The organism is uncultured Porphyromonas sp., from assembly GCF_938046015.1.
GTDB lineage: Bacteria > Bacteroidota > Bacteroidia > Bacteroidales > Porphyromonadaceae > Porphyromonas.
In genome coordinates, this window is sequence record NZ_CALIXW010000012.1 from 1 (window position 1) to 47,382 (window position 47,382).

36 protein-coding genes are annotated in these 47,382 nt (G+C 61.5%); 23 read left to right on the top strand and 13 right to left on the bottom strand.

All coding sequences use genetic code 11. The annotated features are described in order from the left end of the window. Positions 1–764: 764 nt before the first annotated feature. From Q0248_RS01425 to purH, 7 genes are all read right to left on the bottom strand, one after another. Positions 765–1,508: a DNA alkylation repair protein gene (locus tag Q0248_RS01425; RefSeq protein WP_299318858.1), complete on the bottom strand. Its 744-nt coding sequence runs from the start codon at positions 1,506–1,508 to the stop codon at positions 765–767. Between the two features lie 145 nt (positions 1,509–1,653). After that, entirely contained in the window at positions 1,654–3,120 is a 1,467-nt protein-coding gene (rodA, locus tag Q0248_RS01430; RefSeq protein WP_299318861.1) for a rod shape-determining protein RodA, read from the bottom strand. Positions 3,121–3,126: 6 nt separating this feature from the next. Further along, on the bottom strand, positions 3,127–4,986 hold the full coding sequence (gene mrdA, locus Q0248_RS01435; RefSeq protein WP_299318864.1) for a penicillin-binding protein 2: 1,860 nt from the start codon (positions 4,984–4,986) through the stop codon (positions 3,127–3,129). 4 nt (positions 4,987–4,990) lie between these two features. Further along, positions 4,991–5,506, bottom strand: a complete 516-nt coding sequence (locus Q0248_RS01440; protein ID WP_299318898.1) for a rod shape-determining protein MreD — start codon at positions 5,504–5,506, stop codon at positions 4,991–4,993. Beyond that, complete coding sequence (mreC, locus tag Q0248_RS01445; protein WP_299318899.1) at positions 5,499–6,368, bottom strand: rod shape-determining protein MreC; 870 nt, start codon at positions 6,366–6,368, stop codon at positions 5,499–5,501. Before mreC ends, Q0248_RS01440 begins: the two co-directional genes overlap by 8 nt. A gap of 45 nt (positions 6,369–6,413) precedes the next feature. Continuing rightward, positions 6,414–7,433: a rod shape-determining protein gene (locus Q0248_RS01450; RefSeq protein ID WP_211788588.1), complete on the bottom strand. Its 1,020-nt coding sequence runs from the start codon at positions 7,431–7,433 to the stop codon at positions 6,414–6,416. A 31-nt stretch (positions 7,434–7,464) separates the two neighbouring features. Further along, positions 7,465–8,982: a bifunctional phosphoribosylaminoimidazolecarboxamide formyltransferase/IMP cyclohydrolase gene (gene purH / locus Q0248_RS01455; protein WP_299318901.1), complete on the bottom strand. Its 1,518-nt coding sequence runs from the start codon at positions 8,980–8,982 to the stop codon at positions 7,465–7,467. An 806-nt stretch (positions 8,983–9,788) separates the two neighbouring features. Between purH and Q0248_RS01460 the strand changes: the two genes are divergently transcribed. The 21 genes from Q0248_RS01460 to Q0248_RS01560 all read left to right on the top strand — a co-directional run bounded on the left by Q0248_RS01460 (position 9,789) and on the right by Q0248_RS01560 (position 38,374). Beyond that, positions 9,789–10,334 carry a hypothetical protein gene (locus Q0248_RS01460; protein ID WP_299318903.1) on the top strand — a complete coding sequence of 182 codons (546 nt, stop codon included), beginning with the start codon at positions 9,789–9,791 and terminating at the stop codon, positions 10,332–10,334. Positions 10,335–11,025: 691 nt separating this feature from the next. Further along, the gene (locus Q0248_RS01465) at positions 11,026–14,058 is read left to right on the top strand and encodes a TonB-dependent receptor (protein WP_299318906.1); all 3,033 of its coding nucleotides are present in this window, start codon (positions 11,026–11,028) and stop codon (positions 14,056–14,058) included. A gap of 21 nt (positions 14,059–14,079) precedes the next feature. Then, positions 14,080–15,726, top strand: coding sequence for a RagB/SusD family nutrient uptake outer membrane protein (locus Q0248_RS01470; protein ID WP_299318908.1), 1,647 nt, complete (start codon positions 14,080–14,082; stop codon positions 15,724–15,726). A gap of 719 nt (positions 15,727–16,445) precedes the next feature. Then, entirely contained in the window at positions 16,446–19,748 is a 3,303-nt protein-coding gene (locus Q0248_RS01475; protein ID WP_299318911.1) for a DUF2723 domain-containing protein, read from the top strand. A gap of 27 nt (positions 19,749–19,775) precedes the next feature. Next, positions 19,776–20,408: a polysaccharide deacetylase family protein gene (locus Q0248_RS01480; protein ID WP_299318913.1), complete on the top strand. Its 633-nt coding sequence runs from the start codon at positions 19,776–19,778 to the stop codon at positions 20,406–20,408. Positions 20,409–20,702: 294 nt separating this feature from the next. Then, positions 20,703–22,112 carry a tRNA (N6-isopentenyl adenosine(37)-C2)-methylthiotransferase MiaB gene (gene miaB, locus Q0248_RS01485; RefSeq protein ID WP_299318916.1) on the top strand — a complete coding sequence of 470 codons (1,410 nt, stop codon included), beginning with the start codon at positions 20,703–20,705 and terminating at the stop codon, positions 22,110–22,112. A 19-nt stretch (positions 22,113–22,131) separates the two neighbouring features. Then, entirely contained in the window at positions 22,132–23,112 is a 981-nt protein-coding gene (locus tag Q0248_RS01490; RefSeq protein WP_299318917.1) for a dihydroorotate dehydrogenase-like protein, read from the top strand. A 46-nt stretch (positions 23,113–23,158) separates the two neighbouring features. Next, positions 23,159–23,830, top strand: a complete 672-nt coding sequence (locus Q0248_RS01495; protein ID WP_299318919.1) for an OmpA family protein — start codon at positions 23,159–23,161, stop codon at positions 23,828–23,830. Between the two features lie 1,715 nt (positions 23,831–25,545). Beyond that, positions 25,546–26,880 carry an AAA family ATPase gene (locus tag Q0248_RS01500; RefSeq protein WP_299318921.1) on the top strand — a complete coding sequence of 445 codons (1,335 nt, stop codon included), beginning with the start codon at positions 25,546–25,548 and terminating at the stop codon, positions 26,878–26,880. Beyond that, positions 26,877–27,566, top strand: a complete 690-nt coding sequence (locus Q0248_RS01505; protein ID WP_299318922.1) for a retron system putative HNH endonuclease — start codon at positions 26,877–26,879, stop codon at positions 27,564–27,566. Before Q0248_RS01500 ends, Q0248_RS01505 begins: the two co-directional genes overlap by 4 nt. Positions 27,567–27,648: 82 nt before the next feature. Further along, positions 27,649–27,984, top strand: coding sequence for a zinc ribbon domain-containing protein YjdM (locus Q0248_RS01510; protein ID WP_299318924.1), 336 nt, complete (start codon positions 27,649–27,651; stop codon positions 27,982–27,984). Between the two features lie 326 nt (positions 27,985–28,310). After that, positions 28,311–29,852 carry a glycine--tRNA ligase gene (locus Q0248_RS01515; RefSeq protein WP_299318926.1) on the top strand — a complete coding sequence of 514 codons (1,542 nt, stop codon included), beginning with the start codon at positions 28,311–28,313 and terminating at the stop codon, positions 29,850–29,852. Positions 29,853–29,893: 41 nt separating this feature from the next. Further along, positions 29,894–30,424: an FKBP-type peptidyl-prolyl cis-trans isomerase gene (locus tag Q0248_RS01520; RefSeq protein ID WP_299318928.1), complete on the top strand. Its 531-nt coding sequence runs from the start codon at positions 29,894–29,896 to the stop codon at positions 30,422–30,424. Between the two features lie 30 nt (positions 30,425–30,454). Continuing rightward, a complete protein-coding gene (gene surE, locus Q0248_RS01525) occupies positions 30,455–31,216 on the top strand; it encodes a 5'/3'-nucleotidase SurE (protein WP_299318930.1) in 762 nt (253 codons plus the stop codon). Positions 31,217–31,242: 26 nt separating this feature from the next. Continuing rightward, on the top strand, positions 31,243–32,370 hold the full coding sequence (gene lpxB / locus Q0248_RS01530; RefSeq protein WP_299318933.1) for a lipid-A-disaccharide synthase: 1,128 nt from the start codon (positions 31,243–31,245) through the stop codon (positions 32,368–32,370). Between the two features lie 479 nt (positions 32,371–32,849). Next, a complete protein-coding gene (locus Q0248_RS01535) occupies positions 32,850–33,662 on the top strand; it encodes a Cof-type HAD-IIB family hydrolase (protein ID WP_299318935.1) in 813 nt (270 codons plus the stop codon). Between the two features lie 488 nt (positions 33,663–34,150). Further along, positions 34,151–34,528 (top strand): RidA family protein, encoded by a 378-nt coding sequence (locus Q0248_RS01540; protein ID WP_211788606.1) that lies wholly within the window; start codon positions 34,151–34,153, stop codon positions 34,526–34,528. A gap of 49 nt (positions 34,529–34,577) precedes the next feature. Further along, complete coding sequence (trpS, locus tag Q0248_RS01545) at positions 34,578–35,567, top strand: tryptophan--tRNA ligase (protein WP_299318939.1); 990 nt, start codon at positions 34,578–34,580, stop codon at positions 35,565–35,567. Between the two features lie 56 nt (positions 35,568–35,623). After that, positions 35,624–36,016: a DUF3127 domain-containing protein gene (locus Q0248_RS01550; protein ID WP_299318942.1), complete on the top strand. Its 393-nt coding sequence runs from the start codon at positions 35,624–35,626 to the stop codon at positions 36,014–36,016. 125 nt (positions 36,017–36,141) lie between these two features. Beyond that, positions 36,142–36,612, top strand: coding sequence for a 23S rRNA (pseudouridine(1915)-N(3))-methyltransferase RlmH (rlmH, locus tag Q0248_RS01555; protein WP_299318943.1), 471 nt, complete (start codon positions 36,142–36,144; stop codon positions 36,610–36,612). Continuing rightward, complete coding sequence (locus Q0248_RS01560) at positions 36,605–38,374, top strand: phosphoethanolamine transferase (RefSeq protein WP_299318945.1); 1,770 nt, start codon at positions 36,605–36,607, stop codon at positions 38,372–38,374. The genes rlmH and Q0248_RS01560 overlap by 8 nt, the downstream gene beginning before the upstream one ends. Positions 38,375–38,485: 111 nt before the next feature. Here the strand turns inward: Q0248_RS01560 and Q0248_RS01565 are convergent, their stop codons facing one another. From Q0248_RS01565 to Q0248_RS01590, 6 genes are all read right to left on the bottom strand, one after another. After that, on the bottom strand, positions 38,486–38,782 hold the full coding sequence (locus Q0248_RS01565) for a DUF4248 domain-containing protein (protein ID WP_299318947.1): 297 nt from the start codon (positions 38,780–38,782) through the stop codon (positions 38,486–38,488). Between the two features lie 366 nt (positions 38,783–39,148). Then, positions 39,149–39,295, bottom strand: coding sequence for a 50S ribosomal protein L34 (gene rpmH, locus Q0248_RS01570; RefSeq protein ID WP_009432805.1), 147 nt, complete (start codon positions 39,293–39,295; stop codon positions 39,149–39,151). A gap of 129 nt (positions 39,296–39,424) precedes the next feature. Further along, positions 39,425–39,925, bottom strand: a complete 501-nt coding sequence (locus Q0248_RS01575) for a YbaK/EbsC family protein (protein ID WP_299318950.1) — start codon at positions 39,923–39,925, stop codon at positions 39,425–39,427. A 21-nt stretch (positions 39,926–39,946) separates the two neighbouring features. Then, on the bottom strand, positions 39,947–41,056 hold the full coding sequence (gene mutY, locus Q0248_RS01580) for an A/G-specific adenine glycosylase (protein ID WP_299318953.1): 1,110 nt from the start codon (positions 41,054–41,056) through the stop codon (positions 39,947–39,949). After that, positions 41,028–42,008, bottom strand: coding sequence for a 6-phosphofructokinase (gene pfkA, locus Q0248_RS01585; RefSeq protein ID WP_299318956.1), 981 nt, complete (start codon positions 42,006–42,008; stop codon positions 41,028–41,030). Before pfkA ends, mutY begins: the two co-directional genes overlap by 29 nt. Positions 42,009–42,435: 427 nt before the next feature. Continuing rightward, positions 42,436–43,152 carry a pyridoxine 5'-phosphate synthase gene (locus Q0248_RS01590; RefSeq protein WP_211788615.1) on the bottom strand — a complete coding sequence of 239 codons (717 nt, stop codon included), beginning with the start codon at positions 43,150–43,152 and terminating at the stop codon, positions 42,436–42,438. Between the two features lie 116 nt (positions 43,153–43,268). On the opposite strand from Q0248_RS01590, the gene Q0248_RS01595 reads away from it, so the two are divergent. Further along, positions 43,269–44,141, top strand: coding sequence for an NAD(+)/NADH kinase (locus tag Q0248_RS01595; RefSeq protein WP_299318959.1), 873 nt, complete (start codon positions 43,269–43,271; stop codon positions 44,139–44,141). A gap of 75 nt (positions 44,142–44,216) precedes the next feature. After that, positions 44,217–47,300, top strand: a complete 3,084-nt coding sequence (locus Q0248_RS01600; protein ID WP_299318960.1) for a glycoside hydrolase family 2 TIM barrel-domain containing protein — start codon at positions 44,217–44,219, stop codon at positions 47,298–47,300. Positions 47,301–47,382 lie beyond the last annotated feature (82 nt).

Consider the following 47,382-nt stretch of genomic DNA (forward strand, 5'->3'; position numbering starts at 1 on the left):
AGCCGCACATCACGGAGGCCAGTAGCGGAGGGGAAAGCCCCAGCGGGGCGACCCTACCAAAGCCCAGGGTGAGGGAGTAGTAGCTCTAGCCGCACATCACGGAGGCCAGGAGCGGAGGTGAAAGCCCCAGCGGGGCGACCCTTACAAAGCCCAGGGTGAGGGAACGCTGCAGGCGTGACGGAACCCTGGGTCCAGCCCCACTTATACTAAAAAAGCCCTACAGGGGCGACCCTTCAAACAAGCTAGGCATTCAGCTGTCCTGAGGGTCGCCCCTGTAGGGCTCTGTACTTACTTACGCTACCACACCTAGGGTTTGGTCGCCCCTGCGGGGCTACGCACCCTAGGCTTTGAAAGGGGTCGCCCCTATAGGGGCTTTCCCTTGTCAGAGGAGAGCTGGCCGGCGAGGCCTAAGCGGAGCGGCTGAATAGGGGGAGGGGCTGTAAGGGACGTACGTGGTGCGTGTGAGAGGATCAGTAAGGCAGGCTAAGGGATATCAGTCAGCGTGCTTAGGGACGCCCGTGGGGTGCGTGAGGGGTATCAGTAAGACAGGTTGGGGGATATCCGTCAGAGCGCTGAGAGCTGCCCGTGGTGCGTGTGAGAGGATCAGTAAGGCGGGCTGAGGGACGTGCGTGGGGTGCGTGAGGGGTATCGGTAAGGCGGGCTGAGGGATATCCGTCAGAGCGCTGAGCCTAGGGAGGCCGCTCACGGCGGCGCATCCCTTAGCCCGCTCTGTCTGTAGGCTCAGTGCGCTAGGGGATACGGGGCTAGTCCTTCGACAGGGGGACACGCAACGCGGCCAGCCGTCGCTTCTCCTCGGGCGAGCAGCGCAGCGACTCACGGATCTTCTGCAGCGCCTTGTTGTGTATCCAGGGGGCGAAGCGGCGCTCCGCGAGGTAGGGCTCCGTGACCACTGGGTAGCGCACATAGCACTCGGCGATCGCCCACGCCAGCCCCATACGCACGTAGTAGCCCTCGTGGCGTATCATGAGGTAACGCTCCAGCAGCTCGGACACATGCTCCTCATCGACGAAGTACTGCATCAGGAGGACGATGCCGAAGCGCAGCGGATACTCCTCCTCTCGCCCTAGGTAGGAGATGAAGAAGTCCCACAGCCGCTCGCCGTGCTCCGCCACCAGCCGCTTCCCGCGGGGGAGGGAGAAGGTATCACAGACCGACCAGGAGTTGATCCGCTCCTCCCAGCACGCTACGTGCTGGAGGTAGGGCTCCAGCGCGCCCACGGGGATCTGCCCGAGGACGAGCCCGTGCAGGATGCGTGCCTCCATGAAGTCCTCTTCCTCCGAGCGAGCACCCACCTCGGCCTCCGCGAGGTAGCGCTCCCAGTCGGGCTGCTTAGCGATACGCCTGGCCAGCGCTCTGAGGTCAGGGATACGCAGCCCGAGCACCCCTGGGACGCCTGGGTGCAGGCGCTCGGCAAAGGGCTTATTGGCGCACTCGGTGAGACGGAGGAGCTGCTCGGTGATGGTCAGCCCGTCGATCGTATAGGACATAGGGATAGGAAGGATTGGGGAAAGGTGCTAAGGGCGAAGGCGCTTCGCCCGCTTGGGCTAGCGCTCCGAGGCCTAGCTGGGCACTTGCGCCGAAGCAATCAAGAGGCGCGGGGCAGGCTCTTCGGATAGCCGCTCTCGAGGGCAACTAGGCTCGGCGCATCGTACGCCGAGCGTCGATGCCGAGGAAGATGAAGAGTAGGAAGGTGAAGCCCCAGAGCGAGCTCCCCCCGTAGCTGAAGAAGGGCAGCGGGATACCGATCACGGGCACCAGCCCCAGCACCATACCGACGTTGATGAAGAGGTGGAAGAGGAAGATCGAGGCCACACAATAGCCGTAGACACGGCCGAAGCGCGTCACCTGACGCTCTGCCAGCGCCAGGATACGCAGGATGAAGGCGCCGTAGAAGACCAGCAGCAGCGAGGAGCCGACGAAGCCCGATTCCTCGCCCACGGTGCAGAAGATGAAGTCCGTCTCCTGCTCGGGCACGTAGTTCAGCTTGGTCTGCGTCCCCTTGAGGAAGCCCTTGCCCGTCAGCCCTCCCGAGCCAATAGCGATCTTGGACTGGTCGACATTGTAGCCCTTACCCTTGAGGTCGCTCTCGATGCCCAGGGCGATCTTGATACGCACCTGCTGGTGGGGCTGCAGGATCTCATCGAAGACGTAGCCCACCGAGTAGAAGAAGCCCATCGAGCCTAAGGCAAAGAGCGCCATCATCACATAGCGCAGCAGGTAGTCCCTCAGCGCTAGATAGAGCAGCCCGAGCACACCCAGCACCAGCATCCCCAGCGCTACGTAGGCCCAGTCGAAGCTCAGGAATAAGCTGATGAGCATGCAGACGAAGTACACGCCCAGCATCCCCAGCGCCCCGTAACGCAGCCAGCGCCAGCGCTCGCGCCCCTTGCCATAGACGGCATAGAGCACGCCCGTGAAGATCAGGATCGCATTGCAGACGAAGAAGAGATCGGCCTGCGTCTCCCCGCCCCACAGCGTGTCCTCGAAGATCAGCGCCCCGATGAAGTAGACCGCCGCCGAGAAGCTCAGCCCCATGAAGAGCCCGGAGAAGCCCTCACGGAAGAGGGCGAGGAAGAGGGCGAAGAAGACCAGCGCCGAGCCCGTCTCCTGCTGCAGCAAGATGAGCAGCACGGGGAAGAGCACCAGCCCAAAGATCCTGAGGTAGCTGCGTATAGACTTGATCTCGAACTCGTACTGATTGCACAGCCAGGCCAGCATCAGCGCCGTGGCGACCTTGGCGAACTCTGCGGGCTGTAGGCGCACAGGCCCCAGCACGAGCCACGAGCGCGATCCCTTGATGTCGGGGGCTATGACGATGGTCACCATCAGCAGGAGCATCATCGCCCCATAGAAGAGCGGTGCCCCCACCTCGTAGATATCCGTATCGAGCGAGAGGACGGCGAAGCCCAGCACCAGCCCTAGCCCCATCCAGAGGAGCTGCATCAGGGGGCGGCTCCCGGGGGAGAGGAGCTGCTCGGTCTCGAAGTTGTACGAGGCCCCGCAGATGGAGAGCCATCCGAAGAAGATCAGCATGAGGTACATGGCGATGCTCACCCAGTCGATGGACTGCAGCAAGCCGCCCGAGGGACGTCTACTCATAGCGCGCTATAGATCGTTGAGGTAGGAGATGCCACGGTGCTCCATTTGCGAGGCTATGGCCTCACCAGCACCCGAGAGCTTGCCCCCACGTAGGTAGTACTCCATCATCACGCGGCCGATAGGTACGCCGTAGTGCGCCCCGAAGCCCCCATTCTCCACATAGACCGAGACGGCGATGCGGGGACGCGTGCGGGGGGCAAAGCCGATGAAGGCCGAGTGGTCCTTCCCGTGCGGGTTCTCGGCCGTACCGGTCTTACCACAGACCTCGATTTGGCCGGGGGCGAAGTTGGCCGCGCGGCAGGTACCGCCCGTGACGGCCTGCGCCATGCCCTGTACGATATACTCCCAGTGCTCGGGCGAGATACCCGACTGCTGGCGCTGCGTGTACATCGTGTCCAGGCGCTGGCCCGAGATGTGGCGCACCAGATGGGGACGGACGTAGCTGCCGCGATTGGCGATGATGGCCGCAAGGTTGGCGATCTGCAGCGGCGTGGCGAGCACTTCGCCCTGCCCGATGGAGATGGAGATGATGGTAGAGGAATTCCAGCGTCCCTTATAGGCCTTGTCGTAGACGCTGCTATTGGGGATGTAGCCGCGCTTCTCCCCTGGGAGGTCTACGCCGAGGCGGTAGCCGTAGCCGAGGCGCACGATGCGCTCCTTCCAGTGCTCGAGGGCGACCTCCACGCTCGGATAGCGCTTGCGGTCGTCCAGGAGGAAGTGCATCCCCCAGCAGAAGTAGGCGTTGCAGGAGGTAGCCAGTGCTGGGATGAGGGAGATGGGCGAGCCGTGAGGGTGGCACTTAGGCTTCCCACCGAGGCGTGGATAGCCGCCGTAGCAGCTCAGGGGCGTGGAGGGGGTGAGTACCCCTTCGGCTAGGAAGATGGCTCCTTGGGCGGGCTTGAAGGTCGAGCCCGGGGGATAGTTACCCTGTATGGCGCGGTTCAGGAGCGGCTTCCCGTAGCTCTCCTCGAGCATACGATGGTTGTTGCCCTTATCCTTGCCCGCCAGCAGGGCGGGGTCATAGTTCGGTGCCGTGACCATAGCCAGCACCTCGCCCGTCTCGGGCTCGATGGCGACGATGGCGCCGCGCTTGCCACGCATCATACGCTCGCCGAGGGCTTGGAGCCCCGCGTCTATAGATAGGGTAAGGTCACGGCCTGGGACGGGCGCCTTGTCATGCGTCCCACCATCGAGGCGCCCCTGGATGCGGCCGCGAGCATCGCGGTAGAAGATCTCTTGTCCCTTCTCCCCGCGCAGCACCTCATCATAGGTACGCTCCACGCCACTGCGCCCGACAAAGTCGCCCGACATGATGGCACTGTCGCGCTCGAGGTCGGCCGTGGAGGCCTCGGACATATAGCCCAGCAGGTGGGCGGCGTTGTGGTAATCGTACTGACGTATCGTGCGGGAGCGGACGGAGAAGCCGGGGAACTTATACAGCTGCTCCTCGAAGCGGCCCACATCCTCGGGCTCGAGCTGCGAGAGCAGCACCTGCGGCGTGTAGGGATTGTAGCCGCGATTGATGCTCCGGTCTCGGACGGCAGCCAGGCGCGCCACGAGCTCCTCGCGGGGTAGACCGAGCGTCGAGGCCAGCAGTGTCGTATCGAGCTTGTCCTTGGCCTGATGCATCACGACCATGAGATCGTAGATGGGGCGGTTCGCCACCAGCAGCTGCCCGTAGCGATCGTAGATCACCCCGCGGGCTGGTATGGTGGAGAGGATGTAGTAGGCATTGTTCTCGGCACGACGTTTGTAGTCATTGCTAGCGATCTGCAGGAAGAAGAGCCGCATGACGAAGACCCCGACGATGACGACCGTCAGTAGGGGGAGCAGCAGGCGACGCTTGTAGAGTTCGTCACTGACCATAGGCCTAGCTACGGTGCGGCGGCTCGGTGCCGAAGAAGAAGAGGAGGATCAGCCCGATCAGCCAGCTCAGGCCGTAGCCTGCGGCGAAGCTGAGCAGGACATAGGGATCGCGGTGTAGCGTCGCCCCCACCAGGAGGTAGAGCGCCAGGTGATGGATGAGCAGTAGTAGGCTCATCAGGATGATCGCCCCGCTGCGCAGCGTGCCGTAGAGAGGCAGCGCCGAGGGCGGCATCTCCTTGTCCGTGAGCACCTGCAGTAGGGGGTAGCGTACGAAGGCTGCCAGCGTCATCGCCGCCGCATGGATCCCAGGCGTCAGCCCCAGCACATCGATAGCCCCGCCAATGGCAAAGCCGAGGATGGGCAGGAGGCTACGATTCGCCCCAATGGGCAGCAGCATCAAGACGAAGGGATAGACGAAGGGCGTCGCTACGCGGAAGAGCTCCACGGGACTGAGTACCCAGACCTGCACCGCAATCAGGAGCAGGCTCATCAGGACGAAGCGTAGGTAGCTGCTATTCATTCGTCGCAATAGAGTCCTCTAGGGCCTTGACCTCTCGCGAGGGCTTGGCGAGGATGACGTAGACGTAGCGCAGCGACTGGAAGTCCGTCGCCAGGCGCACCGTGTAGTTGGCGAAGATACCCGCGGCGCCCTTAGTGCGTACGGGCTTGGCATCGGCTACCGTCCCCACCATCATCCCCTCGGGGAAGAGGTAGGAGTAGCCGCTGGTCATGATCGTGTCGCCCTTCTGAGGCCGCGCATGAGGCGGTACACCCGAGAGGACGGCAGCATTGTCGTTGGGATTGGCCGGTGCCGTGAGCGTCCCGCTGACGGACTGCCCACGTAGGGTGCAGGAGAGGCGGATCTTAGGGTTGAGCACGGGGATGACCAGGGCGTAGTGGCGGCTCGTGGCCATCACGGCCCCGACGACGCCGGTGCTACTCATCACGCCCATATCGGTCTCGATGCCGTCCGCGGAGCCCTTGTTGATCGTGTAGTAGACCTCGCCCGTACGCGTCACCCTATTGACGACGCGCGCCACGACGACCGCCCCCGAGCTCATCGGGAGGCTGTCGGTGACGTGCAGATGCGGCAGTGTGCCGTGAGCCTCAGCGTCCTGCATCTGGCGCGAGAGCAGGGTGTAGCTATGGCGCAGCTGGGCGTTCTCCAGGAGCAGCCGCTCGTTGGAGGCCCGTAGATCCATGTAGCTCCAGGCCTCGGTCATCCACTCGTTGAGCTGCCCCACCACGCGGCTCGTGGCGTACCACGCTATGCTCCGTGCATAGACCGAGCCGCTCAGCACAAAGGTCAGAGCGATCACCTCCAGTAGGATGAAGACGAACCAATGCCGGTAGCGCTTGAGGAACTCGAGGATCTGCTGCACGGGGCGTGGTAGCTGGGCTAGGCTCAGAGGCTCGTGGCGAGCCGCCTAGCGGAAGAGGAAGTTGAAGTTATGGATGTTCTTCAGCGCGATCCCGGTACCGATAGCGACGGAGTGGAGCGGGTTCTCAGCGATCTGGAAGTTGAGCCCGAAGCGCTTGCTCAGGCGCTTGTCCAGCCCGCGCAGCAGTGCCCCACCGCCGGTGAGGACGACCCCATTGGCGACGATATCGGCATAGAGCTCGGGCGGCGTAGCCTCCAGCGAACGTAGGATAGCGCTCTCGATCTTGGCGATCGAGGCATCCAGGCACTGGCAGATCTCGTGGTAGTTGACGTCTACCTTGCGGGGCAGCGTGTCCATCATGTTCGCTCCCCATACGGTGAAGGGCTCGGGCTCCTCGTCGAGCTCCTCATAGACGGCACCGACGCGTATCTTGATCTGCTCTGCCGTACGCTCCCCGACCTTGATCTGATGGGTGTCGCGCATGTGGTCGATGATGTCCTGCGTGAGCTCATCGCCTGCGGTATCGATGGACTGATCCTCTACGATACCCCCTAGCGAGATGACGGCGATCTCCGTCGTCCCGCCACCAATATCCACAATCATATGCCCCTCGGGCGCCAGCACATCGATGCCGACGCCGATAGCAGCCGCCATAGGCTCGTAGATCATATAGATGTCACGGGCCTCGGCGCGCTCGCTGGAGTCACGCACGGCACGTATCTCGACCTCCGTGCTGCCTGAGGGGATGCAGACGACCATACGCAGTGTGGGCTTGTGCCAAGGGCGGCGGGGCACGATCATACGGATCATGCCACGGATCATATGCTCGGCAGCGTCGAAGTCCGCGATCACGCCCTCACGCAGGGGACGGATGGTGCGGATGTTGGAGTTACCCTTTTCGTACATCTCGCGCGCCTTGGTCCCGACGGCGATCATCTCACCGGTGCGGTTGTCGAAGGCCACGACAGAGGGCTCGTCGAGGACGATCTTGTCATCCTTGACGATAATCGTATTGGCTGTGCCAAGGTCCATGGCCAGCTCTTGGCGGAAGGAGAATAATCCCATTGTAATGTATCTGGTCGTTCTGTGAATGTCCTTAATGCTTGAAGTGGCGTACCCCCGTCATCACCATGGCGATGCCGTGGGCGTCGGCGGCAGCGATGCTGTCGGCGTCACGCACCGAACCCCCGGGCTGAGCGATGGCCGTGATCCCAGCCTCGGCCGCGAGCGTCACGCAGTCGTCGAAGGGGAAGAAGGCATCGCTGGCGAGTACGGCGCCCTGGAGCTCGAAGCCGAAGTGGCGCGCCTTCTCGATGGCCTGCTTGAGCGCATCGACACGCGAGGTCTGCCCGACGCCCGAGGCGATGAGCTGCCCGCCCTTGGCGAGCACGATCGCGTTGCTCTTGCTGTGCTTGACGAGCTTGGTCGCGAAGACTAGGTCCTCCAGCTCGCCCTCGGTGGGCTGCACCTTAGTAACGGGCTTCATCTCTTCCTTAGTCTCTACGGCGCGGTCGGTCTCCTGCGCCAGCACCCCGCCCAGCATCGAGCGGTAGCTCCAGCTGCTCTCGATGGGCTGGTGCTGCTCTAGGAGAATGCGGTTCTTCTTGGACTGCAGTACCTCCAGCGCACCCTCCTCATAGGCGGGTGCTACGAGTACCTCCATGAAGAGCTTGTCGATCTCGCGCGCCGTCGCCAGGTCGATGGGACGATTGGCCACCAGCACGCCTCCGAAGGCGGAGACGGGGTCGCCAGCCAGCGCAGCCGTCCAGGCCTCCAGCAGTGTGGGGCGGCTGGCGCAGCCACAGGCATTATTATGCTTGAGGATGGCGAAGGTCGGTTCGCTGAAGTCCTGTATGAGAGCCACCGCGGCCTCGATATCCTGAAGGTTGTTGTAGGAGAGTTCCTTGCCGTGGATCTGGGTAAAGTAGCGGCCAAGGTCGCCGTAGAAGACGCCCTTCTGATGGGGGTTCTCGCCGTAGCGCAGTACCTTGCCGTGGTCGGCCGTCAGGCGCAGCGCACTGCTGTCCTCAGCGTCGAAGTAGCGGAAGATCGCCGCGTCGTAGCCCGAGCTGACCGCGAAGGCACGGCGAGCGAAGTGACGGCGCTGCTCGAGGCTCGTCTTAGCTCCCTGCGCCTTGAGGATGTCGTAGAGCGTAGCGCAGTCGGCCTGGGAGGGAATGATGACCACGTCCTCGAAGTTCTTCGCCGCCCCGCGGATAAGGCTGATGCCGCCGATGTCGATCTTCTCGATGATATCCTCCTCGCTAGCGCCCGAGGCTACCGTCGCCTCGAAGGGATAGAGGTCTACGATCACCAGGTCGATCAGCGAGAGGCCGTACTCGGCGACCTCCTGCTGGTCGGTAGCATGGCTGCGACGAGCGAGGATACCGCCCTGGATGGCGGGGTGTAGCGTCTTGACACGCCCCCCGAGCATGGAGGGGTACTTCGTCAGATCCTCGACGGCCACGCAGGGATAGCCGAGGGACTCGATGAAGCTACTGGTACCTCCCGTGGATACGAACTCTACGCCCGCCTGATGCAGCAGGGCTAAAATGTCGGTCAGACCGTCCTTGTGGAACACCGAGATCAGCGCTCGGCGTATTTCCTTCTCCATAAGCTGTTGAGCTATGCTACTTATTGTGATATATTTACGCCCTGACGCCCCTAGAGCTGACAGGCTAGCCAACTCTATACTAAGGCTCTAAGCTACACAAAAATACGCTTTTTCCCGCACACTGCCCCGTGGAGTCGCTCGGCGCGTACTGCCTCTGCTAGCAGTCTAGGCCTCCTACTACAGCAGCGCAGCCCAAAGCTAGGGGGAGCACAGCCTCGGCACAGCGCTCGGGAAGCTACTCCCTAGGCCAAGACCGAGGTATCATCAACCAAAAACAAGGCTTTCTGACCTGTGATGGATGGATCATAAGTCAGAAAGCCTTGTTTTTGACTTATGAGCCGACCTAAATAAAGGCATAGGGGCGAGGAAGATAGCAGCCTCGTCGGGGAGGAAATCTGAGGGGCAATGCGGGAGATACGGAATAAGTGCGTATATTTGCAGCGTTATATACAAGCTAATTTTCAGAAACTAAGACGAGGGGCTACGCTGGGAAGCGTGACCCCTTTTCGCTATTCTAGCCCCAGCGCTCCCCCACTTGGCACGGCACACTTCTCCCCTGCTTTTCGCCCTTCCTCCCTACCTAATCGGGTGCACTCATTCCTCGAGCCAAGCGCACTCCCCCCAGCCTTCCTCCTTCTCTCTGAGCTTGACGCGGCGTGCTTATTCCTTTTGCCAAGCGCGCTCCCGCCTAGCCCGCACGTCAGGCGAAGGGCAGGCTAAGCACTGCCGCTTAGGGGGCTTAGGGCGCGGATAAGCGAATTTGCTACCTTTGCCGCTACAAGTATCACATCAGCCCTCATACACTCATGACACGCCCCCTCAGACTTCGCCTAGGCCTCCTCTCCTTCGCCTGCCTAGGCCTCAGCACCCTCTATAGCTGCTCCGGCACGAGCCAGGCAGGCAGCAGCGACTCCACCCAGCGCGACAGCAGCGCCCTCAGCATCACCAGTGCCCCAGACTCGCTGCACGCCGACAGCGCCCTGCTGCATCAGCTCTACAACTCTCCCCTGCTGGATCGCCACGTAGGGCGCGACAAGAAGGCCGAGCTCCAGGCCTACTGCAGCGATCGCCTCCTCGACGAGCTGGCCAAGACCTATCAGGAGATCGGCGTGATGGACAGTGACCCCGAGGAAGGCTATTATACGGAGGTCTTCACCAGCGGAGACATCAACGGCTACGACGGCCCCGAGGCGAACCGCCACGTGCAGCTGCTCGACATCAAGCCCCTCGGCGGGCGCCGCTACAGCGTCCGTTACCTCCACGCTGGGGGCGAGCATCAGACGGAGCTGGAGCTCATCAGCGACAGCCAGGGCGCCCCACGCGTCGACCGCATCCTACGCCGCGCCTGGTAGCCTAGCCTAGGCCCAAGCACCCCACCCCAAGACCACGAGCCCCAGCAGGCCGAAGTCGTGCCCCGCGCACCGCTTCGTCCGCTGGGGCTCGCTCTATACCGAGACTTCCACCCACAGCAAGCTAGGCGGCGCACTACCTAAGCTCCATACGCCTGCAAGGGACGAGCCTCAGCATCCTCCTCCCTTAGTCTAAGCCCTCCCGAGGGATATCCCTCAGCCAGCTGACCGATATCCATGAGCGCGCTGACTGCCGCCCCTCGGCCCCCTGACTGATATCCCTCACGGAGCTCCCCCTAGGAGGAGACGCGCTCGCAGGACTCCTCGCACCACGCTATTACCCCAGCTCGGGCCGCCCTCGCCTGCAAACCGAGGTACTCCCCGAGGGCGTAGGCAGCACGATCCAGAGGAGGGACAAAAGGTCCTTCCCCCACCCTTCCTAAAAATCTTAGATAAATACACTGCCTTTCAGACCCTTACCGCCCCTTGCATCCTACAGGGAATCGTCCTATATTTGCCCTACGAAGAGATAGTCACTAAGGAAAACACAGAGCAGTGCTCAGCGTGTGATCGCCGCTCGCCCCGAGGGATGCCCCACTGCGCTCAAGAGGCCTCGCAGTGCCCTCGACCCCCAAGCGCCCCTAGGATGAGGCACTCGGATCACAGTACTACATTATCACCATCAATTATCAAGATGAAGACATCACTACGCAGGCTCAGCATCCTTGGGCTCCTGCTCCTGCTCGTCTCCACCATCAGCCCACAGCTAGCGGCTCAGGGGCTGACGGTACGCGGGCGTGTCGTCGACAGCAAGCAGGAGGCCGTCATCGGCGCCTCTATCTTTGTCAAGAACAGTAAGGGCAAAGGGAGCGTGACCAACGCTCAGGGCGAATTCACCCTCAGCGGCGTCGCTCGCAACGCCATCCTTCGCGTCAGCTTCATCGGTATGAAGACCGAGGAAGTAGCCCTCAACGGGCGCAGCGAGCTCACCATCACCCTGCAGGATGAGGCGACCAAGCTGGAGGACGTCGTCGTAGTCGGCTACGGCACGCAGAAGAAGGTCAACCTCTCGGGCTCCGTGGCAGCCATCGACACCAAGCAGATCCAGGCACGCCCCATTCAGAACCTCACCAACGGCCTTCAGGGGCTCATCCCTGGGCTCAGCATCACCGGTACCAACGGTGCCCCTGGGCTGGACAACGGTGAGCTGCGTGTACGTGGGACGGGTACGCTGAACTCCGCAGCGCCCTACATCCTCATCGATGGACTGGAGTCGGGCTCGCTGAACATGCTTGACCCCAGCGATATCGAGAGCATCTCCGTGCTCAAGGATGCAGCCTCCGCAGCGATCTATGGGTCGAAGGCGGCCAACGGGGTCATCCTCATCACCACCAAGCGCGGCCGCAGCGGCAAGGCACGCATCAACTACTCGGGTACCGTGGGTATGCAGTCCGCCACGCGCCTGATGGAGCGTATGGGCTCCTACGAGTACGCCACGCTGACCAATGAGCTGCGCAAGGCTGCTGGGCAGACGCCACAGTTCAGCGACGAGGCACTACAGAAGTTCCGCGACGGTAGCGACCCCGAGAACTACCCCAATACCGACTGGTACGCCCTAGCCTTCCGCACCGCCCTACAGCAGCGCCACAACCTCAGCGTCAGCGGGGGGACGGATCAGATCAAGTACATGGGCTCTATCGGCTACCTAGGTCAGACGGGGATCCTGCCCAATGCACAGCGCAATCAGTACAACGTGCGCACCAACCTCGACCTCAACCTCAGCCGTATCATCTCCGCCCGCATAGGCCTCTCCTACATCAAGAATAAATACGCCGACCCCAATAACTCCTACGTCTCGGGAGGCTCGGACCAGATCATCCGACAGCTCAATATCGTCTCCCCCTGGATCCTCGGCCGCGGTAAGGACGGTACCTACGGCACGACGGGCGACGGGAACCCGCTGGCCTGGCTCGACTCGGGGGAGACCATCGACCGCGACAACCACAACATCTCCGCCACGGGGGGTATCGATATCCGCCCCATCGAGGGACTAACGCTGACGGCGAACGTGGCCTACGTAGCACACCTGCTGCACTACAAGGCCTTCGTACAGTACATACGCTACAATCCCAATAAGGAGACTTCGCCCAACAATCTGGACGAGTACTACAACCTCTGGACGCGTGCCAGCTTCGACGCCTTCGCCAACTACACCAAGAGCCTCGGCCAGCACAACCTCAAGCTCATGGTCGGTACCCACGCCGAGGACTACAACTACGGCTACCTACGCGGCGGACGTAAGAGCTTCCCCAATAACAAGCTCACCGACATCGATGCAGGCGACCGCTCCACGCAGACCAACGAAGGCTCCACGCAGGCCCTGTCGATGGTCTCGGGCTTCGGGCGTATCAACTACGACTATGCGGGCAAGTACCTACTGGAGGCTAACTTCCGTGCCGACGCCTCCTCTCGCTTCGCCGAGGGCTACCGCTGGGGCTACTTCCCCTCCTTCTCCGCAGCCTGGCGCCTCTCCAAGGAGGCCTTCCTCCAGCCGCTGTACCCTGTGCTGAGTGACCTGAAGCTACGCGCCTCCTGGGGGCTCCTCGGGAACCAAGAGGCCCTGAGGGACTACTATCCCGCCATCAACACCTACAGTATCACCCCCAGCTATCCCATGGGCGGCACGCTCCTCGGAGGCTACGCCCAGACGCAGCTCAAGCTCAAGGACATCAGCTGGGAGAAGAGCGAGAACATGGGCTTCGGGCTGGACTTCGGCTTCTTCGGCGGCCGCCTCACCGGGAGCCTCGACCTCTACAAGCGCAAGACGACGGGCATCCTGATGAACGTCCTCGTGCCCTACGAGTTCCCCCTCGCCCCCTACACGGCCAATGTGGGCTCCCTCGAGAACAAGGGGATAGAGCTCTCACTGAACTACCAGACGCGCTTCGGGGACTGGACCATCGGCGCAGGGGGTAACTTTGCCTACAACAAGAACGTCATCCTAGACCTCGGCGGGCAGAGCTACATCGGCGATCAGATACGCAACGCCGTAGGCCAGCCCTTCAAGACCTACTACCTCTACAAGGCCGATGGGCTCTTCCAGAGCAAGGAGGAGGCCGACGCCTGGGTAGCTAAGTACGGCACGCCCTTCGGCTCGCGCCCTCAGGCGGGCGACATCCGCTACGTGGACGTCAATGGTGACGGCAAGATCAACGGTGCGGACCGCATCTACACCAAGCCCATCGAGCCGAGCTACACCTTCGCGATGAACTTCAACGTAGGCTGGCGTGGCTTCGACCTCTCGGCGATGTTCAACGGCGCTGCAGGTGCAGCTCGCTACTACAGCAGCGAGGTCTTCGGGGAGTTCGCTGGGGATACGGGTCACCCCTCGACCGTATGGCGTGACGCCTGGAGCAGCACCAATACCTCGGGTACGATGCCCCGCATCTTCCGTAAGGGCACGGCGCGCCACAACGACGCCAACTCCACCTTCTGGCTACAGAAGACGGACTACCTCCGCCTGAAGAACCTTCAGCTTGGCTACACCATTCCCCAGCGCCTCACCCAGCAGCTCGGGGTCTCCTCGGTACGCGTCTTCTACTCGGCTGAGAACCTCTTCACCCTCGACCACATGCGGGGCAACATCGACCCTGAGGCCACCAGTGCACGCCTCTCGTCCTATCCGCTGCTGCGCACGCACTCCTTCGGGCTCAACGTATCCTTCTAATCCGCACGCTCCCCTACGACAATGAATACATTATATAAGGGTGCCCTCGTAGCGCTCCTCGCGCTCGGTACCAGCTCCTGCTCGGGCTTCCTGGAGAAGGAGCCCCACAACGCCCTATCGCCCTCCACGACCTGGAAGACCCCTCAGGATGTCCACAAGTTCCTCATCGGCTGCTACGACGGCTGGACCTCAGGCTCCACGATCCTCTACCTGGACTGCATGTCGGACTTCGGCTTCAACTTCCATGTCCACGAGGGCTACCGCAGCATCGGCAACGGCTCGATGACGCCCTCCAACCCTGGCGTCTCCTTCTATGACTACTCCACCATCGGGCGCTGCAACCTGCTGCTGGAGCGCATCAAGGATATCCCCTTCACCGACGAGGCCGAGCGCAAGGACATCATCGCCCAGGCCAAGGTCATCCGTGCCTACCAGTACTACACGATGAACATCGCCTACGGCGGTGTACCCATCATAGAGCTCCCCCAGACGGCCGAGGCCGCTCAGCTCCCACGCAAGACGGAGGCTGAGGTACGCGCCTACATCGCCAAGGATCTGGACGAAGCGCTGCCCGACCTACAGAAGAGCCCCGCTGCCCGCGGACGCTTCGGCAAGGGCATGGCCCTGGCGCTGCGCATGCGTGAGGCACTCTACTACGGCGACTGGGCCATAGCGCGGGAGAAGGCCAAGGCCATCATGGACCTCGGCATCTACGAGCTGGAGGCCGACTACGCTAAGCTCTTCAAGATCGAGGGCCAAGACTCCAAGGAGATCATCGCCGCCGTCCAGTACCTCGACAACACCAAGCCGCTGTACACCGTCATTGGCTCGATGTACAACAACGCTACGGGCGGCTGGTCCTCCCTCGTCCCCACGCCCAACCTCCTCAACACCTATGAGATGGCCAACGGGATGACGATCACCGAGTCGGGCTCAGGCTATGACCCTGCCCACCCCTTCAAGGGCCGTGACCCACGCATGGCAAAGACGATCTGCTACCCAGGCGCTGACTACATCCGCACCGACGGGCTCAAGGCCATCTACAACTCCTTGGACAAGACCCTCGACGGGAAGAACAATCCCGACTACCCCGAGGCGGCCAACAACAGCTCCAAGACTGGCCTGACGTGGAACAAGTACACCTACCCCGCCACGCAGTACACCGACGTATGGAGCTGCAATGCCTGCCCCATCGTCTTCCGCTACGCCGAGGTGCTGCTGACACTGGCGGAAGCGAGCAACGAGCTGAGCGGTCCCTCCGCCGAGGTCTACAGCGCCCTCGACCAAGTGCGACGCCGTGCTGGCTTGCCCGCCGTCGATCGCAGCAAGTACGCCTCTAAGGACAAGCTGCGCGAGCTCATCCACCGCGAGCGCTCCGTAGAGCTCGCAGGCGAAGGCTTCCGCCGCATGGACATCGTCCGCTGGAAGGCCAGCGATGGCAAGATGCTGGCCGAGCACGTCCTCAACGCTCCGCTGGAGCGCGTGGTCGGCACCGTCGATAGCCGCATCTCGGACCCCACGATGCGCGCTACGATCAAGGTCAGCGCCACGGCGGCAGAGAAGAAGGTTGAGGACCGCAGCTTCAAGCCCCACTACCGCTACCTACCCATCCCGCAGGCTGTCCTTGACCGTAACCCCAACTTCGGCAAGAACAACCCCGACTACTAGGGCGGCTCTTCATAGAGCTTCCCCCCAAGCTACCGCAGGGCAGGGCTCCGTCTCGGAGTCCTGCCCTGCCTTTTTGTGCACGTACGCCTACTTGGTGTCTTGGCGTACTTGATGGAGAGGATGACCTTGCGCCCTGCCTTTCTATGTGTGCACGCGTACTTAGTCTATAGAGTAGTGAAGCTAGAGGGACGGCGCAGCTCACGCGCCGACCTAGCGGCGTCCTTCCTGCGTTGCCGCTTCACGGGACAAGCCCGACACAGCTGCCCTCCCAAGGAAGCAGAGCGGACGAGGGCCGTCCCCCCTTGCTGCTTGGGTCAAGGGGAAGGGCAGCCGAGGGATATCAGTCAGCAGGCTGAGGAACGTCCATGAGGAGCGTGAGGGATATCAGTGAGGCGACCTCTAGGATATCCCTCACGGAGCTTCTCCTTAGCTCTGGTCGCGTGCAGCTACCTCCAGGACCCTCATGGGAGGCCTTGGGGGGTAGCGCTCGGCGCTCCGCTCTGAGCTGGTCCCCGAGGCAGAGGGCGGAGGCAGCAAGCGCGCTCGCGACGGGCCTCGTCCCAGGGAGAGGGGCGGGGGATCTAGTCCTGGCGCTTAGCTCCTGATCCTTATTCGACTACCCGCCACACGGCCTTCGGGCTGTACGCTATGGATTAGTTATCTTTGTGGACAATATGGCTAGCCGTAGGGCTGGCTTTAGGATAGAATTATACAGAGACATGAACTGGAAACAATTCGACCGAGCGAACAACCTCCTGGCTTGGGGCGTCTTCCTCATCGCCACCCTGACCTACCTGATGACGATAGGTCCATCGGCGAGCCTCTGGGACTGCGCTGAGTTCATCGCTTGCGACTACAAGCTCGAGATCGGGCACCCTCCCGGGGCTCCCTTCTACATGCTTGTATATAATGTAGTATCCCATCTGGGCGGAGGCCCCCAGCATGCCGCACTGCTGACCAATGTCACCAGTGCCGTGATCAGCGGCTTCACCATCCTCTTCCTCTTCTGGACGATCACGCACATGCTGCGCCGTGTGCTCACGCCCAGTGCGCGCCTTGGGCTCAACGAGGCGCAGCCCACGGGTGAGGTCATGACCCTCGGGCAGGGGATCGCTATCCTAGGGGCAGGGCTCGTGGGGAGCCTCGTGTACACCTTCTCGGACTCCTTCTGGTTCAGCGCCGTAGAGGCTGAGGTCTATGCCTTCAGCTCGCTCTTCACGGCCGTAGTCTTTTGGCTGATCTTCAAGTGGGACGAGCGCTGCGACAATGAGCGTAGCGACCGCTGGCTGGTACTCATCGCCTACCTCATGGGGCTGAGTATCGGGGTACACCTGCTGAACCTGCTTTGCCTGCCCGCCATGGCCCTGGTCTACTACTACCGCCGCACGAAGGAGTCCACGCTCAAGGGTGCTAGCATCGCGCTGGTAGCCTCCTTCGCCCTCGTCGAGCTGATGATGTACGGCGTCGTGCAGGGAGTGCCCAAGCTCGCGGGCAAGTGGGATATGTTCTTCGTCAACAGCATGGGCCTCGGCTACAACCAGGGACTCTATATCTATCTCGCGGTAGTCGCACTCGTCCTCATCTGGGGCGCCTACGAGACACAGCGCGCCTACAGAGAGCCCAAGCACCTCGGGAGCCACCGCCTACGCATCTCCCTGATCGCCTCCCTCATCCTCATCGGCCTTCCGCTGATCGGGAATGTACTGGTAGGCCTCCTGATTGCGGGGGGGATCGCGGCCTTCTTCTACCTCTACAAGGGGCTCACTGCGCGCATGGTACATACCCTGCAGATGTGTCTCGTGGCCATCATGGTCGGCTTCTCCAGCTACGGGGTGATCCTCGTGCGTGCCGAGGCTGATCCGCCGATGAACGAGAATTCTCCTGCCGACGCCTTCTCCCTGCGCTACTATCTGGCACGTGAGCAGTACGGCTCCGCACCCCTGCTCTACGGGCAGACCTTCGCCTCGCGCATCAAGTACGGCAGCGATGGTCGTCCCGTGATGAAGGAGGAGGAGCCCACCTACGGACGTATCAACAAGGAGCATCCCAGCGACCCCGACCGCTACGTCGTGCGTAGCCTCAAGGAGGAGCCCGTCTACGAGGAGAGCGAAATGATGCTCTTCCCCCGTGTCTACGACCGTGGGCACGCCCAGATGTACAATAGCTGGATGGGCCGCGCCGAGGATGATATGAGCGTCCCGAGCTTCGGCGAGAACCTCAGCTACTTCTTCAACTACCAGGTCAACTACATGTACTGGCGCTACTTCCTGTGGAACTTCGCAGGGCGTCAGAACGACCTGCAGGGCGACGGCGGCCTGCTGCGCGGCGGTGCCATGACGGGGATCCCCTTCATCGACGCCCTCTTCTACGGCGATAGCGACAGCCTGCCCGAGCTGATGACCAATAATAAGGGGCACAACGTCTACTACGCCCTCCCACTGCTGCTGGGGCTGATCGGTCTCTTCTTCCAGATCGGGGCAGGACGCCGCGGGACGGAGAGCTTCTGGATCACCTTCATGCTCTTCTTCATGACGGGGCTGGCCATCGTCCTTTACCTCAACCAGTTCCCAGGGCAGCCCCGCGAGCGTGACTACGCCTACGTGGGCTCCTTCTACGCCTTCGCCATCTGGATAGGCTTCGGCGTGGCAGCCCTCGTCACTGCCGTCAATCAGCTCCTCGCCTCGAAGGAGGCCAAGGCTAAGGCCGCAAAGGACAAGCAGCCCCTCACCCTACAGCCTACCTATGCCGCCATCGTCGTCCTGCTGAGCCTCCTGGTACCCCTGCAGATGCTCGGGCAGAACTGGGATGACCACGACCGCTCGGGTCGTACTGTGGCCAGCGACATGGGGCGCAACTATCTGGAGAGCTGCGAGCCCAACGCCGTGCTCTTCTGCTACGGGGACAACGACACCTTCCCCCTCTGGTACGCCCAGGAGGTCGAGGGCATCCGCACCGACGTCCGTACGGTCAATCTCTCCTATCTGGCAGGCGACTGGTACATCGACCAGATGAAGAAGCAGGCCTACGAGGGCAAGCCCCTACCGCTCGGACTGCTCCCTGCCTCCTACTATTACTACCACGCCTACGCGCTGGTCAATCGTCAGGGCAATGAGCCCATGACGGTGCAGGAGGCCTTCGCCCACCTCAAGGACGCTCCACGCATCGACCCTGCGACGCTCCCCACGGGCAACATCATCCTGCCCGTAGACTCGGCGCGCGCACAGCGCCTCGTAGCTCAGGCTGCCCCCGACGTCGACTGCGAAGTCCTTCCCGTAATGCCCCTCTCGATCCAGAGCCGTCAGTATCTGGACATCGGCGGTATGAGCGTGCTGGATCTCATAGCAGGCAATCAGTGGGAGCGCCCCATCTACTGGGCGATCACCTCACCCCGCAATGCCTTCGACAACCTCCCCGAGCACATGGTGCAGTCGGGCATGGCGCACCAGCTGCTGCCTATAGCCTATCCGCAGGACAGCACGGGGCAGCGCAGAGAGAGCGGCATCGGGAATCTCGACCACATGTACCAGACGGTGATGACGAAGTTCCGCTGGTGCGGTGCTGATCGTCCCGGCACCTACTTCGACGAGAACGCCCGCGGCATCGTCTCCACGCTGCGCAATCAGATCTTCTCCCCGCTGGCCGATGGCTTCATAGCACGTGGCGACAAGGCCAAGGCCCAGGAAGTCCTCCGCAAGTGCCTCTCCGTGATCCGCGAGGACAACGTCCCCTATGAGACGAACTCGGTGTACTTCGCCCGCTCACTCTATCGTGCGGGGCTGACGAAGGAGGCCGACCACGTGCTGCAGGTCATCGTACGCCGCTCGCTGAGCACGCTCGTCTGGGCGCTGAGCCTAGAGCCCGAGCAGTTCCAGCAGCTGGTGCAGCACGCCGACCTGCAGGAGGCCTACATGGGTCTGACCTATCCGCTGCAGCTGGCCGATGAGTTCGGCTCCACGAGCCTCAAGCAGTACGAGGCTCAGATCACCGAGATCGCTCGCCGCCTAGGCGCTGGACAGCGCTAAGGCTACACAACACCAGAGTACAGCACCATGCTGGAGCGTCTCCTCTGCCGCGTACCTATGTGGTACCGCATGCTCGTCCCCGGGGCTCGCTGGCGCATACCAGCGATCTCGGGGAGGAGCATTTACCTGACCTTCGATGACGGGCCTATCCCCGAGGTGACGCCTTGGGTGCTGGATGAGCTCGACCGACTGGGGGTGAAGGCTACCTTCTTCTGCGTGGCGGACAACGTGCGCAAGTGGCCCGAGCTCTTCGAGGAGATCAAGCGCCGAGGTCACCAGGTAGGCAACCACACCTACCACCATATACAGGGGCTCTATCACGGCACGCGCAGCTACATGGAGGATGTGCATGCCGCGCACGAACTCATACACTCGCGCTACTTCCGCCCCCCGCATGGGCACCTGCGCTTCAGGCAGAACATCGAGCTCAGCCACAGCTTCGAGATCATTATGTGGGACGTCGTCACGCGCGACTACAATGCGCGGCTCACGCCCGAGGAGGTACTCGCCAACGTCAAGCGCTACGCACGCAACGGCTCGATCATCGTCTTTCACGACTCGATCAAGGCGCAGAAGAATATGCGGGAGGCTATGCCTAAGGCCGTGCGCTGGCTCCTCGACGAGGGCTATCACTTCCTACGCATAGGCGACGCCCCCTAGGGGAGCACGCCCAGCAGACAGGGCAGCGAGTGGCTGCCCGGCTACTAAATGAGGAAGCTAAGGGATCATAGGCATAAGGTCTTTGGTACGGGTATAAAAAAAGCGGAGCTGACTTCCCAGCCAGCTCCAACCTATTAACCAAAACCTTAACTATGAAAAATTACTTTTTCAACACAAAGGTAGCAATAATATCGAACAAAGGAAAGACCGCCCCGAGACACCGCTGGCACCGCAGCAAGTGCGGCCCGCGGGTGGGCGGACAGACAGCTTGAACGAACTTACTATTAACCTCTTATGAACCGACCCCTGACACCGGACTCTAAATCCGACCTGTCACTCGCTCCTAAGCGCGTCTATATCGAGACCTACGGCTGCCAGATGAACGTGGCCGACAGCGAGGTCGTGGCCTCCATCATGCAGATGGATGGATACCACCTCACAGAGGATCCCGAGCTAGCGGACGCCATATTCCTCAACACCTGCTCGGTGCGTGACAACGCCGAGCAGAAGGTGCTCAATCGCATCGCCTACTACCACTCCATACGCCGCAAGAAGCGCCGCCGCATCACCATCGGCGTCCTCGGCTGCATGGCCGAGCGTGCCAAGGAGGAGCTCATCGAGAAGCATAAGGTAGACCTCGTCGTCGGCCCAGATAGCTACCTCGACCTGCCGAACCTCATCGGAGCCGTGGAGCGCGGCGAGAAGGCCATCAATGTAAAGCTCTCCACCAACGAGACCTACAAGGATGTCATGCCGCTCAAGCTGGGCGGTGTCCATATCTCGGGCTTCGTCTCCATCATGCGTGGCTGCAATAACTTCTGCTCCTACTGCATCGTCCCCTATACCCGTGGTCGTGAGCGCAGCCGCGAGCTGGAGAGCATCATCCGTGAGGTCAAGGACCTGGAGGAGAAGGGCTATCGCGAGATCACCCTGCTGGGGCAGAACGTCAACTCCTACCGCTACGTCGATGGCGACAAGGTCTACGACTTCGGCGACCTGATGGAGCAGGTAGCGCTGGCCGTACCCGGCATACGCATCCGCTTCACCTCGCCCCACCCCAAGGATATGGATGACAAGGCCATCGCCGTAATGGCGAAGTACCCCAACATCTGCAAGCACATCCACCTACCCGCCCAGTCGGGCAATGACCGCATACTCAAGCTGATGAAGCGCAACTATACCCGCGAATGGTATCTCGAGCGCGTAGCAGCCATACGCCGCGCTATGCCCGACTGCGCCATCACCTCGGACCTCTTCTGCGGCTTCCACGACGAGACGGAGGAGGACTTCCAGGACACGCTGAGCCTGATGCGTGAGGTGGGCTACGACAACTCCTTTATGTTTAAGTACTCCGAGCGTCCAGGCACCTACGCTGCCAAGTACCTCGTGGACAACATCAGCGAGGAGACGAAGATCCGCCGCCTGCAGGAGATGATCGACCTCCAGACGCAGCTCTCGCTGGAGAGCAACCTTCGAGACGTGGGCAAGACCGTGGAGGTACTGATCGAGGGCTTCAGTAAGCGCAGCCACGAGCAGCTCTTCGGCCGCACGCAGCAGAATAAGGTCGTCGTCTTCGACAAGCAAGGCTACCGCGTAGGACAGTACGCCCAGGTCCTCGTCGAGTCGGCTACGGCAGCGACCCTTATCGGTCGTCCCGTACAGCCCGCCGAGGGCTACGTGGCGCCCGTCACCGATGCACCCTAACACTTGACTACACTATACTATGGTTAATCTACAGACGACCTTCGCTGGGCTGCAGCTCTCGAGTCCGCTCATCCTGAGCAGCTCGGGCCTGACGCGCAGCATCGATCGTACCAAGGCCTTAGTCGAGGCTGGCGCTGGTGCGGTCATCCTCAAGAGTCTCTTCGAGGAGCAGATCCTCATGCATACGGGGCATCTGCTGGCGCACAACGAGTATCCCGAGGCCGCCGACTACATCGCCTCCTACACCCGTGTAGAGGCTGTGGACGAATACCTCGAGCTCCTGCGCCGCGCCAAGGCCGAGCTCTCGGTGCCCGTCATCGCCTCCATCAACTGCTCGGGGCTGGAGAGCTGGACGGACTTTGCCCAGAAGCTCAAGGAGGCTGGCGCCGACGCTCTCGAGGTGAACATCATGCGCCTGGAGACCTCGCGCTTCTACGATCCTGTGGCGGGTGAGGAGCTGTATCTGGAGATCGTCCGCCGCCTGCGCGCCGTGGGTCTACCGCTCATCATCAAGCTCTCGCGCCACCATACGGCGTTGCCTACACTCGTGGATAAGCTACGTGCGGCGGGGGCTACGGCCGTCACGCTCTTCAACCGCAGCTACCAGCTGGACATCGACCTCGAGCGGGAGCAGATCGTCGGCGGTGATGTCTTCTCCCACGCGGGGGACTTTGCCGAGACCCTACGCTTCACAGGCCTCATCCGTGGCGTCGTGCCCGGCATCGAGCTCGCTGCCTCGACGGGGATCTATGGCTGGCAGGAGCTGGCGAAGATCCTGCTGGCGGGGGCAGATGTGGCGCAGATATGCACGGCCGTCTACAAGCACGGCCCCTCGGCTATCAAAGACGCGCTGACGGGCCTCGGGCGCTGGATGATGGATCATGGCTATCAGAGCGTGGACGAGTTCCGCGGTCGCCTCAGCTATGCCTCTGTCGCTGACCCGAGCCTCTTCGAGCGTCTCCAATTCATGAAGTATTATTCAGGGCGTACGCAATCCTAGCCTTCGCCCGTTATTCTACCAACTACTAATATAGATCAAGAACAAGATGAAGAAGAATGTAATGATCGCTTCACTGCTCGCTGGGGGCCTCGTCCTCTCTAGCTGCGGCCTAAGCAATTCAGTCAAGGGCGCTGGTATCGGCGCTGGTGCTGGTGCTATCATCGGCGCTGGTGTAGGTCGTGTCCTCGGGAATACCGGCCTCGGTGCCGCCATCGGTGGCGTCGTAGGCGGTACGGCAGGTACCCTCATCGGTAACAAGATGGACAAGCAGAAGCGTGAGCTCGAGGAGAAGATGAAGACGGCTAAGGTCGAGAGCGTCAATGACGGTCAGGCCATCCGTGTGACCTTCGACAGCGGTATCCTCTTCGCCACCAACTCCGCTAGCCTCTCCACCAGCTCGCAGACTGAGCTGCGCAACCTGGCCGTTAGCCTCAAGCAGAACCCCGACACCGAGATCAAGATCGTCGGCCACACCGACAACACGGGTAGCGACAAGATCAACGACCCCCTCTCCCTCAAGCGTGCTACCAGCGTGCAGAGCTTCCTCGCTGCTCAGGGCGTATCCTCCAGCCGCATGCAGGCCATTGGCGAGGGCAGCCACAGCCCCGTCGCAGACAACGGTACCGCTGCTGGCCGTCAGGCTAACCGCCGCGTAGAGGTCTACATCCTCCCCAGCAAGGCGATGATCGAGGCTGCTCAGGCAGGTACGCTGAAGTAAGCCTTCCGACGCCCTTAGCCCTTAGTTCCACGCGGACTAAGGCAAGCTATATACCGCGCCCCCAGACCGTCCATCGCGACGACTTGGGGGCGCTCCTTTTTCCGCTCCTAGGCTAAGGCTAGCGCGCACAGTGCCCTGGCTTAGAGCGCAAATGACCCAAGGCCAGCGAGCTTAGTTCCTAATCCGAACGAGCGAAGTGACCTATCCGAGCGAGCGAAGTGACTTGCCTCGGCGAGCTCCCATCATACACTCCGCGAGCGAAGTGCCTGATGTCCGCGAGCAAAGTAATAATACTTCTCTAGAAAAATAATATAAGTTCCCGCGAATTATTATATAACTTTCCGTCGAATATTATATAATAATCTGACAAAAGTTATATTACTTTTCGGAGAAAGTTATATAATAATTCGGGAGATATTATATAATATTTCGGGAGAACTTATATTACTTTTCCCGCCATATTATATTAGTTCTCCCGCCAAGCCTATAATCTTCCCTCGCCCACTGCCTGATGTAGCCTCACCCCAGCCCTTAGCTTACGCCAGCAACGTCCTTACGTGAGCAAACCAAACCAGTCTTATTACCTCCTTCTTCACACACTCCAAGGCTAGCTTAATACGCTCCAAGGCTAACTTGAAACAGATAGCTCAGGCCTTTTCCACACCCTCTAGACTACAAGCGGAAGAGGAAGCCCCAACGGGGCAACCCAATCAAAGCCCAGGGTGCGTAGCCCTACAAGGGCGACCAAACCCTGGGCTAAGCAAATTAATACCAATGGAGCGCTGTAAGTGCGACCCTCAAGACGATCGGAGCACCGTGACTTGGAGCACCAATTTATCTTGAGGGTCGCCCCTGTAGGGCTTTGTCCTTTGATTTGATGACCTACCCAGGGTTCCGTCACGCCTGCAGCGTTCCCTCACCCTGGGCTTTGATTGGGTTGCCCCGCTGGGGCTTTCCACTCCGTTTGCCCACAGACGAAGAGAAACAGAACCTATACTTATCCTCTATCAACACAATAGCAAGAAGGAACAGAACTTATGCTTATCCTCTATGAACACAACAGCGAGGAGGAATAGAACCTATACTTATCCTCTATCAACACAACAGTATAGTGTGCATCTGCTTCTATGGAGATAGCTCAGGCCTTTACCACACCCTCTAGACTACAAGCGGAAGAGGAAGCCCCAACGGGGCAACCCAATCAAAGCCCAGGGTGCGTAGCCCTACAAGGGCGACCAAACCCTGGGCTAAGCAAATTAATACCAATGGAGCGCTGTAAGTGCGACCCTCAAGACGATCGGAGCACCGTGACTTGGAGCACCAATTTATTTTGAGGGTCGCCCCTGTAGGGCTTTGTCCTTTGACTTGATGACCTACCCAGGGTTTGGTCGCCCTTGCAGGGCTACGCACCCTGGGCTTTAACTGGGTCGCCCCGCTGGGGCTTTACACTCCGCTTGCGCACAGACGAAGAGAAACAGAACCTATACTTATCCTCTACGAACACGATAGAGAGGAGGGACAGAACTTATGCCTATCCTCTATGACACTATAGCAAGGAGGGACAGAGCTAATCCTTATCCTTTATGAACACAACAGCATAGGGTGCATCTAGCTCTCTGGAGATAATTCCTCCCCTTATGGACAGCAGCAGGGCGACGGAGCTAGCAGGCGAATAGCTATCTTTGGGGTAGATGTCACACTGATACTTAGCTCCTATGCGCTCCATACACCTCCAGCACTTCCGCTGCTACAGCGACCTCAGGCTCGAGCTCAAGCCCGGGATCAACCTCTTCGTCGGGGACAACGCCAGCGGCAAGACTTCGCTACTCAGGGCTTGTCAGTACATGCTGAGCTCCTTCTTCGCGGGCTTCAGCGACGAGTACACCAAGTGGCTGAGCTTCGGCGACGATGACTTCCAGCAGGAGTTCCAGAGGGGCAAGCAGCTCGATGAGCAGCCCATCTCCATCAGCTTCGACCCGACGGACCTCATCGAGCGCCTCAGCCCCGAGTACCTAGAGGAGCAAGGCCCCCTAGGCGAGCAAGTGCTGGAGAAGCGCAGTGCCAAGAACCGCCGCGCCCTGACGGGAGGCTTCAAGGCCTACCGCAGCTACGCCCAGTGGCTGCAGAGTCACTACTACGACCGCGAGGCTGCACGGCAGAGCTACCCACTGCCCCTCTTCGCCTACTACTCGGTAGAGGACATCCATTCCAACCGCAAGCTCAGCCTCCAGCCCTTCAGCAAGACGACGAGCAAGTTCTCCCTCGGCTACCTAGAGTGCCTCGAGGGCGACGGCTTCCTGCGCTACTGGGTGCACCGACTGCTGGTGCTAGCGGAGCGTGATCCCGAGCACAGCGAGCTCGGCTTCGTGCGGCGCCAGATGCTCCAGATCCTCGGAGCGGAGGGCTGTGACCTCTTCTACGACATGCTGATACGCCCCATCAAGCGGGAGGTGGTCTTCGTCACGCCCGACGGCAGGGAGATCCCTACGGCCTTCCTCTCCGAGGGCTACAAGCGCATCATCTCGATGAGCCTGGATCTGGTGATGCGCAGCTACCTGCTTGACTATCCTATCTATGGCGATGAGACCTGCCGACACATCACGGGCACGGTGATCATCGACGAGATCGATATGCATCTACACCCAAGGCTACAGGCCGAGATCCTACCCGTGCTGCACCGCTGCTTCCCCGCCCTGCAGTTCATCGTCTCGACCCATGCCCCCATGGTGATGAGTGGCGTGCAGAGCGATGGGACGAATATCGTCTACCGCCTACGCTGCAGTAGTGAGGCCGAGTACTGCCTCGAGGAAGCCACGACCTACGGCCTCGACATCTCCACCCTCGTGGAGCGCCTCTGGGAGCTCTCGCCCCGCAGCCATGAGGTGAGCAACCAGCTGGCCGAGCTCTTCCACGCCATAGACGCAGGCGACTACCAGAGGGCACGCGAGCTGCTGCAGCGACTTCGCCAAGCCTTCCCAGGCGGCGAGCTCAAGGAGCTTACCCGCGCCGACACCCTTCTGAGACTGATGCAGCGCCCCGATCGGCTATGATACACATCAAGAAGTCCGCACCGCCCAAGGGCTTCGCAGCCTACTGCCGCCAGCCCAACGCACGCTACAGCGAGCTCTCGCACAAGGCCAAGAAGAGCCTCAAGCAAGGCCTGCTGCGCGACCAAGGCTACCTCTGCGCCTACTGCATGGGCCGCATCGACGCTGGGGAGATGAAGGTGGAGCACATCGACAGCCAGGCCATCCACCCCGAGCTGGAGCTGGACTACGACAACCTCCTAGGCTGCTGCTACGGTGGCGAGCGTGACGAGCCCGACCCCTTCCGCGGACGTCGCTCGCTGCACTGCGACTCCTCCAAGGCGGCCCGACGCCTCACCTGCTCGCCCCTCAATCCCGCCTGCATCGCTAGCCTTAGCTACGGCTCGGAGGGCTGTAGCATACACTCCAGCAATCCCGAGTGGGACGAGGAGCTAGATCGCATCCTGAACCTCAATACGAGCAAGCTCCGTCACAACCGTCAGGAGGCCCTCTACACCCTGCTGGACGAGCTGCAGCAGCTCTTACCCCCACATTCCTCCCGCCACAGGCAGCGCAGCGTCCTCACCAAGCTCCTCGAGCGCGTCACGGCGCGCGATCGCTACGGCGAACTCATCCCCTACTGCGGCATACTCATCTACTGGCTCGAGCGCATGCTCCGCGAGCTGGAGGATGAGCATACCGCGGGATAAGGATTATCTTTGCACCAAGCCCACCGCGGCAGACAGACAGCGCGGCAGGCAACTGATCCATCACCCTAAGCAAGCAACGACGATGAACGAATATCCCCTCTGCCCCGAATGCGGCGGCCCGCACATCTACTTTGACGGCACTACCTACGTGTGCCCCGACTGCTCGAGTGAGTTCGACGTCGAGGCGCTAGCAAGCTCCACCACTGCCCAGGTATGTAAGGATAGCAACGGCACGCCGCTCGCAGATGGCGACGCCGTGACCGTCATCAAGGACCTCAAGGTACGCGGCTCCTCGATGGTCATCAAGCAGGGCACCAAGGTCAAGAGCATCCGCCTCACCGACAGCCCCGACGAAGTCGAGGGCAAGGTCGATGGCTCCGTCATGGTCCTGCGCGCCGAGTTCCTCAAGAAGGGCTAAGCGCCTCCTCTGCCCTCCTCCTACCCTCTCCCCCACACCGCCCCTCCCCCTACTTGTCCCCATCCTAAGGACGCACGTAGCGCTGGACACGATAAGGCTGGGCGACACGTTCTATATTAGGAGCCAAGCAGCTCCACGAAAAAGGGCAGCTCTACCCTGCCCTATCCTCTAGACGCACCCCAATGCTGATCCGCTCGAGCATTGGGGTGCAGGTCATATCTACTGCCCCGACGTACACGCTACCAGAGGCGCGGAGTGGCGCAGTGGTAGAGATTGCGTATTTTTGCAGTCTACAATAATATATATCAGTATACAGAGCATCATCGATGGCACAGCAAGAAGACCTCTTCAAGAAGGTAATCGCCCACTGTAAGGAATACGGCTTCGTCTTCCCCTCCTCTGAGATCTATGACGGCCTCGGCGCTGTCTATGACTACGGTCAGCTGGGGAGCGAACTCAAGAATAACATCAAGCGCTACTGGTGGGAGGCTATGACCCTCCTGGCGCCCAACGTCGTGGGGATAGACTCCGCGATCTTCATGCACCCCAAGATCTGGAAGGCCTCCGGTCACGTCGACGCCTTCAATGATCCCCTCATCGACAACAAGGACTCGAAGAAGCGCTACCGCGCCGACGTCCTCATCGAAGACCACCTAGCGAAGATCGAGGAGAAGATCAATAAGGAGGTAGCCAAGGCGGCGAAGAAGTTCGGTGAGAGCTTCGACGAAGCACAGTTCCGCTCTACCAACGGCCGCGTGCTCGAGTACCAGGCCAAGTGGGACGAGATCCACACGCGCTTCGCTGAGGCGATGAACGCTACCGACCTCGAGGGTCTTCGCCAGATCATCATCGATACGGAGATCGTCTGCCCCATCAGTGGCACGCGCAACTGGACGGAGGTACGTCAGTTCAACCTGATGTTCGCCACCGAGATGGGCTCCACGACTGAGGGCGCGATGAAGGTCTACCTGCGCCCCGAGACGGCACAGGGGATCTTCGTGAACTTCCTTAACGTGCAGAAGACCGGCCGTATGAAGATACCCTTCGGCATCGCCCAGATCGGGAAGGCCTTCCGCAACGAGATCGTCGCCCGCCAGTTCATCTTCCGCATGCGCGAGTTTGAGCAGATGGAGATGCAGTTCTTCGTTCGCCCCGGCGAGGAGCTCAAGTGGTTCGAGTACTGGAAGGAGCTGCGCCTGCGCTGGCACAAGGCGCTCGGACTCGGCGACCAGAAGTACCGCTACCACGACCACGAGAAGCTGGCGCACTACGCCAATGCCGCCACCGACATCGAGTTCGAGATGCCCTTCGGCTTCAAGGAGGTGGAGGGTATCCACAGCCGTACGGACTTCGACCTGAAGCGCCACGAGGAGTTCAGCGGCAAGAAGATGCAGTACTTCGACCCCGAGCTGGGCGAGAGCTACACGCCCTATGTCATCGAGACCTCCATCGGGGTGGACCGTATGTTCCTCAGCCTGATGTGCGGCAGCTACGAGGAGGAGGCGCTGGAGGGCGGAGAGAAGCGCAGCGTACTGCGTCTGCCTGCAGCCCTGGCCCCCGTCAAGCTCGCCATCCTGCCCCTGGTGCGCAAGGACGGCCTCGACACGAAGGCACAGGAGATCTACGACGAGCTGAAGTTCGACTTCAACTGCCAGCTCGACGAGAAGGACTCCATCGGCAAGCGCTACCGCCGCCAGGATGCCATCGGTACGCCCTACTGCGTGACGGTAGACCACCAGACGATGGAGGACGGCACCGTGACGCTACGTCACCGCGACACGATGCAGCAGGAGCGCATCGCCATCAGTGAGCTCAGCCGCGTGCTCTACGAGGCTACCTCGCTGAAGAGCCTACTGCGCCGCATCTAAGGCCCCCACTACCCATTCCTCACCCTCTAGTCCCAACACCTATGAAGGCTCAGATCCTTGCCCTGCTCGCCCTAGTGGCTAGCTGTGGCCTCGCTAGCTGTAGCGACACCATCGACACGGCACAGGAGCGCCGCGCCACCAACGAGCGTAACTTCCTCTCCTTTGCCGACAGTGCAGGCTACGAGAAGGTACACCTGCCTGGCAACTATGCCGACAGCTATGTCTACATCAAGTGGCAGAAGCACGGCACAGGCACCGTGACCCCAGCGCAGAATGACGCCGTCAAGGTACGCTACCGCGGCTACCTGACCAGCGACTGGACGTCGAACTCCCGCAGCGCCCAGCCCGTCGATCAGGGCAACTGGGATCAGCCCGTCATCAACGACTACAGCCGCGTCAACAGCTATATCGATGGCTTCAAGTACGCCCTGCAGAGCCTCAAGGTCGGGGACGAGGTCTCCGTCGTCATCCCCTGGTATCTGGGCTATGGCTCGTCGATCACGCGCTACATCCCCTCCTACTCGAGCCTCTTCTTCCAGATCAAGCTCGAGGAGATCAGCACGCCTCTGTAAGGGAGGCGCCCATCAGAGTATATCCCATCTATGCATCTATTGCTTTCCAATGACGATGGCTTCCGCGCCGCAGGCATACAGGAGCTGGCCCAGTCCCTCCTGCACCTCGGCGATGTGACCATCGTCGCCCCTGACGGCCCGCGATCGGGCTTCTCAGGTGCGATCACTACGACCCAGCCCCTGCGCCTGAAGCATCGCAAGACCGAGGGACGCCTACGCATCTACAGCTGCGAGGGTACGCCCGTGGACTGCGTCAAGCTAGCACTCAATACGCTCTTTGCCGACACACGCCCCGACCTCATCATCTCGGGGATCAATCACGGCAGTAATGAGGGCATCTGCGTAGGTTACTCGGGGACGATCGGTGCCGCCCGTGAGGGCTGCATCTACGGCATCCCTTCGCTGGCCGTATCGCTGGATGACACGGCTTGGTCGCCTGACTTCGCCGACAGCATCGTCTACACGCAGCAGGTCGTCAAGCTCATGCAGCACACCCAGCTGCCTCCACACACCATGCTCTCGCTCAATGTGCCCAAGACCAAGCCCCAGGGGCTGAAGGTCTGCGCGCAGAGTGTGGGCCAGTTCGTCGAGGAGTTCGTCCCCAGCCGCGATGGTAGGGGCAAGGATATCTACTGGATGACAGGCCACCAGCGCCCCGCCTCTAGCGAGGACCGAGGGGACTGGTACTGGCTGCGTGAGGGCTGGGCGACGCTCACCCCGCTGCAGCTCGACACGACCAACCACGGCTGGATCGACCACCTCGACCAGCTGGCGCAGCAGGCTGCTGGCTAGCCCCGTGACCTAGACGAAGCCCCAGCATGCGCTACTTCCTAGTCGCAGGCGAAGCCTCTGGAGACCTACACGCCTCAGCGCTCATCCGAGCACTGAAGGCCGAGGATCCAGAGGCTTCGTTTGCCTTTATGGGTGGGGATAAGATGGCTGCGGCCGCAGGCATCCCCCCCGTCGTCCACTACCGAGATGTAGCCTTCATGGGCGTGGTGAGCGTCCTGAAGAACTACCGTACCATACGCCGACGCGCCGAGTGCGTGCAGGAGGCCCTGCGTGCCTTCGCCCCCGATGTGGTCATCCCGGTGGACTTCGCCGACTTCAACATCCGCTACGTCCTCCCGCTGGCCCAGGAGCTGGCTATCCCCAGCGTCTACTATATCCTGCCCAAGCTCTGGGCCTGGCGTGCTGGGCGTATCAAGCAGCTTCGCCGCTACCTCAGCCACGCCCTCTCGATCCTACCCTTCGAGGTGGACTACTTCCGCCAGCAGGGCCTCTCGGTGAGCTACGTGGGCAATCCTTGCGTCGATGCCCAGCTGAGCTATGAGGCCGAGCACCCCGAGCCCATAGAGCGCGACCCTCAGCTCCTGGCGCTCCTCCCCGGCAGCCGCAAGGCCGAGCTACGGGAGAACCTCCCCCTGATGCTCCAGGCCTCTGAGGCGCACCTCGAGGCCGGTGGACGCGTCGCCGTCGCCGCTGCCCCCGGGATGACGGCAGAGGACTACGCCCCTTACCTCAGTGCTTATCCCCAGGTAGAGCTCGTCTGGGGGGATAGCTACGGCCTGATGCGCCGTGCCGCTCGCGCAGCTGTCACCTCGGGGACGGCGACGCTGGAGACGGCGCTCGCGGGTTGCCCGCTCGTGGTATGCTACGGCATGGGCGGACGTAGAGCCCTGCGCTGGATATTCGAGCACTGCTTCCGCGTGCGCTACGTCTCACTGGTCAACCTCATCCTCGACCGCCCCGCCGTGCCCGAGCTCCTAGGCGATAGGCTCAGCGCGCCCGAGCTACGTCGCCAGCTGGAGCTCCTCGAGGAGGGGCAGCCTGCCCGTCGGGCACAGCTGGAGGCCTTCGCCGAACTCAGCGCCACACTCGGACGCAGCTACTCGGCCCCACGTGCTGCCCGCACGCTCATCGAGCAGCTCCAGCGGCAGCGCTAGCCCCAGCCTCCAGCCGTGTACATCCCTGGGATAAGCTGGGGATAGCGCGAGGATAAGCGAGGGATAAATCTAGGGGTACTCGTGGACGAATCAGAGCCCCCCTCCCCCTGCCTTCGCCCCCCTGTAGATAAGCCCCCTAGCTATACACCAGCTATACACTTAGGGCCTTCGCCTAAAGGGAACCCCGAGCCTCCCCAAGGCGTGGATGAAGTAGAGCGCCTCCCCATCGGAGGGCTCTAGATAAGGAACTTAGCCCTGTGGGCAGTCTGTGGGCAAGCTTCCCCAAGCCTAGGGATAAGCCTGAGGAGGGGTGGAGCGAACTGGAAGAGCGCTTGGAGGCTTACCCACCTGTCCACGGCGCATAATATACATAGTAGATAAAGAGAAATAAGATCTAATTACTCTAAGACTATAAGAATAATAAGGACGGGGATAAGCCCCCGCCCGCGTCGAGGAGTGAGCCCACAGCCGATACAATTATGAGAATACTAGCACTAGACATCGACGGTACCCTCATCACCAGCCAGCACGTGCTGACCGAGCCCGTACGCAGCGCCCTCATCCGCGCCCAGCGCGACTATGATATACGTATAGCCTTAGCCTCGGGTCGTCCTACGGCCGCGCTAGGACATCTAGCGGCGGAGCTGGAGCTGAAGACCTACGGCGGCTACCTGCTGCCCTTCAATGGCGGTAAGCTCATCGCAGCCGCCACGGGCGAGGTCCTCAGCGAGACCGTGCTGGATGCCGACCTTATCCCCCAGCTCTATGACCTCACGCAGCGCTACGACCTCAACATCCTCTCCTATACCGAGGACACCATCCTCAGCGAGCGCTCCGACGACCCCTACGCGGTCAAGGAGATCGACATCACGGGCATGGCGCTGGAGGTGGTGCCCGACTTCCGCGCGCTCTCGGCGCTGAAGCTGCCCAAGTGCCTCGCAGTCGGGCCCAAGGATAAGCTCATCCCCCTTGAGGCCGAGGCGAAGGAACTGCTCGGCGATCGTATCGACGCCTTCCGCTCCAGCGACTTCTTCCTCGAGCTCGTGCCTAAGGGAATAGATAAGGGCGCCGCGCTGAGCCGTCTCCTCGAGCTGCTGGGCCTCACGCCCGAGGCGCTCATCGCCATGGGGGATAACTATAATGATCTTGGGATGCTGCGCCTGGCGGGGACCAGTGTCGCCATGGGCAACGCCCCCGAGGACATCAAGGCTGTGGCTAGCTATGTCACGCGTACCAACAATGAGGACGGCGTCGCCTACGCCCTCGAGGAGCTTGTCTTCGCCCGCTCCTAGCCGTCCCGCCCTCTAGCCCTTGCCTCGCCCTCCGCGCTGGGCACCAGGCTCCGCCCCACTAAAAACAGCGCTCCCCCGACTAACAGCTTTGCTAGCTGGGGGAGCGCTGTCTTTTTGCCTTTAGCACGCTGTCTCTTCTCTTTTAGTCCGCTGTCCTCTCTCCTTCAGTCCGCTGTCTCTTCTCCTTTATATAGGTGGGGACGAAACCCCACGAAAGCCGCACCGTCTGCCGAGCCTCCGCGTGCTGTCCGTGAGGGATATCCATCAACCTGCTGGGTGCTATCAGTCAGCTCGCCGATGGATACCCGTCAGCGCCCTGATGGATATCGGTCAGCTCCCCTAGGTATAGGATGCAGTGCCGCGGCTGGCGGCAGGAGTAAGCCCAGCTGGCTGCTGCCTACACTCGCTCCTCGAGCCTGGGAGCGGAGGCGCCCAGCAGTCGGGCTGAATTGCGTATCTTTGTACACCTATAGTAACAAGATACAGCAATGAAGAAGATCATCGCCACGGACAAGGCGCCTGCCGCCATCGGTCCCTACAGCCAGGCTGTACTCCTCGACGATACGCTCTATGCCTCCGGGCAGCTCGGCATCGATCCCAGCACGGGGGACTTCCCCGAGGGGATCACGGCACAGACGGAGCAGAGCTTCCGTAACATCCATGCCATCCTCGCCGAGGCAGGCATGACGATTGATGATGTGGTCAAGACGACTTGCTTCCTGGCCGATATGGGCGACTTTGCGGCGATGAATGCCGTCTACGAGCGCCAGTTCACGGGCAGCTTCCCCGCCCGCTCGGCCGTCGCTGTCAAGACGCTGCCCAAGAACGGGCTCGTCGAGATTGAGATCATTGCACGCAAGGGCTAAGGGAGCCTCTGCGCGTCCTTCGTCGTATTCATTTAATCAAGGGAATCCAATGGAAACAGTCGTTAGTGGTATCCGCCCGACAGGCAACCTACATCTAGGTAATTACTTCGGTGCTGTACGCGCCTTCGTCGAGATGCAGCAGCAGTATAATTGCTTCTTCTTCATCGCTGACTGGCACTCGCTGACGACACACCCCCATCCCGACGACATCATACGCTCGACCAATACGATCCTGGCCGAGTATCTGGCCTGCGGCATCGATCCCGAGCAGGCCACCATCTACGTGCAGAGCGATGTACGTGAGGTGCTGGAGCTCTACCTCTACCTCAATATGAACGCCTACCTCGGGGAGCTGGAGCGTACCACCTCCTTCAAGGATAAGGCTCGTCAGCAGCCCGACAACGTCAATGCAGGCCTCTTGACCTACCCCTCCCTCATGGCGGCCGACATCCTCATGCACAAGGCGGTCAAGGTGCCCGTAGGTAAGGATCAGGAGCAGAATATGGAGATGGCGCGCAAGTTCGCCCGCCGCTTCAACACCATCTACGGCGTGGACTTCTTCACCGAGCCGCAGTCCTTCAGCCTCGGGGCTAAGGCGCTCAAGGTTCCCGGCCTCGATGGCTCGGGCAAGATGGGTAAGAGTGAGGGCAACGCCATCTACCTCACCGACGACGAGAAGACCATATCCAAGAAGGTCATGCGCGCCGTCACCGACAGCGGCCCCACCGAGCCCAACAGCGAGAAACCCGAGGCGATACAGAACCTCTTCACCCTGATGGAGATCGTCTCCACGCCCGAGGTCTACCAGCACTACAACGGCCTCTACAACGACTGCGCCATCCGCTACGGGGATATGAAGAAGCAGCTGGCCGTGGATATCAATGCCTTCTGCGCCCCCATCCGCGAGCGCATCCTCGACATCAGCGGGGATAAGGAGCTGCTGGCACGTGTGGCCCGTCTCGGCGCAGAAAAGGCCCGTGAGTCCGCCGCACGCACCATCGAGGAGGTACGCCACATCATAGGCTTCCGCCCCCGCTAGGTCTAGCGCCCCTCACCTCCCACCTAAGTAATCACACTCATCACATAATACTCCTCATGGAATTAGTAGGAAGAATCGTCCAAATCCTCCCCCTTCGTACGGGGACGTCTAAGGCAGGCAACCCCTGGAAGGTACAGGAATACATTCTCGAGACCCTCGGCACGCAGTACCCCCGCAAGGTATGCTTCGAGCTCTTCGGGGACAACGTAGACAAGTTCCCCATGCAGATCGGGCAGGACGTCACGGTATCGATCGACATCGAGAGCCGCGAGTTCAACGGGCGCTGGTATACCAGCATCCGCGGCTGGAATGTCGTGCAGGGCGTGGCTGCCCCTGGCGTAGTAGCTCCCGCTGCTGCTAGCTATGCCGCTCCCCAGCCTCCCGCTCAGCCCGCGGCGCCTGCACAGCCTGCAGCGCCTGTCTCGGCGGCCGACGACCTCCCCTTCTAGCCCCTTCGGCCCTTGCGAGAGCCTAGCTAGATCACATCAAGAGAGCGTATGCTGTAGCCCTCGACTGGGGGCGCAGCATACGCTCTTCCTTTATCCTCAGACCCTTTATCCACCCGCCTCCCCCTATGCAGCTGACCCTCCTAGTCGTAGGCAAGACCGATAGCAAGCACATCGAGGAGCTGATGCAGCACTACGCAGCACGGCTCAAGCATTACCTCCCCTTCGAGCTCAAGGTGATCCCCGACCTCAAGCGAGGGCGCCTCAGCGAGGTGCAGCAGTGCGTGGAGGAGGGGCGCGAGCTGCTCAAGCAGGTGCAGCCAGGCGATCGCCTTTGGCTCTTCGACGAGCGCGGTGACCAGCTCACCAGCCGCGCCTTTGCCCAGCGCATCGAGCAGGTGATGATCTCGGGCGAGCGCCGCCTGATCCTCGCCATCGGCGGACCCTACGGCTTCTCCGAGGAGGTCTATGCCCGCGCTCAGGGACTCGTAGGGCTGAGCAAGATGACCTTCTCGCACCAGATGGTGCGCCTCTTCGCCCTAGAGCAGCTCTATAGGGCACAAACCATCCTACGCGGCGAGCCTTACCACCATGACTAGACAGATCACCCAGCTCTACAGCCGCCTCAAGGCCTTCATCATCGCAGGCGACCAGCGTATCTACTACTGGATCCTCGTGCTGGCATTGCTGGTGCCCAACCTCGTCCTCTCCATCGTCATGCAGCAGTCCAGCGTGGGGCGCATCCTCAACGTGCTGGTCATGCTGCCCATCTACATGCTGCTGCTGGCACTAGCCAAGCGCCCTGGGCGCATCTACTGGGGGCTGGTGGTACTGATCCTCCTGCACGTCTTCCAGCTCGTGCTCCTGACGATCTTCAGCGGCTCGGTGGTAGCGGTGGACATGATCCTCAACCTCTTTACCTCCGAGCCCGATGAGGCGGGCGAACTCCTCTCCAACATCCTCCTACCTATCGTAGGCATCCTCGGGGGCTATGTTCTGACGCTGCTGCTGGCTACCGCCTCGGCGCGCAATCCGCGGCCGCTCCCGCCCTGCTTCCGACGCCGTGTGAGCCTCTGGGGCCTTGGTCTCCTACTGCTGGCGCTGCCCATCTGGGTAGGGGCGAAGCGCCGCGCGCCTTACCTCCACCTGCGTGCCGAGGTCTATCCGATGAGCGTCTTCTACAACATGTACCTGGCGACGAAGAAGCTCAGCGAGGTCATCCACTACAGCTACAGCTCGGAGGACTTCAGCTACGGAGCCACCAGCAAGCACCCTGAGGACGAGCGTGAGGTCTACGTCCTGGTCCTCGGAGAGACCAATCGCGCCTACAGCTGGAGCCTCTACGGCTACGGCCGCCCTACGACGCCGCGGCTGGATAGCCTCGCTGGGAGCGGGCAGCTGAGCGTCTATCGCGACGTCTTGACGCAGTCCAACACCACCTACAAGAGTATCCCCATCATCCTCTCCCCAGCCGATGCTGAGGCTGCTGACCAGCTGCCGCGCATACAGGGCATACTGACGGCCTTCCGTGAGGCAGGCTTCTACACCGCCTACGTGACCAATCAGCCCGGCAATCACAGCTATGTGGACTTCTTCGCCATGCAGGGGGATGAGTACCATTCGCTGCGTAAGGATAGGAAGCTGCGGCAGCGCAAGGGGCAGCGTCCCGGGCGACTCTACGATAGGGATATGCTCCCCTATCTGGATCGCCTACTCGCTAGTGAGCACCCCAAGCTCTTCATTGTCCTGCACACCTACGGGGCGCACTTCAGCTACAGAGACCGCTATCCCGCACAGGAGGCTGCCTTCCTTGTCGGCAAGCGCTATTCGGGCAGTGAGGCCGATAGTCTAAGCCTCAGAGCTGCCTACGACAATGCCGTGCGCCAGACCGACCACTTCGTCGCCGAGGTCATCGCACGCCTCGGGCAGCAGGATCGCCTGGCTGCGATGCTCTACGTCTCCGACCACGGAGAGGACGTCTACGACGACAGTCGGGAGCGCTTCCTGCACTCCTCGCCCGACATCTCCTACTACCAGCTGCACGTACCCTTGGTTCTGTGGACCTCGCCCAGCTATAGGGAGCACTACCCGCTGGTATGGCGTGCCGCGCTGTCCAACCAGCAGCAGCCAGCCTCGACCAACGCCGTCTTCCACACCCTGCTGGATGTTGCGGGAGTCACAACACGCTACCGCCAGGAGACTAAGTCGCTGGTGAACCGTGCCTTCAAGGCTGGGCAGCGCTACTACCTCAACGACCGCTACGAGTGCGTCCCCATAGAGCAGCTGGAGCTGGCGGACGAGGATATGGAGCTCATACGGCGTATGGGCCTGCATTTCGCTCCCAGCCCTCCCAGCCCTTAGCCTCTGTCCTGAGCGCCCTCAATAAAGAAGCGGGACAGCGCTGCGTCGTATGACGCGGCACTGTCCCGCTTGGCTTTTCTTAGGGGGAGCTTAGCCTGCTAGCTGGGCGAGCTAGTAGGGGGAGTTCGCCCGCTGGATCTCGTAGAACTCGCGGGGGGTCCCGAGCTGCTGCAGTACGACCTCGATCTGGTAGGGTGAGATCTTGCGGCGCGTCAGGCTGAAGCCTCGCCGTTGGAGCTGCCGCTTGAAGAGGGCGTCGTGCGTGATGAGCTGTCTGAGCGCACGGCTAGCACTGGATGGCTGGTAGTGGGGGAAGTAGAGGGAGGCGAGCTCGCGGAAGCTGTAGACGCGGAACTCTAGCTCGCAGTCACGCGCGAGCTTCCTCTGGAGGAGCTTACTGGTACTCATAGATGTAGTGAGTAATAAAGGTGAATAAATGAAGTATATAGGGCGAAGGGGCCTCCGACCCGTCTGGCGTCGTGTTTCTCAGTATATATGGGCCAGGCTGGGTGTCTGCTCCGTCGCTTGAGGCAAAGGTACGAAAGATCTCCCCTACTCCCTCCCGAGCCTTCGCCCGCCCTGATCCGCAGCGCTTCTCACCCTTTTCCAGCTCTGCTCACTCCCTCCTCTCTGCTCGCTTTCCCCTTACGATCCCTGCTCTCCGCACCTCTTGCGAGTGCTGCCCGAGGGGTACAAAAAGAGCGGGAGGTGAGCCACTGACTCACCTCCCGCTTAATATCTAGGTGCATGCCCTGGGGCGTGCTGCCGAGTCGACTAGTACTCGTCCGAAACGCTGAGCTTAGCGCGACCCTTAGCGCGACGTGCTGCGAGTACACGGCGGCCGTTAGCCGTAGCCATACGTGCACGGAAGCCGTGCTTGTTCTTTCTCTTGCGGTTCGAGGGCTGGAACGTTCTTTTCATCTCTGTGTCTAAATATATTTAGTTCTTACTGTTCTATGCTGCACAATTTGAGTGACAAAGATAGTCAATTTTCTTGAAGCAGCCTCCGCGCGCAGCTCGGGCTGCCTCGAGGCGGCGCTCCGATCTAGGCTACCACAGCTGTGCGGCATCTACGAAGTGTATGCCCTTGCCCTCGGCGCGCAGCAGCTCGACGAGGCTGCGGACGGGGAGACAGAGCGTCGCCGTATTGTCGCAGGGATGTATCCCGATGAGGGCGCCCTCGGCCGCATACTCGCTGTCGAGGTAGAGCTCCACCTGGTGCGTCGGGTCGTGGAGTAGCCCGAGAGGCGAGACAGAGCCCGCCTTGAGGCCAAGGATGCGCTCCAGCTCCTCCTCGCTGGCGAAAGTCAGCGTACGCGTGCCGTAGAGGCGCTTGAACTTATTGAGCTTTACCCGCTTGTCCCCGCGCAGGGTGATGAGGTAGAAGCGCTCGTGTCGGTCGTCGCGTACGAAGATGTTCTTGGCCATGGCCTCGGGATGTGGGAGGCCAAGCTCGGAGAGCGTCGTCATGCTGTGCGCGGCGGCGTGCTCGGTCAGCTGGTAGTCTATGTGACGCTCCTGGAGGTAGTCGTAGATGGCTTGCTTGTCCATGAGATATACTGGGGAGAAGGCTTAGTCCTCGGCCTCCTCGAGGAGGCGCGTAAGGAGTACGGGCAGCGCGTAGCGCTCTTGCTCGGCCTCGGGGATAAGGATCCAGGGCTGCTGCTCCTCTTCGGTGGAAGGTATGAGTCCCTCGGCCTCGATGAGGTAGAGCTCGGCATAGAGCTGCTGGTGCGAGAGGCGGTGCTTGGCCGTGGCGCGGGGCTGAGGATGCAGGCGCGGCGCACGTAGCTGCCCGAGGAGCTGGGCGAGGTGCGGGTGCGCCAGTAGTGCCTCCGCGCTTAGAGGCTCCTCGCCGCCCTCTATGAGCGGCAGCTCGTAGAGCCCCTGCCAGATGTCACCCGCACCGCGGCGCCGTAGGAGGCGGCTGGTCGCCCCACCCTCCCCGAGGCGCACGAGGAAGTAATACATGTAGCGGGGACGGACGCGCGTCTTGCCCTGCTTGATGGGCAGCGTCTCGGCGATCCCTCGGCGGTAGCCCTCGCACTGTTGCTGGACGGGGCACTCGAGGCAATGAGGACTGCGTGGCGTGCAGCAGAGGGCCCCGAGCTCGATGAGGGCTTGGTTGTGCCGACTGGGGTGCTCGCGATCCAGCAGCTCCTCGGCCAGCTGCCAGTAGACGCGCTGTCCCGCGCCCGTGTCTATAGGGTCGCTGAGGGCGAAGAGGCGGCTGAGGACACGGTACACATTGCCATCTACCGTCGGGAAGGGTAGATTGTAAGCGAAGGAGAGGATAGCCCCACGCGTATAGGGCCCTACGCCTGGCAGACGGCTGAGTTCCTCGAGCGTGCGTGGCAGCTCCCCTTCGAAGTCCGAGACGATGATCTGGGCAGCGCGCCTGAGGTTGCGCCCACGCGAGTAATAGCCCAGTCCCTGCCACAGCAGCAGCACCTCGTCCTCGCTGGCGGCCGCCAGGTCGTAGACCGTGGGGAAGGCCTCGGTGAAGCGATGGTAGTAGCTCATGCCCTGATCCACGCGCGTCTGCTGGAGGATGACCTCCGAGAGGAGCACGTGGTAGGCCGACACGTCGCGGCGCCAGGGTAGGTCGCGTGCCTCGCGGTCGTACCAGGCGCCTAGGCGCTGCCTCAGCGTCCTATATAGAGAGGATGCGGAGGTCTTCAACGAGGTCTTCGTCTATGGGCTTGTTCTTCTTCACAGCCTTGGAGAAGGGTACGTAGACAAGGGCGTCGTTGACGATACCTATCATCACGTTGCGCTGGCCCTCCAGTAGAGCCTCGATGGCAGCGACGCCCATGCGGCTGGCGATGATGCGGTCCTGAGCGCTGGGCGAGCCCCCGCGCTGGATGTGCCCGAGGATGACGACGCGCACGTCGAACTGTGGGTACTCCTTCTCCACACGCTCGGCGACCTTCATCGCCCCGCCCGTGCTCTCGCTCTCGCTGACGAGGACGATGCTGCTGTTCTTGGTCTTGCGGAATCCGTTCTCGATCGTCTCCGCTAGCTGGTCCTTCTCGAAGGCGTATTCGGGGATGATGGCAGCCTCGGAGCCCGTGGCGATGGCACCGTTGAGGGCTAGGAAGCCCGCTTCGCGGCCCATGACCTCGACGAAGAAGAGGCGCTCGTGCGAGCTAGCCGTGTCCCGTATCTTGTCCACGGCAGTGACGATGGTATTGAGCGCCGTATCGTAGCCTATGGTGAGATCGGTGCCGTAGAGGTCGTTGTCGATGGTGGCAGGCAGCCCGACGATGGGCACATCCCACTCCTCGGCCAGCTCGCGAGCGCCCGAGAGCGAGCCATCGCCGCCGATGACCACGAGGGCGTCGATGCCGTGTGCCTTCATTGTCTGGTAGGCCTCAGCACGTCCCTCTGCGGTGCGGAACTCCTGGCAGCGGGCGGTCTTGAGGATCGTCCCTCCGCGCTGGATGATGTTGCTCACGTGCTGCGTCTCGAAGTCCTCGATCTCCTGCGAGATGAGGCCCTTGAAGCCTCTGTAAATAGCCTTGACGCGTATGCCGTGGTAGATGGCGGTACGCGTGACGGAGCGGATGGCGGCGTTCATCCCGGGGGCATCACCTCCCGAGGTCAGTACGCCGATACATTTGATAGCGGCCATATTGCTTGCTTGGTATGAGTAGTCTAGTTAGTCCGCACGTGCCTAGGCGTGCTGTGCCTTGTCTGTGCGGAGGGCTTGGATGAAGGGGCTGTCCTATCGCTCTAGGGCAAGCCTCGGAGCGGGCCTAGCGGGCTCGCGCTGATATCTCAGAAGAGGGGCAGCGGTGTGAGGGGCTAGGCGGGCTCGTATTTCTTATATAACTTCTTGGAGAATATTATATTACTTTCTGACGAATATTATATTACTTTTCGCTGAAAGTTATATTACTTTCTCCCCATTCTTATATTACTTTGCTCCCTCCCCCTTAGCGCTTAGCTCGCTGCCCCTTATATCGGGGCTTCGTCCGAGGCGCGTCGGGGCAGAGCTCCGTAGCGCTTGGGGACGTCGTGCTGAGCGGGAGGCTCGGGTGCTGGGGGAAGGACGGGCGCTAGCGGACGAGGCAGGCGCGGTAGCGGCGGATCGTCTCCTCGAGGCCGAGGTAGAGCGCGTCGGAGATGAGGGCATGGCCTATGGAGACCTCGGCGAGCTGAGGCAGCTGCTCGGAGAAGTAGCGGAGGTTCTCCAGGCTGAGGTCATGCCCAGCGTTCAGCCCGAGGCCGAGGCTGGTGGCGTGCACCGCAGCGCGAGCGAAGGGCGCGACGGCGGCTGCCCTGTCCTCGGGGTAGAGGCGCGCATAGGGCTCGGTATAGAGCTCGACGCGCTGGGTCCCGAGGCGTGCAGCCTCATCGAGGTTCTCCAGATCCGTGCCGACGAAGATGGAGGAGCGTATGCCCCACTCGTGGAGGGCGGCGAGGATGTCGCTGAGGAAGTCACGATGGGCGGCGACATCCCAGCCTGCGTCGCTGGTCAGGGCGTCGGGCGCATCGGGCACGAGCGTCACTTGATGGGGGCGTACCTGCTCCACCAGACGCATGAACTCGGGGCTTGGGTTACCCTCGATGTTGAACTCCGTAGTCACGATCTCCCGCAGCTCGTAGACATCGCGGTAGCGTATGTGACGCTCATCGGGGCGGGGATGTACGGTGATCCCCTGGGCACCGAAGCGCTCGCAGTCCCGCGCCACCTGCAGGAGGTCGGGGACATTGCCCCCGCGCGCGTTGCGCAGGGTCGCCACCTTGTTGATGTTCACACTTAGCTGTGTCATATGTCTAACTTATATATATTTGTAGTAGATAATAGGTCTCACCGAGACCTAAGCGGGACAAAGATACGGCTTTCTCTAGCTAGCGCCGTCTAGCCGAAGGGCCTCCCAGATGGACTATGTACAAGATAGCACTCATCGCCTCGCAGCACCTGGACGGACACGCTGCGCACCTTGCCGAGCTGCTGGCTGTCCTCGACAGACCAGACGTGCGGCTATACTTGGATACCGGCTTTGAGACGATGCTGCGTGAGCAGTTCGGTCTAGAGCCCCGACTGGCAGGGCACCTGCCTCCCTACCCTACCCCCCTAGATGTAGACTTCGTGCTGAGCCTCGGCGGCGATGGTACCTTCCTCAGGGCTGCCCGCCGTGTCTTCGCCCAGGAGATCCCCGTGCTGGGGCTCAATATGGGACGCCTTGGATTCCTAACCGATCGCGGGATCACCGAGGCGCTGCCGCTGATGGAGCGCCTCTTCACTGAGGACTACACGCTGGAGACGCGTATGCTGCTCTCGGTCGAGGTGGACGGTCAGTGCCAGGGCGACGTGCTCAATGAGGTCGCCCTGCTGAAGCGCGAGACGGGCTCGATGATCACCATCCATACCATGCTGGGCGATGACTTCCTCGCCGACTACGACTGCGACGGGCTGATCATTGCTACGCCCTCGGGCTCTACGGCCTATTCCCTCGGGGCAGGTGGCCCCTTGATGATGCCGGGCTCGCGCTGTATGCTGCTGACGCCCATAGCCCCGCACTCGCTGACGATGCGCCCGCTCGTCGTACCCGAGGCTACGGATCTGGAGCTCAGTGTACGCGCGCGCAACAATAGCTATATGCTCGTGCTCGATGGGCAGGCACGTATCCTGCCCTGCGGCGCGAAGGTGCGTATACGCAAGTCCACACGCCAGCTGCAGGTCATGCATCTGAGTCCTCACTCTTTCGCCGATACCCTGAGGCGCAAGCTCCTCTGGGCTGCTCCCGTACGCGAGTAGCGCCCCCTAGTGCCGCCTCCCCTACTACGCTACAAGATCCATATCTATACACTTCAATCACCACACACTATCGACATGAAAGCCCTCCTCCCCCTCCTGGGGCTCTTGGCACTTAGCCTCACGGCCAGCGCCCAGCAGTCCTCCAAGGAGCCGTGGCAGAACCCTGAGGTCAATGCCATCAACCGCCTCCCGATGCACGCCGACTACTTCGCCTTCCGCGCGGGTGAGTCGACCAGGGACCTTCGACAGAGCACCCACTACCTCTCACTCAACGGTATGTGGCGCTTCCACTGGGTGCGCAACGCTGACGAGCGCCCCACGGACTTCGGTACCCTGAGCCTCAACGACAAGTCCTGGGCACAGATCCCCGTCCCTGGCAACTGGGAGCTCCACGGCTATGGCCATCCCCTCTATACCAATGTCCCCTACCCCTGGAGCAACCAGTTCAAGAATAATCCCCCCATCGTCCCCATCAAGGAGAACCACGTAGGGAGCTACCGTCGCAGCATCACCATCCCTGCCTCCTGGAGGGGCAAGAAGGTCATCGCCCACTTCGGATCCGTGACCTCCAACATCAACCTCTGGGTCAATGGCCGCCCTGTGGGCTACAGTGAGGACAGCAAGCTGGAGACAGAGTTCGACCTCACCCCCTATATCAAGTACGGCGAGCCGAACCTCATCGCCTTCCAGTCGTACCGCTGGTGTGACGGTAGCTACCTCGAGGACCAGGACTTCTGGCGCCTCTCGGGCGTCGGCCGCGACTGCTACCTCTACGCTCGCGAGCCGCAGCACGTGTGTGACCTGCGCGTGGTAGCCGACGTCGACACGGTGAACTACACGAAGGGACTGCTGTCGGTCAAGCTCGACAAGACCTCCGCCAGCCTACCCGTACGCCTTACGCTGAGCGATGCCACGGGCAAGGTCGTAGCCTCGGCAGAGACGCGCGGCTCGGAGGTCCAGATGACCCTCGAGCACGCCCAGCTCTGGAGTGCCGAGTATCCCTACCTCTATACGCTGCGCGTCGAGGCAGGGGGCGAAGTGATCCCCCAGCGGGTGGGCTTCCGCAACGTACGTATCGCCCGAGGGCAGCTGCTGGTCAATGGCCAGCCCGTCCTCATCAAGGGGGCGAACCGCCACGAGATGGATCCCGACGGCGGCTACCACGTCTCCCGCGAGCGTATGCTGCAGGACATCGTGGTGATGAAGCAAATGAACATCAACGCCGTACGTACCTGTCACTACCCTGACGCCGCCCTCTGGTATCAGCTCTGCGATGAGTACGGGCTCTACGTCGTGGCGGAGGCCAACCTCGAGAGCCACGGTATGGGCTACGGCAAGGAGTCCCTAGCGCACCGCAAGGACTTCCTCAAGGCGCACCTTGAGCGTAACGAGCGCAACGTCCAGCGCAATGTCAACCACCCCAGCGTCATCACCTGGTCGCTGGGCAATGAGTCGGGGCACGGCGAGAACTTCTGGGCTGCCTACCGCCTGGTGAAGAAGCTCGACCCCACCCGCCCTGCGCAGTACGAGCGCTCGGGCAAGGAGGCGACCGATATCTACTGCCCTATGTACCGCCGTCCCTGGGAGATCCAGAAGTACCTCGACAGCAAGCCCTCGATGCCCGTCATCCAGTGCGAGTACGCCCATGCTATGGGTAATAGCGAGGGCGGCTTCGACGAGTACTGGGATATGATCCGTCGCGAGCCTCAGTATCAGGGGGGCTTCATCTGGGACTTCGTCGATCAGGGCCTGCGCTGGCGCGACAAGAAGGGCCGCTCCTTCTACGCCTATGGCGGCGACTTCAACCGCTACGACTATTCGGACAACAACTTCCTAGACAACGGGCTCGTCAGCCCCGACCGTCGCCTCAATCCGCACGCCTACGAGGTGAGCTACGTGCACCAGAGCATACGCCCCTCGATGGTAGACGCAGCGAAGGGACGGATAAAGATCTACAATGAGAACTTCTTCATCGACCTGAGCCGCTACACGATGCGCTGGGAGCTCTCTGTAGAGGGCCTTCCCGTCCAGTCGGGGACGATGCAGCTGCCCGCGATTGCCCCGCAGGCCACTGAGGAACTGACGATCCCCTACACGATGCCCGCTGTGGGCGCGACGGAGGACGTCACGCTACAGCTCTCCTTCACGCTCACCCACGCCGATGGGATCCTACTGGCGGGTACGGAGCTGGCGCACGAGCAGTTCGTCCTGCAGAAGGGGCAGCTGCCTGAGCTGAAGCTCAACGAGCAGCGCGCCCAGTCTGCCCCCGAGCTCCTCTCCAATGATGTGCAGTACTACATCATCAAGGGCGCGGACTGGCGCATCGAGATCGACAAGGCTACGGGCTTCGTCTCGCACTACGAAGCAGGTGGCGTGCAGCTCCTCGATGAGGGGCATCAGCTGCGTCCCAACTTCTGGCGCGCCCCGACGGACAATGATATGGGCGCTGGTCTGCAGCGTCGCTACGCTGTCTGGCGCCACCCTGAGCTCAAGCTCAAGAGCCTCAAGGCCACGCAGCCCGAGCCTATGCTCGTCAAGCTCGAGGCCCGCTACGAGCTGCCCGCCGTCGGCGCTACGCTGAGCATCGACTATACCATAGATGCGACGGGACGCATCCTCTACCAGCAGGCGATGAAGGCTGGCAGCAAGGAGAAGGTCGCCAATCTCTTCCGCTTCGGTATCAAGATGGAGCTGCCTCAGGAGCTGGATCAGGTGGCCTTCTACGGCCGCGGCCCTGTGGAGAGCTATCCTGACCGTAAGCTCTCGCAGCCCTTCGGCTACTATCAGAGCTCGGTAGCGGATCAGTTCTACCCCTACATCCGTCCGCAGGAGACGGGTCTGCACAGTGACCTCAGCTACTTCCGCGTCCTCGACAGAGGTGGCCGTGGGCTGGAGCTGCGCTCCGATCAGCTCTTCATGGCCTCGGCGCTGGATCGCAGCATGGAGAGCCTCGACGGCTACCCACAGAAGGGTCAGGAGCACTCCGAGTTCATCGCCAAGGCACCCTTCACCCAGCTGCTGGCCGACAGTCACCACATGGGCCTGGGCTGCTACGACAGCTGGGGGGCACTGCCACAGCCCAAGTACCTGCTGCCCTATCAGGACTACAGCCTGACGCTGCTGCTGACGCCCGTGCTGCCGCTGCGTCCACAGCTCTAGCCTGGGGCTAAGTAGTCCCGAAGCGGGCTCACCCGCTAGAAACAAATAAAGCGCGCGCCCTGCCGACCTCATCGGGTCGGCA

Coding starts and splice junctions, on each gene's coding strand:
- Q0248_RS01560 (WP_299318945.1), top strand. CDS start 36,605: ATGACTAGACAGATCACCCAGCTCTACAGCCGCCTCAAGGCCTTCATC.
- Q0248_RS01600 (WP_299318960.1), top strand. CDS start 44,217: ATGAAAGCCCTCCTCCCCCTCCTGGGGCTCTTGGCACTTAGCCTCACG.
- Q0248_RS01480 (WP_299318913.1), top strand. CDS start 19,776: ATGCTGGAGCGTCTCCTCTGCCGCGTACCTATGTGGTACCGCATGCTC.
- Q0248_RS01595 (WP_299318959.1), top strand. CDS start 43,269: ATGTACAAGATAGCACTCATCGCCTCGCAGCACCTGGACGGACACGCT.
- Q0248_RS01465 (WP_299318906.1), top strand. CDS start 11,026: ATGAAGACATCACTACGCAGGCTCAGCATCCTTGGGCTCCTGCTCCTG.
- Q0248_RS01575 (WP_299318950.1), bottom strand. CDS start 39,925: ATGGACAAGCAAGCCATCTACGACTACCTCCAGGAGCGTCACATAGAC.
- Q0248_RS01500 (WP_299318921.1), top strand. CDS start 25,546: ATGCGCTCCATACACCTCCAGCACTTCCGCTGCTACAGCGACCTCAGG.
- Q0248_RS01440 (WP_299318898.1), bottom strand. CDS start 5,506: ATGAATAGCAGCTACCTACGCTTCGTCCTGATGAGCCTGCTCCTGATT.
- Q0248_RS01470 (WP_299318908.1), top strand. CDS start 14,080: ATGAATACATTATATAAGGGTGCCCTCGTAGCGCTCCTCGCGCTCGGT.
- miaB (WP_299318916.1), top strand. CDS start 20,703: ATGAACCGACCCCTGACACCGGACTCTAAATCCGACCTGTCACTCGCT.
- Q0248_RS01510 (WP_299318924.1), top strand. CDS start 27,649: ATGAACGAATATCCCCTCTGCCCCGAATGCGGCGGCCCGCACATCTAC.
- rodA (WP_299318861.1), bottom strand. CDS start 3,120: ATGAGTAGACGTCCCTCGGGCGGCTTGCTGCAGTCCATCGACTGGGTG.
- Q0248_RS01515 (WP_299318926.1), top strand. CDS start 28,311: ATGGCACAGCAAGAAGACCTCTTCAAGAAGGTAATCGCCCACTGTAAG.
- Q0248_RS01475 (WP_299318911.1), top strand. CDS start 16,446: ATGAACTGGAAACAATTCGACCGAGCGAACAACCTCCTGGCTTGGGGC.
- Q0248_RS01590 (WP_211788615.1), bottom strand. CDS start 43,152: ATGACACAGCTAAGTGTGAACATCAACAAGGTGGCGACCCTGCGCAAC.
- lpxB (WP_299318933.1), top strand. CDS start 31,243: ATGCGCTACTTCCTAGTCGCAGGCGAAGCCTCTGGAGACCTACACGCC.
- Q0248_RS01495 (WP_299318919.1), top strand. CDS start 23,159: ATGAAGAAGAATGTAATGATCGCTTCACTGCTCGCTGGGGGCCTCGTC.
- Q0248_RS01535 (WP_299318935.1), top strand. CDS start 32,850: ATGAGAATACTAGCACTAGACATCGACGGTACCCTCATCACCAGCCAG.
- Q0248_RS01460 (WP_299318903.1), top strand. CDS start 9,789: ATGACACGCCCCCTCAGACTTCGCCTAGGCCTCCTCTCCTTCGCCTGC.
- Q0248_RS01450 (WP_211788588.1), bottom strand. CDS start 7,433: ATGGGATTATTCTCCTTCCGCCAAGAGCTGGCCATGGACCTTGGCACA.
- pfkA (WP_299318956.1), bottom strand. CDS start 42,008: ATGGCCGCTATCAAATGTATCGGCGTACTGACCTCGGGAGGTGATGCC.
- Q0248_RS01520 (WP_299318928.1), top strand. CDS start 29,894: ATGAAGGCTCAGATCCTTGCCCTGCTCGCCCTAGTGGCTAGCTGTGGC.
- Q0248_RS01490 (WP_299318917.1), top strand. CDS start 22,132: ATGGTTAATCTACAGACGACCTTCGCTGGGCTGCAGCTCTCGAGTCCG.
- surE (WP_299318930.1), top strand. CDS start 30,455: ATGCATCTATTGCTTTCCAATGACGATGGCTTCCGCGCCGCAGGCATA.
- Q0248_RS01565 (WP_299318947.1), bottom strand. CDS start 38,782: ATGAGTACCAGTAAGCTCCTCCAGAGGAAGCTCGCGCGTGACTGCGAG.
- purH (WP_299318901.1), bottom strand. CDS start 8,982: ATGGAGAAGGAAATACGCCGAGCGCTGATCTCGGTGTTCCACAAGGAC.
- Q0248_RS01540 (WP_211788606.1), top strand. CDS start 34,151: ATGAAGAAGATCATCGCCACGGACAAGGCGCCTGCCGCCATCGGTCCC.
- Q0248_RS01505 (WP_299318922.1), top strand. CDS start 26,877: ATGATACACATCAAGAAGTCCGCACCGCCCAAGGGCTTCGCAGCCTAC.
- mrdA (WP_299318864.1), bottom strand. CDS start 4,986: ATGGTCAGTGACGAACTCTACAAGCGTCGCCTGCTGCTCCCCCTACTG.
- rlmH (WP_299318943.1), top strand. CDS start 36,142: ATGCAGCTGACCCTCCTAGTCGTAGGCAAGACCGATAGCAAGCACATC.
- Q0248_RS01550 (WP_299318942.1), top strand. CDS start 35,624: ATGGAATTAGTAGGAAGAATCGTCCAAATCCTCCCCCTTCGTACGGGG.
- rpmH (WP_009432805.1), bottom strand. CDS start 39,295: ATGAAAAGAACGTTCCAGCCCTCGAACCGCAAGAGAAAGAACAAGCAC.
- trpS (WP_299318939.1), top strand. CDS start 34,578: ATGGAAACAGTCGTTAGTGGTATCCGCCCGACAGGCAACCTACATCTA.
- Q0248_RS01425 (WP_299318858.1), bottom strand. CDS start 1,508: ATGTCCTATACGATCGACGGGCTGACCATCACCGAGCAGCTCCTCCGT.